Annotated in this window: 53 protein-coding genes and 1 pseudogene (2 of these 54 only partly in view); 28 read left to right on the top strand and 26 right to left on the bottom strand. The window is 71.1% G+C overall.

All coding sequences use genetic code 11. The features are described from left to right. The 3 genes in view from ACGWYJ_RS13565 to ACGWYJ_RS13555 are tightly spaced (at most 39 nt apart) and all read left to right on the top strand, a layout consistent with a single transcriptional unit that may run on beyond the window. On the top strand, nt 1-322 hold the final stretch of the coding sequence (locus ACGWYJ_RS13565; RefSeq protein WP_395106272.1) for an amidohydrolase family protein. The gene continues 899 nt to the left of window position 1, outside the view; the window shows 322 of its 1,221 coding nt (coding positions 900-1,221); its start codon lies off the left edge, out of view; the stop codon is at nt 320-322. A 39-nt stretch (nt 323-361) separates the two neighbouring features. After that, complete coding sequence (locus tag ACGWYJ_RS13560) at nt 362-2,440, top strand: acetate--CoA ligase family protein (RefSeq protein ID WP_395106271.1); 2,079 nt, start codon at nt 362-364, stop codon at nt 2,438-2,440. Nucleotides 2,441-2,460: 20 nt separating this feature from the next. Then, nucleotides 2,461-3,621, top strand: a complete 1,161-nt coding sequence (locus ACGWYJ_RS13555) for an alpha/beta hydrolase family protein (protein WP_395106270.1) — start codon at nt 2,461-2,463, stop codon at nt 3,619-3,621. A gap of 46 nt (nt 3,622-3,667) precedes the next feature. On the opposite strand, the gene ACGWYJ_RS13550 is transcribed toward ACGWYJ_RS13555, so the two are convergent. The 4 genes from ACGWYJ_RS13550 to ACGWYJ_RS13535 all read right to left on the bottom strand — a co-directional run bounded on the left by ACGWYJ_RS13550 (nt 3,668) and on the right by ACGWYJ_RS13535 (nt 7,603). Beyond that, nucleotides 3,668-4,810, bottom strand: a complete 1,143-nt coding sequence (locus tag ACGWYJ_RS13550; protein WP_395106269.1) for an ABC transporter substrate-binding protein — start codon at nt 4,808-4,810, stop codon at nt 3,668-3,670. An 18-nt stretch (nt 4,811-4,828) separates the two neighbouring features. Further along, nucleotides 4,829-5,692, bottom strand: a complete 864-nt coding sequence (locus ACGWYJ_RS13545; protein WP_395106268.1) for an ABC transporter permease — start codon at nt 5,690-5,692, stop codon at nt 4,829-4,831. Then, complete coding sequence (locus tag ACGWYJ_RS13540) at nt 5,689-6,582, bottom strand: ABC transporter ATP-binding protein (RefSeq protein WP_395106267.1); 894 nt, start codon at nt 6,580-6,582, stop codon at nt 5,689-5,691. The genes ACGWYJ_RS13545 and ACGWYJ_RS13540 overlap by 4 nt, the downstream gene beginning before the upstream one ends. 169 nt (nt 6,583-6,751) lie before the next feature. After that, nucleotides 6,752-7,603 (bottom strand): enoyl-CoA hydratase/isomerase family protein, encoded by an 852-nt coding sequence (locus ACGWYJ_RS13535; protein WP_395106266.1) that lies wholly within the window; start codon nt 7,601-7,603, stop codon nt 6,752-6,754. 198 nt (nt 7,604-7,801) lie between these two features. Here ACGWYJ_RS13535 and ACGWYJ_RS13530 point away from each other — a divergent pair, with 198 nt between their 5' ends. The 3 genes from ACGWYJ_RS13530 (at nt 7,802) to ACGWYJ_RS13520 (ending at nt 10,068) form a co-directional block, all read left to right on the top strand. Beyond that, nucleotides 7,802-9,064: a winged helix-turn-helix domain-containing protein gene (locus ACGWYJ_RS13530; protein WP_395106265.1), complete on the top strand. Its 1,263-nt coding sequence runs from the start codon at nt 7,802-7,804 to the stop codon at nt 9,062-9,064. Between the two features lie 117 nt (nt 9,065-9,181). Continuing rightward, a complete protein-coding gene (locus ACGWYJ_RS13525; protein WP_395106264.1) occupies nt 9,182-9,442 on the top strand; it encodes a hypothetical protein in 261 nt (86 codons plus the stop codon). Nucleotides 9,443-9,489: 47 nt separating this feature from the next. Next, complete coding sequence (locus ACGWYJ_RS13520) at nt 9,490-10,068, top strand: DUF2889 domain-containing protein (protein WP_395106263.1); 579 nt, start codon at nt 9,490-9,492, stop codon at nt 10,066-10,068. A gap of 20 nt (nt 10,069-10,088) precedes the next feature. Here ACGWYJ_RS13520 and ACGWYJ_RS13515 read toward each other — a convergent pair whose 3' ends face one another. The 4 genes from ACGWYJ_RS13515 to ACGWYJ_RS13500 form a co-directional block, all read right to left on the bottom strand. Then, nucleotides 10,089-10,715: a cysteine hydrolase family protein gene (locus tag ACGWYJ_RS13515; RefSeq protein WP_395106262.1), complete on the bottom strand. Its 627-nt coding sequence runs from the start codon at nt 10,713-10,715 to the stop codon at nt 10,089-10,091. A gap of 59 nt (nt 10,716-10,774) precedes the next feature. Beyond that, nucleotides 10,775-13,036, bottom strand: coding sequence for an acyl-CoA dehydrogenase (locus ACGWYJ_RS13510; protein ID WP_395106261.1), 2,262 nt, complete (start codon nt 13,034-13,036; stop codon nt 10,775-10,777). A 36-nt stretch (nt 13,037-13,072) separates the two neighbouring features. After that, nucleotides 13,073-13,546, bottom strand: a complete 474-nt coding sequence (locus tag ACGWYJ_RS13505; RefSeq protein ID WP_395106294.1) for a DoxX family protein — start codon at nt 13,544-13,546, stop codon at nt 13,073-13,075. 113 nt (nt 13,547-13,659) lie between these two features. Beyond that, on the bottom strand, nt 13,660-15,150 hold the full coding sequence (locus ACGWYJ_RS13500; protein WP_395106260.1) for a class I adenylate-forming enzyme family protein: 1,491 nt from the start codon (nt 15,148-15,150) through the stop codon (nt 13,660-13,662). A 273-nt stretch (nt 15,151-15,423) separates the two neighbouring features. Here ACGWYJ_RS13500 and ACGWYJ_RS13495 point away from each other — a divergent pair, with 273 nt between their 5' ends. Genes ACGWYJ_RS13495 through ACGWYJ_RS13485 form a run of 3 tightly spaced genes read left to right on the top strand, consistent with a single transcriptional unit; the run spans nt 15,424 to nt 18,499 of the window. Beyond that, nucleotides 15,424-16,740: an acyl-CoA dehydrogenase family protein gene (locus ACGWYJ_RS13495; RefSeq protein WP_395106259.1), complete on the top strand. Its 1,317-nt coding sequence runs from the start codon at nt 15,424-15,426 to the stop codon at nt 16,738-16,740. Continuing rightward, entirely contained in the window at nt 16,737-17,480 is a 744-nt protein-coding gene (locus ACGWYJ_RS13490; protein ID WP_395106258.1) for an SDR family NAD(P)-dependent oxidoreductase, read from the top strand. The genes ACGWYJ_RS13495 and ACGWYJ_RS13490 overlap by 4 nt, the downstream gene beginning before the upstream one ends. Next, on the top strand, nt 17,480-18,499 hold the full coding sequence (locus ACGWYJ_RS13485; RefSeq protein ID WP_395106257.1) for a phosphotransferase family protein: 1,020 nt from the start codon (nt 17,480-17,482) through the stop codon (nt 18,497-18,499). Before ACGWYJ_RS13490 ends, ACGWYJ_RS13485 begins: the two co-directional genes overlap by 1 nt. Nucleotides 18,500-18,717: 218 nt before the next feature. Here ACGWYJ_RS13485 and ACGWYJ_RS13480 read toward each other — a convergent pair whose 3' ends face one another. From ACGWYJ_RS13480 to ACGWYJ_RS13470, 3 genes are read right to left on the bottom strand one after another with little or no spacing between them, the layout of a single operon-like run. Continuing rightward, the gene (locus ACGWYJ_RS13480; RefSeq protein WP_395106256.1) at nt 18,718-19,935 is read right to left on the bottom strand and encodes a CaiB/BaiF CoA transferase family protein; all 1,218 of its coding nucleotides are present in this window, start codon (nt 19,933-19,935) and stop codon (nt 18,718-18,720) included. A 58-nt stretch (nt 19,936-19,993) separates the two neighbouring features. After that, nucleotides 19,994-21,118 (bottom strand): acyl-CoA dehydrogenase family protein, encoded by a 1,125-nt coding sequence (locus tag ACGWYJ_RS13475; RefSeq protein ID WP_395106255.1) that lies wholly within the window; start codon nt 21,116-21,118, stop codon nt 19,994-19,996. Continuing rightward, a complete protein-coding gene (locus tag ACGWYJ_RS13470) occupies nt 21,115-22,383 on the bottom strand; it encodes an acyl-CoA dehydrogenase family protein (protein WP_395106254.1) in 1,269 nt (422 codons plus the stop codon). Before ACGWYJ_RS13470 ends, ACGWYJ_RS13475 begins: the two co-directional genes overlap by 4 nt. 419 nt (nt 22,384-22,802) lie before the next feature. Here ACGWYJ_RS13470 and ACGWYJ_RS13465 point away from each other — a divergent pair, with 419 nt between their 5' ends. The 3 genes from ACGWYJ_RS13465 to ACGWYJ_RS13455 all read left to right on the top strand — a co-directional run bounded on the left by ACGWYJ_RS13465 (nt 22,803) and on the right by ACGWYJ_RS13455 (nt 25,075). Then, complete coding sequence (locus ACGWYJ_RS13465; RefSeq protein ID WP_395106253.1) at nt 22,803-23,330, top strand: MFS transporter; 528 nt, start codon at nt 22,803-22,805, stop codon at nt 23,328-23,330. Continuing rightward, entirely contained in the window at nt 23,315-23,833 is a 519-nt protein-coding gene (locus tag ACGWYJ_RS13460; protein WP_395106252.1) for a hypothetical protein, read from the top strand. The genes ACGWYJ_RS13465 and ACGWYJ_RS13460 overlap by 16 nt, the downstream gene beginning before the upstream one ends. 63 nt (nt 23,834-23,896) lie before the next feature. Continuing rightward, complete coding sequence (locus ACGWYJ_RS13455; RefSeq protein WP_395106251.1) at nt 23,897-25,075, top strand: amidohydrolase family protein; 1,179 nt, start codon at nt 23,897-23,899, stop codon at nt 25,073-25,075. Nucleotides 25,076-25,271: 196 nt separating this feature from the next. Here the strand turns inward: ACGWYJ_RS13455 and ACGWYJ_RS13450 are convergent, their stop codons facing one another. After that, nucleotides 25,272-26,744 (bottom strand): PKD domain-containing protein, encoded by a 1,473-nt coding sequence (locus tag ACGWYJ_RS13450; protein ID WP_395106250.1) that lies wholly within the window; start codon nt 26,742-26,744, stop codon nt 25,272-25,274. Between ACGWYJ_RS13450 and ACGWYJ_RS13445 the strand changes: the two genes are divergently transcribed. Next, nucleotides 26,743-27,438, top strand: coding sequence for a hypothetical protein (locus tag ACGWYJ_RS13445; RefSeq protein WP_395106249.1), 696 nt, complete (start codon nt 26,743-26,745; stop codon nt 27,436-27,438). The two genes, ACGWYJ_RS13450 and ACGWYJ_RS13445, sit on opposite strands and share 2 nt — an antisense overlap. 132 nt (nt 27,439-27,570) lie before the next feature. Next, nucleotides 27,571-28,290 (top strand): SDR family NAD(P)-dependent oxidoreductase, encoded by a 720-nt coding sequence (locus ACGWYJ_RS13440; protein WP_395106248.1) that lies wholly within the window; start codon nt 27,571-27,573, stop codon nt 28,288-28,290. A gap of 281 nt (nt 28,291-28,571) precedes the next feature. Here the strand turns inward: ACGWYJ_RS13440 and ACGWYJ_RS13435 are convergent, their stop codons facing one another. The 3 genes from ACGWYJ_RS13435 to ACGWYJ_RS13425 form a co-directional block, all read right to left on the bottom strand. Then, nucleotides 28,572-29,348, bottom strand: coding sequence for an enoyl-CoA hydratase/isomerase family protein (locus ACGWYJ_RS13435; RefSeq protein ID WP_395106247.1), 777 nt, complete (start codon nt 29,346-29,348; stop codon nt 28,572-28,574). A 111-nt stretch (nt 29,349-29,459) separates the two neighbouring features. Beyond that, nucleotides 29,460-30,620, bottom strand: coding sequence for a thiolase C-terminal domain-containing protein (locus tag ACGWYJ_RS13430; RefSeq protein ID WP_395106246.1), 1,161 nt, complete (start codon nt 30,618-30,620; stop codon nt 29,460-29,462). Next, complete coding sequence (locus tag ACGWYJ_RS13425) at nt 30,617-31,804, bottom strand: Zn-ribbon domain-containing OB-fold protein (RefSeq protein WP_395106245.1); 1,188 nt, start codon at nt 31,802-31,804, stop codon at nt 30,617-30,619. The genes ACGWYJ_RS13430 and ACGWYJ_RS13425 overlap by 4 nt, the downstream gene beginning before the upstream one ends. A 227-nt stretch (nt 31,805-32,031) precedes the next feature. Here ACGWYJ_RS13425 and ACGWYJ_RS13420 point away from each other — a divergent pair, with 227 nt between their 5' ends. Together ACGWYJ_RS13420 and ACGWYJ_RS13415 are read left to right on the top strand one after the other, a co-directional pair. After that, entirely contained in the window at nt 32,032-32,643 is a 612-nt protein-coding gene (locus tag ACGWYJ_RS13420) for a cysteine hydrolase (protein WP_395106244.1), read from the top strand. A gap of 35 nt (nt 32,644-32,678) precedes the next feature. Next, the gene (locus tag ACGWYJ_RS13415) at nt 32,679-34,238 is read left to right on the top strand and encodes a class I adenylate-forming enzyme family protein (protein ID WP_395106243.1); all 1,560 of its coding nucleotides are present in this window, start codon (nt 32,679-32,681) and stop codon (nt 34,236-34,238) included. Between the two features lie 104 nt (nt 34,239-34,342). Here ACGWYJ_RS13415 and ACGWYJ_RS13410 read toward each other — a convergent pair. From ACGWYJ_RS13410 to ACGWYJ_RS13390, 5 genes and pseudogenes are all read right to left on the bottom strand, one after another. Continuing rightward, nucleotides 34,343-34,651 (bottom strand): annotated as a pseudogene (locus ACGWYJ_RS13410) (AMP-binding protein); the annotation flags it as partial. A 214-nt stretch (nt 34,652-34,865) separates the two neighbouring features. Beyond that, a complete protein-coding gene (locus ACGWYJ_RS13405) occupies nt 34,866-35,849 on the bottom strand; it encodes an acyl-CoA dehydrogenase family protein (RefSeq protein WP_395106242.1) in 984 nt (327 codons plus the stop codon). Continuing rightward, nucleotides 35,849-36,994 carry an acyl-CoA dehydrogenase family protein gene (locus ACGWYJ_RS13400; RefSeq protein ID WP_395106241.1) on the bottom strand — a complete coding sequence of 382 codons (1,146 nt, stop codon included), beginning with the start codon at nt 36,992-36,994 and terminating at the stop codon, nt 35,849-35,851. Before ACGWYJ_RS13400 ends, ACGWYJ_RS13405 begins: the two co-directional genes overlap by 1 nt. A 28-nt stretch (nt 36,995-37,022) precedes the next feature. After that, entirely contained in the window at nt 37,023-37,871 is an 849-nt protein-coding gene (locus ACGWYJ_RS13395; RefSeq protein ID WP_395106240.1) for a mycofactocin-coupled SDR family oxidoreductase, read from the bottom strand. 23 nt (nt 37,872-37,894) lie between these two features. Further along, complete coding sequence (locus tag ACGWYJ_RS13390) at nt 37,895-39,031, bottom strand: acyl-CoA dehydrogenase family protein (RefSeq protein ID WP_395106239.1); 1,137 nt, start codon at nt 39,029-39,031, stop codon at nt 37,895-37,897. A 97-nt stretch (nt 39,032-39,128) separates the two neighbouring features. On the opposite strand from ACGWYJ_RS13390, the gene ACGWYJ_RS13385 reads away from it, so the two are divergent. The 4 genes from ACGWYJ_RS13385 (at nt 39,129) to ACGWYJ_RS13370 (ending at nt 43,680) form a co-directional block, all read left to right on the top strand. Further along, a complete protein-coding gene (locus ACGWYJ_RS13385) occupies nt 39,129-40,337 on the top strand; it encodes an acyl-CoA dehydrogenase family protein (RefSeq protein ID WP_395106293.1) in 1,209 nt (402 codons plus the stop codon). Between the two features lie 111 nt (nt 40,338-40,448). Next, on the top strand, nt 40,449-41,639 hold the full coding sequence (locus ACGWYJ_RS13380; protein WP_395106238.1) for an acyl-CoA dehydrogenase family protein: 1,191 nt from the start codon (nt 40,449-40,451) through the stop codon (nt 41,637-41,639). Nucleotides 41,640-41,650: 11 nt separating this feature from the next. Continuing rightward, nucleotides 41,651-42,727 carry an acyl-CoA dehydrogenase family protein gene (locus tag ACGWYJ_RS13375; RefSeq protein WP_395106237.1) on the top strand — a complete coding sequence of 359 codons (1,077 nt, stop codon included), beginning with the start codon at nt 41,651-41,653 and terminating at the stop codon, nt 42,725-42,727. Between the two features lie 86 nt (nt 42,728-42,813). After that, nucleotides 42,814-43,680 carry an enoyl-CoA hydratase-related protein gene (locus ACGWYJ_RS13370; protein WP_395106236.1) on the top strand — a complete coding sequence of 289 codons (867 nt, stop codon included), beginning with the start codon at nt 42,814-42,816 and terminating at the stop codon, nt 43,678-43,680. A 4-nt stretch (nt 43,681-43,684) separates the two neighbouring features. Here ACGWYJ_RS13370 and ACGWYJ_RS13365 read toward each other — a convergent pair whose 3' ends face one another. The 3 genes from ACGWYJ_RS13365 to ACGWYJ_RS13355 all read right to left on the bottom strand — a co-directional run bounded on the left by ACGWYJ_RS13365 (nt 43,685) and on the right by ACGWYJ_RS13355 (nt 45,701). Next, nucleotides 43,685-44,488 (bottom strand): enoyl-CoA hydratase-related protein, encoded by an 804-nt coding sequence (locus ACGWYJ_RS13365; protein WP_395106235.1) that lies wholly within the window; start codon nt 44,486-44,488, stop codon nt 43,685-43,687. A 5-nt stretch (nt 44,489-44,493) separates the two neighbouring features. Beyond that, nucleotides 44,494-44,811 (bottom strand): hypothetical protein, encoded by a 318-nt coding sequence (locus ACGWYJ_RS13360; RefSeq protein WP_395106234.1) that lies wholly within the window; start codon nt 44,809-44,811, stop codon nt 44,494-44,496. 116 nt (nt 44,812-44,927) lie between these two features. After that, complete coding sequence (locus tag ACGWYJ_RS13355) at nt 44,928-45,701, bottom strand: SDR family NAD(P)-dependent oxidoreductase (protein ID WP_395106233.1); 774 nt, start codon at nt 45,699-45,701, stop codon at nt 44,928-44,930. 93 nt (nt 45,702-45,794) lie between these two features. Here ACGWYJ_RS13355 and ACGWYJ_RS13350 point away from each other — a divergent pair, with 93 nt between their 5' ends. From ACGWYJ_RS13350 to ACGWYJ_RS13335, 4 genes are all read left to right on the top strand, one after another. Beyond that, the gene (locus ACGWYJ_RS13350; RefSeq protein WP_395106232.1) at nt 45,795-46,244 is read left to right on the top strand and encodes a Zn-ribbon domain-containing OB-fold protein; all 450 of its coding nucleotides are present in this window, start codon (nt 45,795-45,797) and stop codon (nt 46,242-46,244) included. Next, a complete protein-coding gene (locus ACGWYJ_RS13345; protein WP_395106231.1) occupies nt 46,241-47,389 on the top strand; it encodes a thiolase family protein in 1,149 nt (382 codons plus the stop codon). Before ACGWYJ_RS13350 ends, ACGWYJ_RS13345 begins: the two co-directional genes overlap by 4 nt. Before the next feature lie 100 nt (nt 47,390-47,489). Next, entirely contained in the window at nt 47,490-48,722 is a 1,233-nt protein-coding gene (locus tag ACGWYJ_RS13340; protein WP_395106230.1) for an amidohydrolase family protein, read from the top strand. A gap of 50 nt (nt 48,723-48,772) precedes the next feature. Beyond that, nucleotides 48,773-49,747: an NADPH:quinone oxidoreductase family protein gene (locus tag ACGWYJ_RS13335; protein ID WP_395106229.1), complete on the top strand. Its 975-nt coding sequence runs from the start codon at nt 48,773-48,775 to the stop codon at nt 49,745-49,747. Between the two features lie 7 nt (nt 49,748-49,754). Here ACGWYJ_RS13335 and ACGWYJ_RS13330 read toward each other — a convergent pair whose 3' ends face one another. Next, nucleotides 49,755-50,642 carry an alpha/beta fold hydrolase gene (locus ACGWYJ_RS13330; RefSeq protein ID WP_395106228.1) on the bottom strand — a complete coding sequence of 296 codons (888 nt, stop codon included), beginning with the start codon at nt 50,640-50,642 and terminating at the stop codon, nt 49,755-49,757. Nucleotides 50,643-50,699: 57 nt separating this feature from the next. Here ACGWYJ_RS13330 and ACGWYJ_RS13325 point away from each other — a divergent pair, with 57 nt between their 5' ends. The 4 genes from ACGWYJ_RS13325 to ACGWYJ_RS13310 all read left to right on the top strand — a co-directional run bounded on the left by ACGWYJ_RS13325 (nt 50,700) and on the right by ACGWYJ_RS13310 (nt 52,659). Next, on the top strand, nt 50,700-51,800 hold the full coding sequence (locus tag ACGWYJ_RS13325) for an AMP-binding protein (RefSeq protein ID WP_395106227.1): 1,101 nt from the start codon (nt 50,700-50,702) through the stop codon (nt 51,798-51,800). Then, nucleotides 51,797-52,126, top strand: a complete 330-nt coding sequence (locus ACGWYJ_RS13320) for a hypothetical protein (RefSeq protein ID WP_395106226.1) — start codon at nt 51,797-51,799, stop codon at nt 52,124-52,126. The genes ACGWYJ_RS13325 and ACGWYJ_RS13320 overlap by 4 nt, the downstream gene beginning before the upstream one ends. Nucleotides 52,127-52,250: 124 nt before the next feature. Beyond that, on the top strand, nt 52,251-52,439 hold the full coding sequence (locus ACGWYJ_RS13315; RefSeq protein WP_395106225.1) for a hypothetical protein: 189 nt from the start codon (nt 52,251-52,253) through the stop codon (nt 52,437-52,439). Further along, entirely contained in the window at nt 52,429-52,659 is a 231-nt protein-coding gene (locus ACGWYJ_RS13310; RefSeq protein WP_395106224.1) for a hypothetical protein, read from the top strand. The genes ACGWYJ_RS13315 and ACGWYJ_RS13310 overlap by 11 nt, the downstream gene beginning before the upstream one ends. 81 nt (nt 52,660-52,740) lie before the next feature. On the opposite strand, the gene ACGWYJ_RS13305 is transcribed toward ACGWYJ_RS13310, so the two are convergent. Both ACGWYJ_RS13305 and ACGWYJ_RS13300 read right to left on the bottom strand, forming a co-directional pair. After that, nucleotides 52,741-53,460 (bottom strand): ABC transporter ATP-binding protein, encoded by a 720-nt coding sequence (locus ACGWYJ_RS13305; RefSeq protein WP_395106223.1) that lies wholly within the window; start codon nt 53,458-53,460, stop codon nt 52,741-52,743. Next, nucleotides 53,457-55,184 carry the 3' portion of an ATP-binding cassette domain-containing protein gene (locus tag ACGWYJ_RS13300; protein ID WP_395106222.1) on the bottom strand. Its footprint extends 1,059 nt past the window's final position, so only the last 1,728 of its 2,787 coding nucleotides appear in the window; its start codon lies off the right edge, out of view; the stop codon is at nt 53,457-53,459. The genes ACGWYJ_RS13305 and ACGWYJ_RS13300 overlap by 4 nt, the downstream gene beginning before the upstream one ends.

The following is a 55,184-nucleotide window of genomic DNA, read 5'->3' as shown; positions in this document are numbered from 1 at the left end:
GTGGGAGGACAACCAGGGCTGGGCGGGCACCAAGGCCATCCCCGAGCCTCCGTCGACCTACTACTACCGGAACGTCTTCGCCTGCTTCTTCAAGGACCAGCACGGCATCGACGCCATCGACAAGGTCGGGCGCGACAATGTGACCTTCGAGACCGACTACCCGCACAGCGACTCCACCTGGCCGCGCACCAAGGAGGTCGCGGAGAAGCTGATGGCCGGCCTGGACGACGAGACCGTCTACAAGATCGTCCGAGGCAACGCGATCCGGATGCTGGGCCTCCCCCCGGACGCACCCGCGACCCCCACTACAGCCCCGGCCTGAACGCCGCCCGTCCCCCCTGCGTCCAGGAGGTCCGCCGAGGTGCCCGATTCCGAGTCCCTGTCCCGCCTGCTGAGCCCGAAGTCGGTGGCCGTCGTGGGCGCCAGCGAACGGCGCGTGATGTCGAACGTCGCGGTCGGCCACCTGCTCGACGCGCCCGTCACGCTGCATCTGGTCCACCCCACGGCCGAGCGGATCTACGGGCGGCCGGCGGTGCGCGACCTGTCGGCGATCGGGGAGCCGGTCGACGCGGTGTTGTCGCTGGTAAGCGCGGAGCGTACGGTCACGGTGGCGGAGGAGGCGGCGCGGCTGGGTTGCGGCGGCCTGGTGGCCGTCGCCGGCGGGTTCGCTGAGGCGGGCCCGGACGGAGGCGCCCTGCAGGACCGGCTGGTGCGCGCCGCCGGGGACGGGCTGGCGGTGTGCGGCCCCAACTGCACGGGGTTCGCCAACCTCACGGACGGCGTGAGCCTGTTCACCGGTACCCCTGTGGACGTGCCCGCCGGAGGCATCTCGATCGTCTCCTCCAGCGGCTACCTGATGCGGTCGGCCATGGTCGCGGCGGGCGAGCGGGGCCTGGGGGTGCGGCTGGCGATCTCGGCGGGCAACGAGGCCGTCACGACCCTCGTGGACTACCTCGACCACCTGGTCGCGGACCCGGCCACCACGGTCATCGCCGTGATCGCCGAGCGGATCGCCGATCCCGCGGGGTTCTTCGCGGCGGCGGCCCGCGCCAGGGAGGCCGGTAAGCCGCTGGCCGTGCTCAAGCTGGGACGCGGCGCCCGGGCGCGGGAGATCGTCCGCTCCCACACCGGCGCGCTCACCGGCGAGAGCTGGGTGTACGACGTGGCGCTGCGCGCCGCGGGCATCCTGGTCGCGCGCGACATCGAGGACCTCCTCGACGGCGTGGCGCTGCTGGCCCGGCTCCCGCGCCGGTCGTGGCGGCCGGTCGAGCGGGTCGCGGTGCTCGCCTCCTCGGGCGGCGTCGCCGCCCTGGCCTGCGACACCGTCGCCGACGAGGGCATCGAGATCCCGCCGCTGGACGGCATCGGCGCGCGGATCCGGAAGCTCGTCCCGGGCGCCGAGGTGGTCAACCCGCTCGACCTCACCGGGTTCGCCATGACCGATCCGGACGCCCTCGCCGCGATCCTGCGCGCCTACCACGACTGCGACGAGGTGGACGCCGTCGTCGTCTGCTGGTGGCTGGGCCCGGACGACGAGCGGCGCGCCGCCATGCTCCTGGACCCCGCGCGCGGCATCGCCGCGGCCGGGACCAAGCCCGTCGTCATGACGACGGTCGAGAACTCCCGGATCGGCTCCTGGACGGCCGGCGGCCGTGACGGCGTCGTGTTCGGCCGGGGCCTGAAGGGGACGTTCCGCGGGCTCCATGGCATGCACCGGCACGTGACCGCCCGGCGCCGGGACGTCCCGGCCCGCACGGCGCGGATCCCGCGGCCGGAGGGGATCATCGAGGGCGCGGCCGGACCGATGCTCACGTTCGCCGAGAGCATGCGCCTGCTCGCAGCCGAAGGGATCCCGGTGGCCCCATGGACCGTCCTGGAGCGTCCAGGCGACTGGGAGGCCGGCCGGCTGCCCGGCGTGGCCGGACGCCTGGTGGTCAAGCTCGCCGACGTCCCGCACCGGACCGAGTACGGCGCCGTGCGGCTCGGCGTCGAGCCGGACGCGGTGCCCGCCGCGGCAGCCGAACTGAGCGCGCTCGCGGCCGGGCACGGCCTGCCCCGGACGATCGCGGTCCAGGTGCAGGTCGCCGGGGAGGGGGAGGCGTTCATCGGCTGCCAGGGCGAGACCGACCTCGGCCCCGTCGTCGTCGCGGGCCTCGGCGGGACGCTGGTCGAGCTGAACCGGACCGTCGCCGGCCGTCCGATCCCCGTGGACGACCGGGACGTCGAGGAGATGCTGGACGAACTGGGCCGCGACACCGTCTTCGCCGGGCTGCGCGGTGGCCGCGCCTGGAACCGCCCGGCGCTCGCCGCCGCCGTGCTGGCCTCCGCCCGCCTGATGGAGCGGGCCGCCGGCTGGGCGGCCTCGATCGACCTCAACCCGGTGGTCTGCGGGCCGGGCGGCTGTTCCGCCGTCGACGCCCTCGTCCTGGTCAAGCCCTGATCGAGAAGGAAGGAGGCGCGATGCCGCTGCCGTCCGGTGTGGAGCGCGGGCTGCTGGAGGTGCCGGTCCCGTCGTCGGGACGGATCGACGTGTTCTCAGGGGTCGCCCGGCTCTCCGGCGCGATCTGGGCTTCGGAGGTGCGGCGGACGGGGACGTGTCCCAGCACCGCGCTTCTGATCGTGCACCCGACCGCCAATTTCCTCGGGCACTACGCGCTCGGGACGCTGGCGTCCATGGGCGTCGCCGCGGTCGGCATGTGCACCCGCTACGTCGGCAGTGACGCGAACCTGAACATTGAGAACTGCCTGCTGGACATCGGTGCGACCATCACCCTGCTGCGGCGGCGGGGGTACGAGCGCGTCGTGCTGGTGGGCAACTCCGGCGGCGGCTCGATCGTTCCGTACTACCAGGCACAGGCCGAGCACCCCACGGTGACCGCACCGCCCGGAGGGGTGGGGCCGGACCTCACCCAGGCCGGGCTGCCACCGGCCGACTCGGTCGTGTTGTTCATGGCGCACCCGTCGCGGGCGCGCCTGTCCGCGGAATGGCTCGATCCCGCCATCATCGACGAGGCGGAGCCGTTCGGCCGTGATCCCGAGCTCGATGCCTTCAGTCCGGAGAACGGACCGCCCTACTCGGCGGAGTTCATCGCCCGCTACCGGGAGGCGCAACTCGCCCGCAACCGCCGCATCACCAGGTGGGCGCAGCGGCAGCTCAACCGCATCACTGCACCCGGCAACTGGCCGCACGGCCTGGACGACATATCCTTCGTCGTCCACGGCACGAGCGCCGACCTGCGGTTTCTGGATCCGGCCGTGGACGCCGGCGACCGGGACAGCGGTGACAGGGAGGCCGGCACCACGCTGTGGGGAAGGCCCGAGATCGCCGGTTACCTGCCGGCGGGCCTCGGCCGGTACACGAGCCTGCGCTCGTGGATCAACCAGTGGTCGGTGGACGAGACCAACGGCGACGCACTCCGCTGGCTGCCCAAGCTCCGGACGCCGACGCTTGTGGTGGGCGGGTCCGCGGACACCGGGGCCCCACCGGTCGTTCTCCGGCAGCTGTACGACGCCATCGAGGTGGCCAGGAAGGACCACGTGCTCGTGCAGGGGGCGACGCACTACTTCGAGGGACGTCCCGACCTCCTGGAGCAGGCGTGCGAGGCCATGGTGAGCTGGTGACACGCCGGGGGCGGAGGGATGCACGGCCCGCCGCCCCCGGGTGTTCTCACTGCGCCTTGGCAGCCGTTCCGACCGCGGCCCGATAGAAGGAGCGGTCGATGTAGCGGGAATCGGGGATGGGGTCCTTGTAACGGACCGCCCCGACCTGCTGGAAGATCTTCTGCAGGCCGGCCATCGAACGCTCGCGCATCTCCCAGTCCCACATCAGCGGCGCCGCCTGGGTGAGCGCCTCGGGCTTGGTTCCCATCGCCTGCGCCAGCCTGGCGACGAACGCCTTGTCGGACAGGTAGTCGCCGGTGAAGTAGGTGTTGTAGACCCGGATCGAAGCCCGGACGAAGGCCAACCCCGCCTCTGGCCTCTTACGCAGCAGCGAAGGCCCGAACACCGGCCCGGACAGGGCCTCACCCGTCCAGCTCGCGCCGATGTGCCGGTACGCGGGATCGTCCTTGATCTGGAACCAGGAGGGGGACTGCAGGAACGCCGCGTCCACCGCGCCCTGCTTGAGGGCCAGCACCAGCGACCCGGCGTCGAACTGCTTCAGCTTGACGTCCTTGATCGAGAGCCCGGACTTCTTCAGCTCGTTGTCGATGATGTAGCCGACCGAGCTGCCCGGCCCGACCAGCGAGGCGATCGTCTTGCCCTTCAGGTCCTGGACGGTGCGGATCCGGTCGTTGCGGACCCAGAGCCCTTCCTTGGCATTCGGCGGCGGGTAGTGGGCGCTCATCACCCACCGCATGTCGAAGCCGTCGTTCAGCGCGTTGAAGAAGAACGCGGACTGCGTGCTCCAGGTGGCGTCCAGTTTCTCGTTCGCGAGCAGCGGCAGCGTGTTGGCCGAGGGCATGATCTTGATCTCGACGTCGAGATTCTCCCTGGCGTACTCGCCGCTCGCCACTCCCCACACCAGTGCCTGGGCGTAGTCGGCCGTCTTGGCCGGGATGGCGACGGCGACCTTCGTCTTGGCCTTGAGCGGCCGGGGAGCGGGCGTGCCGCGGTCACAACGTGCGATCTCTCTGGGCCAGATCTTGGAGAGGTCCGTGGCGGCCTTCGCGCCGCATCCGGGGACCGCGGCCGTGGGCGGGGCGATGATGGGGCCCGCCGCTCCGGATCCGGAGGAACCGCCGCCGCAGGCGGTGAGGGCGAGGGGGAGGGCCACAAGCAGGGCGGCGGTCCTGTTCTTCGTCGGACGCATGTCGTCGTCTCCGGGGGGTCAGCGGGGCTGGATGTCGTTGCCGCGGGGAGCCCACGGGCAGGCCTTGCGCCCGATCCACGTGATGACCGCGGTGAACAGGACGCCGAGCAGCGCGGAGCACACGATGCCGACGTACATGGGGGCGGTCAGGAAGAGGCGCTGGGCATCGAAGATGAGGAAGCCCAGCCCGCTCTCGCCTACCAGGAACTCGGTCGCGATGATGACCAGGACGGACACCCCTGCCGCGATCCGCAGCCCGACGAAGACCTGGGGCAGCGCGGCCGGGAACAGGACGTGCGCGAACATCTGCAAGCGGCTGAAGCCCATGGACCGCCCCGCGTCGCGGAACCCCTCGGGCACGGCGATGACGGCGGCGCTGGTGGAGATCCAGACGAAGAAGAAGACGGTCACGGCCACGACCATGAGCTGCGGCAGCTGCCCGAACCCGAAGATGGTCAGGAAGATCGGCAGCAGCGCCAGCTTGGGCACCGTGTACAGGCCGTTGAGCAGCGGCTCCAGCGCCGCCCGCGTGGTGGGGGACAGGCCGGTGGCCAGGCCGACCAGGAAACCGACCAGGGCACCGAGGACGAAGCTGGACAGGATCCGGAAGGCGGTCTCCCCGATGTCGGGCCACAGTTCCCCGCGCCCGCTCATCGTCCAGGCCTCGTCGAGGATGGCGGTCGGCGCCGGGTAGGACCGGGCGTCGATCCATTCGAGGCCGGAGGCGAGCTGCCAGAGCACCAGCAGGAGCAGCGGGACCCCCGCGCCGAGCCCGGTCTGGACCAGGCGGCGCCGCCGCCGGTGGGCGCGGGGCGCGCGCTCGGCCGGGCCCGGGGTCCTGCGGACCACGGCCGGAGCGGCGGTGACTGTGGGGGCGGTCATCGGTCGCCTTCCTGGTCCGGGCGGGAGATCCCGCGCTTGGTCGCGGCCGGGCCGTGCGGCCCGGCCTGGGCGAGGTCGACCTGGGAGCGCAGGTGGTCCCAGAGTTCGGCGCGCAGGCCGGCGAACTCCGCGGTGTCGCGGATGCCGGTGGAGCGCGGACGGGGAAAGGGCACCCGCTTGTCGTCCAGCAGGACGCCGGGGCGGGCGGTCATCACCACGACCCTGTCCCCGAGGAGGATCGCCTCCTCCAGGCTGTGGGTGACGAAGAGGACCGTGCGGTTGTCCTCCTGGCAGAGGGTGAGCAGTTCTTCCTGGAGCAACTGACGCATCTGCGCGTCGAGCGCGGCGAACGGTTCGTCCATGAGCAGGATCTCCGGCTCCACGGCGAGGGCGCGGGCGATCGCCACGCGCTGCCGCATCCCGCCGGAGAGGGTTCCCGGATAAACGTCCTCGAAGCCCCTGAGTCCCATCCGCCCAAGCCACATCCGTGCCCTTTCCCGGGCCTCTTTGCGGGGTACCTTCCGAGTCTGGAGGGCGACCCGGATATTGGCTTCGACCGTTTTCCAGGGGAAGATTCCGTAATCCTGGAAGACCATTGACATCGGCGCGGGACCGGAATTATCGAGGTGAAGTTCGATTTCGCCCCCGGAGGGGGCGATGAGACCTGCGACGATGCGCATCAGGGTCGACTTGCCGCAGCCGGACGGGCCGACCAGGCAGACGAACTCGCCCTCCTCGATGGTGAGGTCGAAGGGGCCCAGCGCCTGGACGCCGCCCTGTGGCCCGAGGTACTCCCGGGTCACGCCATGGCCGACGATCTTGGGCCGGGACGGCGGTTCGCGCCGTCGGCCCGGCGGCACCCGTTCGCTTTCCTCTGTGCTCGTTGTCATGCATGCACCCGTTTTCCCTGAGCTGGTGATCCGGTTTCACGGCCCCCGGCGCGACGCTGCCGCTCGATCCGCATGATGCTGGAGTCTCGCCCGGGCAACATGTCGGAAATCTTTCCAATGTGCGTTATCGGGGCGTCGGGAATGGGGCATGCACGATGGCGCCGGTGGTTCACGGACGCAGCCATGGCTCGGTGTACTGGGCGTCGCGGGCGGCCTTGAGCCCCTGCACTCCCTCCGACTTCCTGATCTCGGCGAACGACCGGCCGTCCGGCGCCGCGGCCAGGCCGCTCATCGCCAGCGTCAGCGCGTCGTGGGCGCGCGCGGCCACCCGTCCGGCGGCGTCCCCGGATGCCTCGGCCACCGCGTCGACGGCACGCTTGTTCAGCGTGGTCGCCTCGCGCGGCATCCGGGACAGCCGCCGGGCCAGGTCGAGCGAGCGGCCGGCCAGTTCCTCGTCGGGGACGACGGCGGTCACAAGGCCGATCCGGCAGGCCAGCGCCGCGTCGATGAGCTCGCCGGTGAGGATCAGGAACTTGGCCCACTGGCGTCCCACCAGCGGGACCAGCGCGCTCGCCCCGGCCAGCCCGAGCCGCCCTTCGGGCATCCCGATCCTGGCGCCGGTGCCGGCGATCACAAGATCGCAGCAGGCGGCCAGGACGAGTCCGGCTCCGAGGCAGTGGCCGTGCACGGCCGCCACGATCGGCAGCGGTGACCTCCGGATGCGGTCGTGAAAACGGTCGGCTCGCTCCTGGAAACGGAACTCTTCGGCGGCGCTCTCCCGCGGGGCGTTGCCGGCCAGGTCGCCGCCCGCCGAGAACGACCGGCCCGCCCCGTTCAGCAGGACCGCCCCGATGGACGGGTCGGCCTCGGCGTCGTCGAGCGCACGCCGGATCTGGTCACGGGTGCCGCCCGGCCGGGCCGAGATCGGGTTGAGCGAGGCGGGCCGGTCGAGCGTGATCTGGGCGATGCCGTCGTGCTTGCGGTAGGCGATCTCCCGCGCCTCCTGTCCGGGTGTTCCCATGCCGCTCCTCTCCACCGTATATGGCTGATACTTGACGGTTTTGTCACTTTCTCTCTATGTTCCTAGTTAGCCGTGCACCGCATATCAATAGAGTCCGCAAGGGTTCCGTGGCTACAGAAGGGCGGAGGACACCGCATGGCAACGGATGTAGTTCCCGCTTCATCTGACATCACGTCACCATCTGTCCGGACGGCTTCGGTGGAGCCGGGGACCGCGCTGGTATGCGGCGAGGACGACGGCGCCGCGGCCGGTCCGGGCAGCATCCTCACGGCCGGTGGCTGGGAGTGCGTGCCCGTGCAGGACATCGAGCGGGCGCGCTGGCTGGCCTCGGTCCGCAACTTCCGGGTGATCGTGCTGGCGGGGCGGACATCGTCGTGGTGCGAGGGGGCCACTGGCGCGGTCCGGCCGCGGACTCTCGCGCCGATCCTGGCGCTGTCGCCCCGTGCGGACGCCCAGGCCCGGCTGCTGGACCTGGGGGCGGACATGGTGGTCGGCGCCGACTGTGAGCCATCCCTCCTGCGGGCCGCGGTCGTGGCCGTGGCTCGCCACGTGCCTTCCAGCGCCCCGCGGCTGAGGTACCTGGAGGCCGAGGGGCTGTGGCTGGATCTGTGGGCGCGCAAGGTGACCGTCGACGGCCGCCCGGTCACCCTGTCGCCCACCCAGTTCGAACTGCTGCACATCCTGATGAGGCACGCCCAGGTCGTAGTCCGGCACCACGCGCTCATCAAGGCCGTGTGGAGCTGGAAGTACACCGACGAGCGCAACGCGCTGCGCATTCATGTCAATCGGCTGCGCCGCAGGCTCGGCGAGGTGCCCGGCCGTCCGCGGTTCATCCGCTCGCTGCGCGGCACGGGCTACTGCTTCGTCCAGCCGGTCTCGGAGTTCGCCGCGGACCATGACCCCGTGCACGGCGACCGCGGCCGCGACGGCGCGGACCCGCTGCTGGAGGGTGAGCTGCGGAAGCTGCGCAACGCGCTGCTCGGTGCCGGCGACCGGAACCGGGCCTGTGCGGCGCTGGTGGAGATCGCCGTTTCCGAGGGACTGTGCGACGCCGCCGCCGTGTTCGCCCGGCGGGCGGGCTCCGACGCCCTGCACCTGGTGGCACAGCAGGGCATGCCGGCGGAGTGGCAGCGGGCCGTGGCGTCCGGGATCCCGCTGGCCAAGCGGTTCGTGGCCAGTGACACCGTCAGCTCGAACCAGCTCCGCGCCTACGTCGACATCGGGAAGGCGGCCGGTCGGTACGGGCCCACGGCCCGGCTGCTGGCGGACGCCAAGCTGCCGGTACTCCTCTCCGTGCCCCTGGTCGACCACTATGGAACCTGGGGTCAGCTAGGCTTCGCGCGGCGTTCCGACAGCGCGTTCACGGCGGCCCCCCGCATGGTCCTGGAGGCCGCCGGCTACCTTCTCGGCGCGCTGTTCGCCGGGGACGGGACGCCGGTCACGGCTCCCGGCGCCGGCTGAGAGCCCGGATGCCGCAATCGACGCGCTTCCTGACCCAGGATCTCAGGAGACAGATCAATCGATCAAGAATGCTGTGCGGGGCGGCGGTCTCGCGCAGACCCGAACGGAGCGATGAGCATGACTGAGCCAGGCACGCCCGGGAACGAGCAGGCCGCAACGGCCGAAGCGCCGGTCGAGCAGCTGCCCGTGGACGACTGGACCGATCAGGACCTCCTCACCAAGGTCGAGGCGGCGGGCCGCCTGGAGGCACGGATCGCCGAGGTGAGCGCTCGTATCGAGGCGCTCGCCGCCGCGGGCGCGGCGACCGGAGTGGAGGGGGCGGCGCTGGAGCGCCGGATGGCCGCACTGCGGTCCGCGCTCGCCGACCTGCGAGGCTGACCGGCGATCGTGATCGAGGGGCAACGGCTCCAAGGAAGGTGTGTGTCATGGATGGAGGGTCGGCCGTGCCCGTGTACCGGCGCAGCATCGATCTCGAATCGGTCCTGGAGGACGGGGAACGCCTGCGCGTGACCGGACGGCTGCACGACACCGTTCCCAAGGGCCCGGACGGTACGGAGGACGTGCATCAGATGAGCCTGTCGCTGGTGGTGAGCCTGCCCAATCTCGTGGTCGTCGACGCGGTGGCGGACATGGCCACGTTTCCGCACGCGGAGTGCCCGCTCATCACCAGCGCCGTCGCCGGGCTGCTGGGGATGCCGGTGGGCAGGGGCTTCACCCGGGAACTGAACCGCAGGTTCGGTGGCCCGGCCGGATGCTCACACCTGAAGGAGATCGCGCGGAACATCGCGCCGGTGGTCGTCCAGAGCATGCTGACCGCGGCCGGCCCGCGTCGCCGGGCACCCGGCGAGGTCCCGTCCCCTGATGGGCTGCCCGTCGGCAGCTGCCATATCTGGCGGGAGGACGGTGTCGCCGTGCGCAAACTTCGAGAGGGCTGGGTGCCGGGCACCGTCGAGCGTCCGGTGCCGAGGCTGTCGCACTTCACCGGAGGAGGCCATCACCCTTGAGCTGCGGTGGATGATGCGTATTAGGAAGGCTTGGCCCGGTCAGGCAGCCGCCCGGCGATCTGGTCGGCGGTGCTGATCCGGGCCAGGACGCCGAGCTGGTTGTCGATCATCTGGCGGTGCGCGTCCGCTGACGCGCCCGCCGTGCAGTCCTCGGCGAGGATGGCGGTGTAGCCGCGGTTGATCGCCTCCATGGCCAGGCCGGGCAGGGCGACGTTCGTGGACACCCCCGCCAGGATGAGCGTCCGCACGCCCTGCAGGCGCAGCATCGCGTCCAGGTCGGTGCCGTAGAACGCGGTCGCGCCGGTCACCCGGCTGCTGACGATGTCCGCGGGCTCCGGGCCCAGTTCGGCGGGGATCTCCACGTCCGGGGTCTCGGCCAGCATGTAGTCGCGGCGCAATGCGATCTTCGCCAGATAGGAGTTGGGCACGATCCCGGCACGGTCGGGGCGGTGCGCCACCACGCAGTGGAAGACCGGCAGCCCGCGCTCCCGGAACTCCCGGGCGAGACGGGCCGTCCGCGCCACGATCCCGCGGGTGGCCGCCTGCTCGGCCAGGCCCGGGGACAGCGTCCGGTCCGCGTCCAGGATGCCTCGCTGGCACTCGCTGATCACCAGGGCGGGGGACTCGTATGGGGTGGTCTCGGCCATGGTCGCGCTCTCCTGGGTGTGCGGTGTCCGAGGACGGGCGGTCGGTGGGGCATCGGACATCAGCGGGGCATGCCAAGGACCCGCTCGGCGAGGATGTTGCGCATGATCTCGGTGGTGCCGCCGGCGATCGCCGTGGCCGGGACGCGCAGGTAACCGTGCTGGGCGTCGCCGGCGATGTCGGAACGCAGGCCGTCCGCGCCGAGTGCGTCCAGCCGGGTCCGGCCCACGGCCTGGGCGGCCAGGCTCCAGGCGAGCTTGATGACCGAGTGCTCGGCGCCGGGCGCACCGCCCGTGGCGATCCGGCCGAGCGCGCGGCTGCCCAGCAGCCCCAGCAGCCGGGTCTCGGCGAGCCGGTCGGTGAGCGCGTCACGCAGCCAGGGCTCCAGTTCGCGCCCGACCAGCCCGGCGACGATGTCGTGCACCTCGCGCTCGAGCCGGCCGGCCATCATGATCACCCCGGCGCGCTCGAAGCCGAGGGTGGTCATGGTGACGTTCCAGCCGTCGTGCAACTCGCCCAGCAGCGCCGAGCGCGGCACCCGCACGTCGTCGAAGAACACCTCGGCGAAGCCGCCCTCGCCGGTGATCTGGACGATCGGACGCCGGGTGATCCCGGGCAGGTCGAGCGGGACCAGCAGCGCGGAGATGCCGCGGTGGGGCCGCGCGTCCGGGTCGGTCCGGGCCAGCAGGAGGCAGTGCGTGGCCTCCATGCCCTCGGAGGTCCAGACCTTCTGACCATTGATCACGAACTCGTCGCCGTCGAGCGCGGCGCGGGTGCGCAGCCCGGCCAGGTCGCTGCCGGCGCCCGGCTCGGAGAAGCCCTGGCACCAGACCTCCGTGCCGGACTGGATCGCGCGCAGGTGGCGCTGCTGGTCCGCGGTGCCGTAGCGCATGAGGGTGGGCGCCACGTTGTTGACGCCCAGCACTCCCGCCAGGTCGGGGGCGCGGAAGTCGGCCAGCACCCGGTCGCAGGCGACCTGGTCGACGATGCCGAGCCCGCGCCCGCCGAACTCCTTCGCCCAGTGCGGAGCGATCCAGCCGACGCGGTGCAGGGTGCGTTGCCAGTCCAGCCGGGCGGCGAAGGAGCCGTCCTCGCCCCACGTCCGGTGGTGTTCGGGGAGCAGCCGCTCGACGTGGCCGGCCAGCTCGGCGGCCGGTGACCCCTCAGGATAGGAGTCGGCGGACGGCGCCGTGGTGGTGGCGGCGGCCCGGGTCGGATCGAGGCGGCGGCGGTGTGCTCCCTCCCCTCCGAACAGAGGCGCCATCGCTCCCGCGCGCCGGTAGTACAGGTGCGCCCGGTGTTCCCAGGTGTAGCCGATGCCACCCAGGACCTGGATGTAGTCGGCCGATGCCCGCCGCGCCACTCGCGTGGTCTCCAGCAGCGCCAGCGCGGCGGCGTCGTCCAGCTCATCCGGGGAGGCGCCGGTGTCCAGCCGCTCGGCGAGATGGCGGGCGGCCGCACGGGCGAGCTCGACGCCCGCCAGCATGTCGGCGCACTTGTGCTTGATGGCCTGGAAGGACCCGATCGGGCGGCCGAACTGCTCACGGTCGGCGGCATGGCTCACCGCGCCGCCCAGGCATCCGGCCGCGAGCCCCACCAGCTCGGCGGCCAGCGCGGCGGCACCGGTCACCAGGCTGCGGCGCAGCGCGGCGAGCGCCGGTCCGCCGGTGGCCAGCACGTCGCCCTCGGCACCGTCCAGGGTGAGCGTGCCGATCGGACGCAGCAGGTCCAGGCCCTCGCAACGGTCGAGGACGACTCCGCCGGACGGCGCCGGTACCGCGGCCAGGACCGGCCCGTCCGTGCCGTCGGCGAGCAGCAAGATCACGTTCGCCTCCGGCGTCAGCACGAGGTCGGCGCTCCCCGCGAGCCGGACGGTCCCGTCCCGCACGTCCGAGGCGGTGAAGCCGCCGCGGGCTCCCCACAGGCCGGGACGTTCGGTCCAGGCGAAGGTGGGTACCGCCGACCCCGCGGCCACCCTGCTCAGCAACTCCGCGGCCCGCGCGCCGGACACCGACTCCAGGGCGCCGATCGCCCCGGCGGCGGTGACGGCCGGGACGGGGGCGACCGCGGCACCGCATGCCTCCAGGACCACCGCGAGATCCCGCCAGCCACCCCCGGAGCCGCCGGAGGACTCGGCCACGGGCAGCCCGCCGATCCCGACCTCGGCCAGCCGCGCCCACAGCGGCAACTCGCTGACATGGGCGGGGTCGCTGATCTGCTTGTGCGCCGCCCCCTCGGGCCAGTGCCGGGTCAGCAGCTCGCCGATCGCTTCGACCAGCGCCCGCTGCTCCTCGGTGTCGGCTACCGCCGTGTCCACGCCCATGCCCCGGTACCTCCACTCTCGGATATCGCTGAACGGTTAGCTCTCGGATTCGCGCTGGGGCCGCCAGCACCCGGCGAGCAGCACCAGGGCGCCGCCGATGCCCGCCACGCCTGCGGTGGCCGCGCCCGCGGCCCCGTCGACGACGATGCCGAACGCGTGGTCGAGTGAGATCCGGCCGGGACCCAGGGCGGCGAGGCAGAGGCAGGCGACAGCCAGGAGAAGGACATGTTCATAGCCGTCCTTGAAGACGAAGAAGCCGTTGCCGCGGTGCGCGGCGATACCGGCGACGACCATGGTGCCCACGACGCCGGCGGCCGCGAGCGGTGTGAGAAGACCGGCCATCAACGCCGCGCCCGCGCCCAATTCGACCAGCACGCTGGCCAGCGCGTGGACGCGTGGCGGGCGAAGGCCGATGCCGCCGAACCACCGGGCCGTTCCCGTGAGTCCGCCGGGGCCGCGCCAGTGATTGTAGCCGTGCGCGATCATCGTGATGCCGATGACCGCCCGCAGCGCGAGGCCTATGGCGTCATGTGTTTCCGTGGCGGTCCCTCCTTGGTGTGCGACGGGCCGTGACCGGCCCTTCGTGTACGAAGCGGCGCTCGTTCGCCAGGGTGACGCGAGGGTCAGGAGGCGGGGGCCCCGTCAAGAGCGGTCAATTGTCGCCGGAGCAGCTTGCCGGTCGGGGTGTACGGCAGGGCTTCCTTGAAGACCACCAGGTCGGGTGTCTTGGACCCGCGCAGCCGGTCCCGCACCCACGACCGCAGCCCGTCCTCGTCGGCCGCGATGCCCTCGTGCAGGACGACGAAGGCGGCGATCCGCTCGCCCCACTCCTCGTCGGGCAACCCGGTCACTCCGACATCGCGCACGGCCGGGTGGGTCATGAGCACGTCTTCGATCTCCGCGGGGGCGATGTTCTCGCCGCCGCGGATGATGGTGTCGTCGGCGCGGCCTTCGATGAACAGGTAGCCGTCCGCGTCGAAGCGCGCAAGGTCCCGGGTGTGGAACCAGCCGTCCTCGTCAAGAGGAGAGTCCAACCCCCGGTACTCGCCGGATACCTGCGGGCCGCGTACCCACAGCTCGCCGGTCTCACCGGGCGGGAGCACGGCGCCGCCGGCGGACCGGATCTGCGCCTCCACGCCCGGCACCATCCGGCCCGCCGACCGCAGCCGCGCCCGGACGCCGGGGTCGTCGGAGTCGATGGCCGCCCGGTGGTCGTCGGGGCCGAGCAGGGCGATGGTGGAGCTGGTCTCGGTCAGGCCGTAAGCGTTGACGAAGCCGGTGTCGGGGAACAGCCGAAGCGCCGTCTCCAGGACGGTCGCGGGCATCCGGGCGCCGCCGTAGGCCAGCGAGCGCAGGGTGGGCACGTCGGCCGGCCGCCCGTCCAGATGTTCGACGATGCGGGCGAGCATCGTCGGCACCAGCATGGCCGAAGTGACGCCTTCCTCGCGGACGAGGCGGAGCCATTGGGCGGGATCGAAAGCGCCCATGTGCACCATGCGGCGACCGGAGTAGATGTTGCTGAGGGCAGAGCCCACGCCGGCCACGTGGTAGGGCGGCACACTGATCAGGGCCGCGTCGGTCGCGCCGGCGGAGGCGAACTCGACGGTCTGCAGGATGTAGCTGGTCAGATGGCGGTGACGCAGGACCGCGGCCTTGGGCGCGGCGGTCGTCCCGCTGGTGAACAGCAGGACCGCGGGGTCGTCTTCCGAGGCCGCGGCGTCCTCGACCGCCTCGGCCGCGGCACCGCTGTCCAGGAACTCGGGGGAGGGGATGACCTCGTGGCCGGCGAAGATCTCGGTGAACTCTGGATCCGCCACCACGAGCGGCTTCTCCAGCCGGGCCGTCAACTCGGCCAGCGCCGTCGCCGACAGCCGGTAGTTCACCGGCACCAGTGGTACACCGGCGTAGGCGGCGGCGAACAGCGCGACCGGGAACGTGGTGCGGTTGAGCCCGGCGAACACCAGTTCGCGCGCCCCGCGGGCGCGGACGATGGCGGCTGCTCCGGCCGAGGTCCGCCTCAGGGCCGCGTAGCTCATGTCGTTGCCGCGCGGCCCGACGGCGATGCGATCGGGATCCCCGGTCACGGCCATCTCCAGCAGCATCGCGATGTTCACGGCACTCTCCTCACGCCGCGCACGGTCGCGCGGCCTCCCATCCCGTCAACGTTTCATATCGTTTCTGACAACTATGTCGCTCAAGTAGGTCGATGGATCCAGACAATTCCGTCAAGATTCCGTGAGTATACACAGGCGGGTTCGGGTAGAACGAGAGGCTCATCCATGGCCGCCGTCTCTTGCCGCGCCACCAGGCTGATCCCTATGATCTGACAAATGTATCACTTTTGATCATCCTTCTGCCATCCCCGGCCGATCATCGAGGAGAGCCCGTTGTGGGACTTCAGCACTGACCCGGACTTCCAGGAGAAGCTGGACTGGATGGACGCCTTCGTCCGCGCGGAGGTCGAGCCGCTCGACCTGCTGTTCCCCGCGGGCGGAGACCCCTACGACGTGGGGAACCAGGCAGCTCGCGCGATCCTGCGGCCGCTCCAGGCCAAGGTCAGGGAGCAGGGGTTGTGGGCCTGCCACCTCGGGCCCGAACTGGGCGGCCCCGGTTACGGGCAGCTCAGGCTGGCCCTGATGAACGAGATCCTCGGGCGTTCGTACTGGGCGCCGACCGTGTTCGGCACCGCCGCGCCCGACACCGGCAACGCCGAGATCCTCGCGATGTTCGGCACCGAGGAACAGAAGGCCCGCTACCTGCGGCCGCTGCTGGACGGTGAGATCGTGTCCGCGTTCTCGATGACCGAGCCGCACGCGGGCGCCGACCCGAAGGAGTTCACCTGCCGCGCGTACCCGGACGGCGACGGCTGGGTGATCGACGGCGAGAAGTGGTTCACCTCCAACGCCCGGTACGCGGAGTTCATCATCGTCATGGCCGTCACCGACGCGAATGCGCGGCCGCACGAGCGGATGTCGATGTTCGTCGTTCCCGCAGGGACGCCCGGCATCGAGATCAGGCGCAACGTCGCCACCATGGCCGAGCGCGACGACCTGGACGAGGGCACCCATGCCTACATCCGTTACAACCAGGTGCGCGTGCCCGCCGACGCGCTTCTCGGCGGCCCCGGCGAGGGGTTCCGCGTCGCGCAGGCGCGGCTCGGCGGCGGCCGCGTCCACCACGCCATGCGGACGGTCGGGCAGTGCCGCCGCGCCTTCGACATGATGTGCGAGCGCGCCCTGTCCCGCAGGACGCAGGGCGAGCGGCTGGCCGACAAGCAGGCCGTGCAGGCGTTCATCGCCGACTCGTGGATCGAGTTGCAGCAATACCGGCTGCTGGTGCTGAACACGGCCTGGACGATCGACACGCAGCCGCACGGCGCGGCCCGCACCCAGATCGCGATGTGCAAGGTCGCGATGGCGAAGGTCTACCACGACATCGTGCAGCGGGCCCTGCACCTGCACGGCTCGCTGGGCACGACCCGCGAGACACCCCTGGCCGGCATGTGGATGAGCGTGCCGTCCCTCGCGCTCGCGGACGGCCCCACCGAGGTGCACCGGACCACCATCGCCAAGCAGCTGCTGCGGAACTACGAGCCGGCCGAGGGCCTGTTCCCGAGCGAGCACATCCCGCCGAAGCTGGCCGCCGCGCGTGAACGCTACGCCTCCATCCTGGACGAACACGACCTGAGCGGGGCCTCACTGTGAACGATCTGTTCGACCTGACCGGCAGGGTGGCGCTGATCACCGGTGGCAGCCGGGGCCTCGGCCGCGAGATGGCCCTGGCCTTCGCCGGCGCCGGCGCCGATGTGATCGTCACCAGCCGCAAGGTGGACGCCTGCCGGGCGGTGGCCGTCGAGATCGAGGCGCTCGGACGGCGCGCGCTGGCGCACGGCTGCCACGTCGGGCGGTGGGACGAGATCGACGCGCTGGTCGAGGCCGCCTACGCCGAGTTCGGCAGGGTCGACATCCTGGTCAACAACGCCGGCATGTCGCCGCTGGCGCCCTCGTCGGCGGAGACGAGCGAGGAGCTGTTCGACAAGGTCGTCGCCGTCAACTTCAAGGGACCGTTCCGGCTCGGCGCGCTGGTCGGGCGGCGGATGGCCGACGGCGACGGCGGATCGATCATCAACGTCTCCTCCACCGGGGCGCTCAAACCGCAGCCGCGGTATGGCCCCTACGCGGGTGCCAAGGCGGCGCTGAACACTCTCACCGAGGTTCTCGCCCTCGAGTACGCGCCGTCGGTCCGGGTGAACACGATCTCGGCGGGCCCGTTCCTGACCGACATCTCCAAGGCATGGCCGCGCGAGCACCGCGAGCGGGCGCCCAGCGCCGCCGGCCGTCCGGGACGCCCCGAGGAGATCGTCACCAGCGCCCTCTACCTTGCCAGCCCGGCCTCCAGCTTCACCACCGGTGCCCTTCTGCGCGTGGACGGAGGACTCTACTGATGGCCGACGATCTCACCGGTTCCCTTCGGGAGCGGGCGACCCGGGCGGCGCAGGGGTGGGCGCCCGGGGCAGAGGTGTTGCGCATCGAGCCGCTGACCGGCGGCACCTCCAGCCTCACCTTCGTCGCACGCGTCCGGAACGGGCCCGCGGGGGAGGAACGGGTGGTGCTCAAAGTCGCGCCACCCGGGCTCCCGCCGGTTCGGAACCGGGACGTCCTGCGGCAGGGCCGTGTGATGCGGGCCCTGCACGGCCGGGAAGGTGTGCGCGTCCCGCCCGTCCTGTTCGAGGACGCGGGCGACCCGCCGGACACTCCGCCGTTCGTGGCGATGGGCCTGGTGCCGGGGGAGTGCACCGAGCCGGTGCTGGAGGAGAACCGAGACCCGGCCGGGTTCGCCGGCGTCCGGGCCAAGGCGCTGGACGCGGCGGCGGTGCTCGCGGCGATCCACGCCGTGCCACCCTCCGAAGCGGGGCTGGGTGACGAGCCGATCGTGGCGCTGACGGACGAGATCGATCGCTGGACACGCGCGTTCTCCACCGTCCCGCCCGACCTGCAGAACGACTACGAGCGGTGCGCCCGAGCATTGCACGCCACCGTCCCGGCCCCGATCGCACCGGTGATCAACCATGGCGACTACCGGCTCGGCAACACCCTGTGCCAGGGCGGGCGAGTCGAGGCGGTGATCGACTGGGAGATCTGGTCGGTCGGCGACCCCCGCGTGGACCTGTCCTGGTTCGCCTTCTTCACCGACGAGGCCCGGCATCCCGGCGCGCCGTCCGACGCCCCGTCCGGCATGCCCACCGGCGCGGAACTGCTGGCCGCATACACCGCGGCAGGCGGCCGGGAAGCTCCTGACCTGGCCTGGTTCGAGGCGCTGACCTACTACAAGGAGGCCGCCGCCACCGCGCTGCTGATCAAACGGGGCCGCCGGAGAGGCGATCTGACGACGTCGATGGAGCGCATGGTCCCGGCGCTTTCCGAACTGCTCACCAAGGCCGAAGGGCAACTCGGAGAGATGTAGCGGAGATCAAGTGTCAGGGAGCGCGGCCGTCAGGAGTCCCCGAGGACGTCGGCGTCCTCCAGCAGGCGCCAGAAGATCGGGGCCGGAACATTTCCGGAGCCCGGCGTGGTGTTGCCGATCGGCCGGCCACTGGCTCGCCGCGCCGACGCCGCCAGGCGCAGGCGCGGCGAGCCGGCGCGAAGGCGCCGCCTGTCCGAGCGGGTGGGGCGTTCGGTGGTTCAGAGCACCGCCCCGCCGACCTTCAGATCGATGATCTCCTGGTCCGTCAGGCCGAGGCCGCGTAGCACCTCGTCGGTGTGCTCGCCGTGTGCGGGGGCGCGGACCAGCTTCGACGGCGTCTCGTCGAACTGCAGTGGTGCGGGTACCAGCCGGAAGGTGGAGCCGTCCGGCGCCTCGACCTCGGACATGTAGCCGTTGGCCCGCGCCTGCGGGTCGTCGATGATCTCGCTCGCGCGCTGGACGGGTGCCCAGACGCCCCTGATATCGGCGAGTGCGCTCTTCCATTCCTCGAAGGTGCGTTCGGCGAAGATCTCGTCCAGGACGGCGATGCACTCGGCGCGGTGTTCGGTCATCGCCTTGCCGGTGGCGAAGCGCGGGTCGGCGGCCAGTTCGGGGCGGCCCGCCGCGGTGACGAGCTCGGGCCAGAACCGCTCGTACTGGAGCATGTTGAGCAGCAGGTACCGGCCGTCCTTGGTGCGGTAGTAGTTGACCAGCGGGTTGGGCATGTCCTCGTGGGTGCCGAACGGGAGCCGGTCCATGCCGAACAGGGCCGCCCCGGCCAGCGTGGCACCGGTGGCCCACATGCCCATGGCGAGCAGGGAGTTGTCGACGGTCAGCGCCTCCCCGGTGCGGTCGCGGTGCAGCAGCGCGGCCACGATTCCCCCGGCGAGGGTGAGACCGGCCATGACGTCTCCGTAGGCCGGGCCGGGCTGCTGGGTGGGATAGGCCGAACCGGGTGGGGTGTTGATGTCGGCCGAGCCGGCGCGCGCCCAGAAGCTGGCCAGGTCGTAGCCCCCGCGCTCGGATTCGGGTCCGCGCTGGCCGGCGGCCGAACCGCGGGCGTAGACGATGCCCGGATTGACGGCCCGGACGTCCTCCACCTCGAAACCGAGCCTGCGGCGTGCCGCGGGCAGGAAGTTGGTGAGGAAGACGTCCGCCCCGGCGGCCATCTTGAGCAGCACCTCGTGGCCTCCGGTCGAGGCCAGGTCCAGCCCGACGCTCTTCTTGCCGCGGTTGGGGACCTCCATCATGTGGTTGACCGAGCCGCCGCCGGGCACCAGGCCCGAGCTGATCAGCCCGCGCTGCGGGTCGCCGTGCTCGGGATGCTCGATCTTGATGACCTCGGCGCCCCACTCGGCCAGCACCGCGCCCGCCATCGGGACGTAGGTCCAGGCGGCGACCTCCACCACCTTCACGCCGTCCAGAATCGCCTTCATCGTGTCCTCCTTGGTTTCTGCCGGCGCGTGCCGGTGGACTGGACTGATCTGGGAGCGGCTAGAGACCCATCCGGCTCAGTAGCCGCTCGTGGTAGACGGCTGGCCCGCCGAAGAGGAGCTGGGAGGACTTGGCGCGGCGGAAGTAGAGGTGGGCGGGGTGTTCCCAGGTGAAGCCGATTCCGCCGTGCACCTGGATGTTCTCCATGGCCACGAACATGAACGCCTCGGAGCAGACGACATGCGCGACGGCGGCGGCGACCGCGGGGTCGGGTGCGTCCTCGGCACCGGTGAGGGCGTCGGCCGCTTCGTGTGCGGCGGCGTCGGCCAGTTGTACGCGGACGAGCATGTCCGCGCATTTGTGCTTGACGGCTTGGAAGGAGCCGATCGGGCGGCCGAACTGCACGCGTTCCCGGGCGTAGGCGACGCTCGCCTTCAGGCAGGCAAGGGCGCCGCCGACCTGCTCGGCCGCCAGGGCCGTGGTGCCGTGGTCGAGGACGCGGGCCACGATCGCCGCGGCGGAGCCGGGTTCTCCGACGGGTGCCGCGGGAACGGCGGTGAGGTCCAGCCGGGCGAGGGGGCGGGTGAGGTCGAGCGTGCGCAGGGGTGTGCGGACGAGCCCGGGGGCGTCACCGGTGATGGCGAACAGCGACGGCCCCTCGTCGGCCTGGGCCACGACGAGGATCAGGTCGGCGGTCGCGCCGTTGAGGACGAACCATTTCCGGCCGGTCAGCGTCCAGCCGGCACCGTCGCGGGTCGCGGTCGTGGTGAGCGAGCCGGTGTCCCACAGGCCGTCTCCCTCGGCGACGGCCAGCGTGGCGGTGGTCTTTCCGGCGGCGATGCCCGGAAGGTGGGCGGCCTGGGCGGCGGTGTCACCGGAGGCGGTGAGTGCCGTCCCGGCCAGCACCACGGTGGGCAGGAACGGGCTCGGTGTCAGGGCCCGGCCCAGCTCCTCCAGGACCACACCGAGCTCGGCGAACCCATATCCGTCACCACCGTGCTCGGCGGGGAAGGCGAGTCCCTGCAGGCCGACCTGGTCGGCCATCTGGGTCCAGAGGGCCTCGTCGTAGCCGCGTTCGGATTCCATCGCCCGGCGAACGTGTTCCTCGCTCGACTTCGCTTCCAGCAGGGCGCGGACGGTGGCGCGCAGCTCTTCGCGCTCTTCCGGGGTGGTCGCCTCGCTCATCGCGCACCTCCGGACCGGCGCAGTTCGCGGAAGGGGGTCTTGCTGTCGATGCCGGGTTCCTTGGGCAGGCCGAGCACGCGCTCGGCGAGGATGTTCTTCATGATCTCCTCGGTGCCGCCGAGGATCCGTAGCGCGGGCGTCGACAGCAGCAGCTCGGTCCAGGAGTAGGCGCCCCACGCTCCGGTGTCGGCGATCAGCCGTGGCCCGACGACCTCGGCGGCGAAGTGCGCGGTGCGGGTGAGGTTCTGGGCGTACATGAGCTTGGAGATCGAGGCTTCGGGCCCGGGCTCGGAACCGGCCCGCAGCCGCCGCACGGCCTGGCGGTTGAGGTACTCGGTGGCGGCCTGGTCGGCGTGCAACTCGGCGAGACGCCGGCGGGTGGCGCGGTCGTCCAGGCGTGCGTTGGCCTCCAGCAGCGCGGCGAGGAACGGGAGCGAGGTGGCGCGGCCGGTGGGTCCGCTCTCGCCGCCGATGCTGGCGCGTTCGTTCATCAGCGTGGTGAGGCCGACGCGCCAGCCCCCGTCGACCTCGCCGAGGCGGTGGTCGTCGGGGACCCGGACGCCGTCGAGGAAGACCTCGTTGAACTCGGCGCCGCCGCTCATCTGCCGCAGCGGGCGGACGTCGACCCCGGGTGCGGACATGTCGACCAGGAAGGCGGTGATGCCCTTGTGCTTGGGCTTGCCCGGATCGGTGCGGCACAGCGCCATGCCGATCTGCGCGTGGTGCGCGACGGAGGTCCATACCTTCTGCCCGTCGAGGACCCATCCGTTGCCATCGCGAACCGCCGTTGTCTGCACGCTCGCCAGGTCGGAGCCCGCGCCCGGTTCGCTGAACAGCTGGCAGGCGATGACCTCACCGCGGTACATCGCGGGCAGGTAGCGGTCCTTGATCGCCTCCTGGCCGTGCAGCAGGATGGTGGGTCCGATCATGCCGAGCCCGATCAGCGAGAGCACCCCGGTGTCGGGCACGTCGTACTCCGCCTCGACGCCGTCGTAGACCAGGTCGTGCACGGGTGTGAGCTCGCGTCCGCCGTAGCGCGCGGGCCCGGTGATCCAGCCGAAGCCGGCTTCATAGCGGCGGCGCTGCCAGTCCCGCGCCGCGGCGACCTTGCGCGCGTCGACGTCGGGCGGATCCTCGCTGAAGTAGGCGATGCGGTCCTCTCCGACTCCCCATTCGACCTCGCTGCTCGGCGTGGTGCGCCGCGGCGCGCAGGAGTCCAGGAACTCCCGGGCCTCGGCGACGAACGCGTCCATCTCATCGGGCATCGGTGCTCGCTTTCAGCCATCCATCTATATCTAACTATTTTAACTATATCTGTCCAGAGGTGTCTCGCCTGAGCGCGCCGAAGCCGGTCCGAGGCCCGGGGCGATGGAGTTCCAGGGTGCGCGCGTCGCCCATCTGCGTCGTGGCGGCAGCCGACCCCTTGATGCAATCAGATAAAATAGTTTAATGTTTCGCAGTCCTCGAGGCCAGGGCTCTCGCGCGGACGGACGATCGTGGCTCGGACGAGAAAGGCAAGGGTGATCATTTGTCGGCGGGACCGCGTGGTACGGCGTCCGCTGCGATGGTCGTGGCGCTGTGCTGTTGCGGAGTGACCGTCGCCCTCATGCACACCCTCGTGGTGCCGCTGCTACCGGTCTTCCCCGAGTTGCTGGACGCCTCCCCGGCGCAGGTGTCGTAGCTGGTGACGGCCACCATGCTCGCCGGCGCGGTGTGCGCGCCCGTGCTGGGGCGGATGGGGGACCTGTACGGCAGGCGGCGGATCCTGGTGATCATCCTGGGCGTGATGGGCGTCGGCTCTCTGCTGGGCGCGGTGAGCTGGTCCCTACCGCCGCTGCTGCTCCCCCGTGCCTTGCAAAGCGCGGCGTTCGGCGTCATCCCGCTGGGCATCAGCCTGCTGAGGGAGAAGCTGCCGGAGGACCGGGAGGCGTCCGGCATCGCCATGATGAGCTCGACGCTGGGCATCGGGGGTGCGATCGGGCTGCCGCTGGCGGGTCTGACTGCCGAGTTCGCCGGCTGGCGCATGCTGTTCTGGACGGCTGCGCTGGTGTCGCTGATCAGCATGGTCCTCGCGTGGCGCCTGGTGCCGGAGTCGGCGATACGCGCCGGTGGACGGTTCGACGCACCGGGCGCCGTCCTGCTGTGCCTTGCGCTGCTCTGCCTCCTGGTGCCCATCTCCCAGAGCGGGGTGTGGGGATGGAACGCCCGCTGACCCTCGGCCTTCTGGCCGGGGCGGTGCCTCTCTTTCTGTTGTGGGGCGCCCATCAGCTCCGCGTGCCGGGGCCGCTGGTGAACCTGCGGGTCTCGGCACGCCCCGTGGTGCTGCTGCTCGATTCCGTGGCGGTCGTCGTCATGATCGTGACGGTCCTGTCGATGGGCAGCGCGCTGGCGTACTCGGCGATGCCCGCGCTGATCATGAGCGCTGTCCCGGACACCGAGAGCGCCGCGGCCAACAGCCTGAACACGCTGATGCGGACCATCGGCACATCCGTGTGCAGCGCGGGCACGGGCGGCCTGCCGGCAGCCTTCACGATGCCCGTGGCCGGACGGACGCTGCCGTCGGCCGCGGCGTACACCCGGTCCTTCGGTGTCTCCGTGCTCTGTGCCGCGATCGCAGCGAGCCTGGTGGCGTGGCTTGTCGTGATATGGCGACGGCGGACTCCCCGCCCCGACGCGGTCGGCCCCGACCTCACCCGCCCTGGTCTATATAGATAGATATTTAATCTGCTTGTGGGTAAGGTGTCGGACATCACAGCCTCGGTGAAGGAGGACCTGGCGATGCCGCTGCAGCCCTGGATGAAGCTCATCTCGGTCGACGACCATCTGATCGAGCACCCGAAGGTGTGGCAGGATCGGCTGCCCGCCAAGTACCGCGAGGCCGGCCCGCGGATCGTCGAGACACCCCGGGACGGCCTGCCTGCGATCCAGTCCTGGCTGTACGAGGGCCGGGCCTACCCCTACATCGGACTCAACGCCGTGGCGGGTAAGAAGCCCGAGGAGTACGGGATCGAGCCGGTCCGCTACGACGAGATGATCGCCGGATGCTATGACCCGAAGGCCCGGATCGTCGACATGGACATCGACGGCATCGAGGCGGCGATGTGCTTCCCGTCGTTCCCGCGCTTCTGCGGCACGGTGTTCCTGGAGGCGGAGGACAAGGAACTGGCGCTCCTGTGCGTGCGCGCCTACAACGACTTCGTCCTCGACGAATGGTGCGCGGCCGCTCCGGGGCGGCTGATCCCGCTGGTGATGCTGCCGCTGTGGGATCCGCAGAGGGCGGTCGAGGAGATCCACCGCACCGCGGCCAAGGGGGCCAAGGCGATCACCTTCCCCGACCTGCCGCACGCGCTGGGCCTGCCCTCGGTGCACGACGACTACTGGGACCCGGTGCTGTCGGCCGCGGAGGAGACCGGCATGCCGCTGTGCCAGCACTTCGGCAGCGGTGGGGAGAACTCGCTGAAGACCCTGGCCCCGGACGCGCCGTTCGCGGTGATGATCACTCTGATGGGCACCAACAGCATGCAGGCGACGACGGACTGGCTGTTCTCCTCGGTGCTGCACAGGCACCCCAAGCTCAAGATCGGGCTGTCGGAGGGCGGGGTGGGCTGGATCCCCTACATCCTCGAACGCGCCGACAACACCTGGCGCAAGCACCGCCACTACCAGAACATCAACAGGACCGTCCCGCCTTCGGAGCTGTTCAAGAAGCACATCCACGGTTGCTTCATCGAGGACGACTTCGGGGTGGAGAACCGGCACGTCATCGGCGTCGACCGGATCACCTGGGAGTGCGACTACCCGCACTCGGACTCGTTCTGGCCGGGCAGCCGCAAGCGTGCGGAGGAGGCCCTGGCCAACGTCCCGGACGAGGAGGCGCACAAGATCGTGGAACTCAATGCGAGGCGCCTCTACAACCTGCCGGCCGACAAGCCCGAGCTCGCCGCCACCACGGGCTGAGACCGTGCCGGTGGGGTGGCGCTTCCGACTCGCGGCTCGTCCATGAACGCGAAGTACCGCCGTCCGTACTCCTCCGGCGACGCCGGAGGAGTACGGACGGGGCATCCCGTCCAGACGCCGAACAGGTCGTGCCTGCCTGCTCTAGGACCTCGGTGGCCTCGGGGTGGGAGCCACGGGGACCCGTTCGCTCCGGCGATCAGCGGACGACGACGCGTGCGGAGGCGACGTTGGTCAGGCGCCGGTATCGCGTGTCCACATCGCCGTCGCGATGCGCGCTGACGCGAGCCGTTACGAAATAGGTGCCGGGGGCATCGTAGACATGGGTGGTGGACAGGCGAACCGCGGTGTTCGTACCTTCGACCTCGTGCCGGAAGGGGAAGGCGCCCGTCCCGTCGAAGTCCCATTCCGCCGAGATGATCGTCCCTCCCGCCGGGGGCGCCTGGGCGTCGACCTCCAGTGTCACCGGATCACCGGGCTTGACCTCGGTGCGTACGCCGCCGTTGGCGGTGACCGCGACCACCGGCTGGACGCCGCCGCGGTCGGCGGCCGACGACGGCAGGGCGACCTGACCCTGGGAGTACTCGAAGCGGGTCCCGGACGGCGCCACGCCGTCCTCGACCCAGGCGATCAGATCGGCCAGGCCCTGCTCGATGATCGGGAAGTAGTCGACCAGCCAGGTGTCGCAGGAGCGGGCCGGCGCGTGCGGGATGAACTGCGGTGGTACGTGCTCGGCGTTCTCCGTCCACTGCAGGCGGAAGTTCTCCCTGGCGCCCTCTTCCCCCTGAGCCCTGCGTACCGCGTCGGCGTAGATGATCCCTTGCGGTGGCCACAACGAAGAGTCGTGCGTGTGGTGGATCCACAGCAGCTTGCCCTCGTAATGGCCCGTATAGGACACCCCCATCAGCGGCGACATGAGCGGCACCGGATGCTGCGGGTAGACCGGCATGCCACCGACGCGCAGCGCGTCGAACTGGGGATCGTCCATCAGGTGATGGCGGTGGAAGTAGCAGAACGCCAGGAAGCGGCGGTTGTCGACGTGGATCTCGTCGCCGGGCCGCACGCCGCGGAAGCGGTTCAGGTTGGCCTCGCCGTGACCGTCGGCGGTGAGCAGGTCCCCGGCCGTTCCGGTGCAGTACAGGGTGCGGCCCGCGGCGTCACCGCCGGTCAGGCGCAGCTGCGCGCCGAGCCGGTAGCCGCCGGGCAGACCGCGCAGTTCGACGGCGAAGGGCAGGTCGGCGCCCGCGGTGGCGGCCATGATCAAAGCGGTGTTCCGGATCAGCTCGAACTCCGGGCCGGCGTAGGCCGGGTCCTGGAGGAGCTCCCCGACGGTGACGACCCGGTCGACCCTCGTCACGAGGTCGATGACGTCGTCCTGGACGGCCGACGGCAGATCGTGGCCGACGTAACCGGGTGCGGTCCAGAACTGCTCGAAGTAGCCGGGGTCCTGCTCCACGAGCTGGTCGGCGATGGATGACCACAGCCAGATCTGGCCCATCGGCGCCGCGATCATATGCTCGTCGCCCTGCGGGAAGCCCAGCCGGTAGAGCGTCGCGAGCTCCTCGCGCTCATGGCTGTCCAGGCCCGCGAACGGGTCGCCGGAGCCGCCCGGCCGCATGGCGTCCACAACCGGTTCCAGCTTGTCGCGCAACAGCCGCTGCACGTTGAACATGCAGGCGAAGTGGCATGACGCCGCCGGGCGCCCACCCGAATGGGACGTTCCCGACGTCCTCACCGTCGCCGCCCACGCCGCCGAGCACGACTTCCATCCCGCCTGGCCCGACGGCCGCTCCCACCACACCCACCTGCGTGTGCATCCGCAGATGGTGGTCGAGAACGCCGTCGATCCCCACCACTTCCGCTTCGTGCACGGCACCGAGCTGAGCCCGGTCATCCTGGAGGAGATCGTCGACGGCCCGTCCTGGTGGGCACGGGTCGGGTTCGGCCGCGGCTGGGCCAAGCATCCCTGCGATGCCGACGGTGCGCTGCGCACCGACACCATGAACACCATCGAACTGCTGTGGAGCGGGATGGGCATCAGCGCCAACATCGAGCACACCCGCGACGGGATCCGCATCATCACCATCAACCCCACTCCGGTCGAAGACGGCCGTACCGAGTTGTTCGCCACCTACTGGCTGTCGCGCACCGACGGGGACCTGGCGGACGGCGGCTACCGGCGGCGACTCGACGAGGCCAAGCTCGCCCTGCCCGATGACATCCGCATCTGGGACAACCAGATCTTCCTCGAACCGCCCGGCCTGGCGACTCAGGAAGCCGCCGGCTTCCGCCGCATGCGCCACTGGACCCGCCAGTTCTATCCGACCGGCCGGACCGGGCTCCGCGAACCTGAGCCGTCCGTCTGACGCGGACAGGATCGCCCGGCCGCGGACGCTGTCGGCCCGCCCGTCCATGGCCCGCGTCGCCCGGGCTCCCGTACCCGCGCCGGCTCGTTCCCGATCTCCGTCTTCGTCCACCTCCCAGGGAAGGCACACCCGATGGATCTCGGCATCACAGGCAAGGTAGCCCTGGTCACCGGCGGCAGCCGGGGCATCGGCCGGGTCGTCGCCCAGCTGCTCGCCGCGGAGGGCTGCAAGGTCGCCGTCGTCGCCCGGACCAAGGCCGACATCGACGACGCGGTCGCGTCGATCGCGTCCGAAGGCGGTGAGGCCTGGGGAGTGAGCGCCGACATCGGCGACCAGGAAGAGGTGCGACGGGCGGTCACCGAAGTCCGCGAGAGGCTGGGATCGCCGCAGATCGTGATCGGCCAGACGAAATTCAACATCCCCGGGGACTTCGCGGACATCACCGACACCGACCAGTACGTCGAGTCATTCCGCAGCTATACGATGAGTCAGATCTACCTGCTGCACGCCGTGCTGCCGGGCATGAAAGAAGCCGGCTGGGGGCGGTTCGTGCACATCGGCTCGGCCACAGCCAAGGAGCCGGTCGGCAACATCCACCACGCGATCGCCAACGCGACCCGCCCGTCGACCGTCGGCCTGCTCAAGACCGTTTCGGACGAGTACGCCCAGTACGGCATCACCATCAACACGGTGGCCCCGGGCTGGATCGAAACCCAGAACGCTGTGAACTATCTGCGCGACAACGCCGGGCTCGCCTCGGAGGACGACCGTCGGGAGTGGATGCGCGACAACGCGCGGGTACCGGCCGCCCGTATGGGCCGCCCCGATGAGATCGCCTCGATGATCGTTTAGCTGTGCTCGGAACATGCCGGCTACGTGAACGGTAACTGGATCGAGGTCGACGGCGGCCACCACCGCTCGGCCTTCTGACTACGCGCATGGGCCTGGCGCCCCCGAGGCCGTCCGCGTCCGCCAACGACAGCTCCTACGGCCTGTCGGGTGTCTTCTCGGCATCGAACGAGCGGGCAGCGGTGTAGGACGCCAGAACGGCATCGATGAAAGGCTGCGCGTGGACGGGAGGCTCCGAGCCGATTGCCCGCGGCGCCATGCAATTGCGAACGACCTTCGGAACATCAAGGCCGTGGGGACCTGGACGTGTGGCGCCGGATGAATGCGTCGACTCCGGCTCTTCCTGCCGGGCTGTCGGCGGACTCCGCGATCGACTCCGCCTCGGCGGTGAGTTGCTCGGCCAGGCTGCGGGCCGGGGCCTCGGCCAGCAGGCGCTTGATCCGGGCGTAGGTTTCCGTCGGCCCGTCGGCGAGCGCGGCCGCGACCGATTCGGCCGTGTGCTGGACGTCCTCGGTGGCGACCAGGCGGGTGAGGAGGCCGGCTCGTAGCGCCTCCTCACCGCCGAGGACCGAGTCCGTGAGGAGCAGGTCTCGGGCGCGGGCCGCTCCGATCGAACGGGCGAGCGTCCAGGACATTCCTCCGTCGGGCGAGTACCCGATCGACGGGTAGGCGGGGCGGAACCGGGTGTCCGGACCACCGACGATCACATCGGCGACGCACGCGATGCTCATGCCGGCCCCCGCCGCCCAACCGGACACGCCGGTGACGACGGGAAGGGGTGTCTCGGCCAGTCCGAGAACGAGCGCATGAAGGTCGTGTGCCATCTCCGCCAGGAGCGCGCGGCGATCGGGCGCGGCGGCGAAGGCCCGCACGTCGCCGCCAGTGCAGAAGTTCGGGGTGCCGCCCACGATCAGCACGCAGCCGACCTGGGGTCCCGTCCGGACGAGTACGGAGGCGGCCGCGCGCACGGCGTCCATGTCCAGGGTGCCCTTCGGTCCGCCGGCGATCGAGCAGCGGAGTACCCGCCCACGGAGCCGTAGGTGTTCCGGTTCGTCCACCATTCCCGCTTTCAGAAGCCCATGTCGCGGCCGATGAGGTCCTTCACGATCTCGGTGGTGCCGCCCGGACGCCCATGCCGCCGGGCCGGACCAGGGCGTCCAGGGCGGCGCGGGTCAACCGGCTTCCGTTCCGAGGATGGTGATCGCGGAGACCGCGGTCGGGCCGCCGACGTTGTGCGCCAGCGCGACCCGTGCCCCGTCGACCTGGTTGGACGCCTCGCCGCGGAGTTGCTCGAACAGTTCCACGCACTGCGCCACCCCCGTCGCGCCCGGCGGGTGCCCCTTGGCCTTGAGACCGCCGCTGGGGTTCACAGGCTTCGCGCCGCCCACGCTGGTGGCGCCGGCCTCCACGAGCTTGTACGCCTCGAAGCGATCGCAGAACCCGAGGTCCTCGTAGCTGATCAGCTCGACCCCGGTGAAGCAGTCGTGCACCTCGGCGACGTCCACGTCGGCCGGGGTCAAACCGGCCATGCCGAACGCCTGCTTCGCGGCCTTGACGGTGGCGGGGAAGGTGGTCATGTCCGGCTTGTGCTGGTGCATGACCCGGTCGAGGCCGAGCCCGACGCCCCGGATCCAGACCGGGCGACTGGTGTACCGGTCGGCCACCTCCTCGGAGGCGAGCAGCAGCGCGGCCGCGCCGTCGCTCTGCGGCGTGCAGTCGTAGAGGCCGAACGGCTCGACCACGACCGGCGCGTTCAGCACCTGCTCGACGGTGATGTCGAACCGCAGTTGCGCCTTGGGGTTGCCGACCGCGTGATGGTGGTTCTTCACCGCCACCCTCGCCATGTGCTCCCGGGTGGCGGGCGACTCGTGCAGGTACCGCGCCACGTGCAGCGCGAAGTTGGCCGGCGCGACCAGGCCGAGCGGGTAGTCCCAGGCCATATCGCGGGTCATCCCCGCCCACTCCCAGAAGGTGTCCTTCGACGCCGACTCGCGTACCTTGTCGGCGCCCACCACCAACACGAGGTCATAGGCGCCCGACGCGACGCCGAACAGGGCGTTGCGCACCGCGTCGTTGCCCGTCGCGCACGCGTTCTCCACGTGGGTGACGGGGATGTCGAGCAGCCCGCAGGTATCGGCCAGGATGCCGGAGGGGAATCCGTCCGTCGTGGACAATTCACCGAACCACGCGGCCTGGATGTCTCCGATGTCCAGGCCCTTGTCGACGCTCGCCGCGCACTCGGCGAACGCCATCGGTACCAGGTCCTTGATACCGAGCGCGAAGTGTTCCGCGAACGGGGTCATCCCTGCTCCGACGATCGCGATCTTCCTCATGCCGTGGTCTCCTCCGGAGAGAACGCGTAGCCGTAATCAGGGACTCCGGAGCGCACCGCGACCCGGCGCAGCACCATGCGCCCTCGGTCCCCGATGGTCACGGTCCCCGGTTCGGTGCCGGTGACCCGCGCAAGGACCCGTACGCCGACGTCATCGAGTTCGACGATGACGAGTGAGTAGGGGGTGGGCAGGCCGGGGACCGGGATCCGCACCGTGACGCCGGTGTAGACGGTCCCGGTGCGCGGCAGCGGCACCAGCGTGTAGTCCGACCCCAGGGTGCCGTCCCGGCCGACCCGGAACCGTGGCGGGAAGTCGAGCTCTCCGGTATCCGGGTGCCGGGCAGCCTCGAACCTCACCTTCGGCTCGAAGGCGCGGTCGTAGGCGGCGAGCGAGACCGGGATGTCCTTGCCCTCCGTGCACGTGGTGGCGGGCAACGGCCGGGCGGCCGGCTCCTCGCGGCGTACGGTCGCCGGGCCGCCGCTCACCGCGACACCGGTGACGGTCGCCTGCTCAGTCGCGAAGAGCGGCCCGGTCGCGCGGGACTCGGCGAGCGCGGCGAGCGCGAACAGCGCCGAACTCGCACCGGTCGTGGGAAGTTTCGGCGGCGTTCCCGCGCACAGGGCCTTCGCCTGCTCGGCGTCCACGCCGGCGAGCGCGAGCGGCTTCTCGGCGCCGACCGCGGCCAGTGACGCCAGCAGGCCGCGCTCGCGCAGTAGCCGCGGGTCACCGTAGTCATGGACCGTGCCCGCCGCGTTCCTGGCCCGCGTCGGCAGCGATCGCGCGAGCCTGGCGAGCGGGCGTACCGTCAGGCCCGCAACGGAGGCGAGGGCGGCCGCGGCGCCCGCGGGCCGCATGTCGGCCGCGATCACCAAGGTGCGCGGGCGGGCCGCCGTGACCTCGTCCAGCGCCGCTGGGGCGCCGCCGAGCCGCTCGTCCACCTCGATCTCGGGACCGAGCCCGAGCCCGGCCAGCAGCACCGCCGCGTTGCCGCCCTCGATCAGCGGCAGGTCCCGGCTGACCAGCACCACCCGCTGCACGCCCTCCCCGCCGGCGCCGGCCGCCTCGATGGCGGCCCGGCCGGCCTGCACCGCGAGCGTCACCGCGTCCTCGTCGCCGCCCGCCGCCCGCCGTCCGGCGGCGCCCCAGCGGGGCAGGTAGGTGGCGATCGCCGCTACGTAGCTCATTCCGCCTCCGGGCGTGAGTCCATCGCTAAACAGAACACTAATCTATCTATTTAAGGGCGGTGTCCGAAGCTTGCCCGGTGTCTTGTGGCCTGTTCGGACGTCACGATATATTAGGTAAATAATTTAGCTTATGGAAGCCGGGTGGGGCGTGCCGCATGTCCGACGGGCCGGTGCGGGTGCGGCCTGCTGGACCCGCACCTGACGTGCCCGCATGAGAAGGGATCGCGATGCCGCGACCAGAAGTGCCCCTTGAGCCGTCCGGCACCGCGCTCATCATCGTCGAATGCCAGAAGGGCGTAGCCGGCGAGGGCGGCGCGCTGCCCGCCATCGCGGAGGCGGCCGCCCCCGTCCTGCCGGTGATCGGGCGGGTCGCCCAGGCCGCGCGGAAGGCCGGAGTGCGGGTGATCCACCTGACCTACGTGCCCGTCTTCGGGGGCCGGGCGATGAACACCAACACACCGCTGCAGCACGTGACCGGGCCCGTCACCTCGGCCTGGGGCCCGGGGGACCCGAACACCCTGCCGGTCGACGAGATCGGAGTCGATCCCGCGGACCTGGTACTGCCGCGGCACTCCGGCATGTCCCCCACGCACAACACGGAACTGTTCGCGGTGCTCAGGAACCTCGGCATCCGCACCGTGGTCCTGGCCGGAGTCTCGCTGAACGTGGCCATCCCGGCCGCCACGGTCGAGCTCGCGGACGAGGGGTTCGACGTCGTGATCGCCCGCGACACGGTGGCGGGGACGCCGGCCGATCACGCCGAGAGCATGCTGCGCCACACCCTGCGGTTCCTGGCCATCATCACGACGGCGGACGAACTGACCGCCGCCTGGTCATGACACCGGCGACGACGTTGAGAGAGCGAGGCCCTGCGATGGAGCGGACGCCGGAGACGACCGAGGACCCGTTCGCGGGCACCCTGCTGCGGGCCGGGAGCTTCTGGGAGCTGGTCACCAAGCGGGCGGCGGCGAGCGGCGACCGAGTCATGCTGCTCGACGAGCATGACAGGCGGGTCACCTTCGCCGAGTTCCGCGACCGTGCCGAGCGGGCCGCGGTGGCGCTCGCGGCGCGCGGCATCGGCCCCGGCACCCGGGTCGCCTGGCAGCTGCCGACCAGGATCAGCACGGTCCTGGTGATGGCGGCGCTGGCGCGGATCGGCGCCGTCCAGGCACCGATCATCCCGATCTACGGCGAGCGGGAGACCGGGGCGGCGATCGCCACCGCGGGGGCCGAGTTCCTCCTGGTACCCGGGACGTGGCGGGGGACCGACTACGTGGCGATGGCGGCATCCCTGCCATCCGCGCCCAAGACGATCGTGGTGGGCGAGGACGCGCCCCAAGCCGACTCCGCCGACCCGCTGCCGCCGCCGGCCGCGCGGACCGAGTGGATCTATTTCACCTCGGGGTCGAGCGGGCTGCCCAAGGGCGCCCGGCACACCGACGCGACGCTGCTGTCCGCCGCGCACGGCTGGACGCTGCAGGGCCGGGTCGGCGAGCTGCCGGAAGACGTCGGCTCGATGGCGTTCCCGGTCGCCCACGTCGGCGGGATCATCTACGTGCTGACCCAGTTGATGAGCGGCTTCCCCGTCGTGCTGACCGAGGCTTTCGACGCGTCCGCGCTTGAGGTGTTCCGGCGGAACAAGGTCACCATGGGCGGTGGTACCACCGTGTTCTACACCGCACTGCTCGCACAGCAGCGCGCTCTTGGCCCGGGGACCCGGCTGCTGCCCACGCTGCGGGTGCTGAAGGGCGGCGGCGCCCCGTGCCCGCCGGCGGTGTTCTGGGCGGTGCGCGAGGAGATGGACGTCATCGTCTCGCACGACTACGGGATGACCGAGGTTCCGATGATCTGCGTGTCCTCGCCGCTCGACACCCCCGAGCAACTGGCCGAGACCGATGGCCGGCCGATCCCCGGCAACGAGGTGCGGATCGCCGAGGGCGAGGTGCCCGTCGCCGATGGCGAGGACGGTGAGATCCAGGTCCGCGGCGCCGCGGTCTTCCACGGGTACACGGACCCGTCCCTCGACGAGGACGCGTTCACCAGGGACGGCTGGTTCCGCACCGGCGACCGGGGGCACCTGCGCCCGGACGGTCACGTGGAGGTGACCGGCCGGATCAAGGAGCTCATCATCCGCAAGGGTGAGAAGATCGCCCCACTCGAGCTGGAGACCCTGCTGATCCGGCATCCCGCGGTCGCCGAGGTCGCGGTCGTCGGCCTGCCCGACCCCGAGCGCGGGGAGCGCGTCTGCGCGGTGCTGACCGTCCGCGGCGGCGCGCCCGAGCCGTCGCTCGCCGAGATCACCGCGTTCCTGCGGGACAACGGGCTCATGTCGCGCAAGCTCCCCGAGCAGGTCGAGATCGTCGACGAACTGCCCCGCACCGGCCTCGGCAAGATCGACAAGCTGGCCCTGCGGGACAGGTTCAGCGGTCGGTGAGGCAGTCCCGCGTCGCCGCGATCGTTGCGGCACGGCGGTGCCGCCGCGGAAAGCGCGCCCAGGCCCATGAACATCGCGCCGATATGGAACAGGGGCATCACCAGCAGGATCCGGTCGTCGCCGCCGGTGCGCATCTCGACGTTCATCGTCTGGGCGGCGTGCGGGGCCTCGTGCTGGCCGAGGACGCAGCCCTTGGGGCGCCCGGTCGTGCCGCTGGTGTGAACGAGCAGGGCCACGTCGTCCGGGGACGCGAGGTACGGGGGCTCGCCGGACGGGGCGGCGGCGAGGAAGACCTCGTACCCGACGACATCACCCGCGCTCGGCGCGCCGATCCCGATGACCAGCTCGACCGTGGGCAGCCGAGCACGGTGCTCGGCGATGAGCGGCAGGTACCCGGCGTCGGCGATGAGCACCCGCGGGCCGGAATCCGAGACGATCGAGAGCGCCTATAGCGAAGGAACGCGTCCATCGCAGACGTAGGCGGGTACGTCGCCGAACCACATCGCGTTCCGGGCGAGCGTGTCGCCCATCGACAACGCCGCACCGATCGGCCGGTTCATGATGTCAGCCCCACCTCGGAGTTTCGGTGTACGGAATCTTTCGATGCCCGGTTGCGGCACGCGGTGCTCAGACCTCGACCAGGAGCGGGATCCCCTCGCCCGCGGCCACCCTCCGCCGTGCCATCCCGCCCAGCTCGGCGGTGAGCTCCGCGCCGCTGCCGAGCAGCGCGTCGAGAATCGCGCCCCGGTTCACGTACCGGTGCAGCGCGTGCTCTAACGTGGCACCCATCGCGCCGCACACCTGAACCGCGTTCGCGCTGACGAGGTCGTGCGCGCGGCCGGCCCGGGCCTTGGCGGCGAGCGCCGCGACCCCGGGATCCGCGGTGTCGGCGAACGACGCGTCGAGCAGCGCGCGGGCCGCGGCGATCGTGACGTACCCGTCGGCCAGGCGATGTCGCACGGCCTGGAACGCGGCGATCGGCGCGCCGAACTGCCTGCGCGAACCGGTGTGCTCGACGGCCAGCTCGAGGGCGCGCTCGGCGATGCCGATGAGCTCCGCCGCGAGCGCCCGGTGAGCGGTGGCCAGCGCGGTGGCCCACGCGTCCCCGGCGCAGCGCTCGGCCGGCGTCGGCCCGGAGACCGCGTACCAACCGGCCGAGGGGTCCAGGGACGGCAGCGGGGTCACCGTGAAGTCGTCGGCATACCCGACCGCGAGATGGACTCCATCGGTGTCGGCGACCGGAATGACGAGGCGCTCTCCGGCAGCGGGGCGACGGACCAGAATGCCAGTGGTGGCCTGCGGCGTCGATGACAGGCCGGAGCCGGTGCCGGGAGCGGGGTAGCACACTGCTGACCCGGGGCCGATCCCGCCGGGCAGGTCGGTGGCGAGCAGGGGGAGCAGGGTCTCGTCGAGCAGGGCGGCGGTCGACAGCGCACGCCCCTTCTCGACGAACAGGAGGGTCGTGGCGCGCGCGGGATTCTCGGCGCTGACGCCGTCCCAGCCGAGTTCACGCAGCCGAGCCGGGACATCGATGGAGACGTCGGCGGCGGCTTCGGCGAACAGCTCGCGGAGCGAGCCGGTGAGCAGTTCGATCTCTGCGGCGTCCACCATCACTCCTTGGGCAGCTTGAGCACACGGTCGGCGATGATGCCGCGCTGGACTTCGGCGGAGCCGCCGTACACCGTGGTCGTGCGGCTGTACCACCACTCCTCGCGCCACTGCCTCCCCGCCTCGCCGAACATGAAGGCTGGACCGAGCAGCGACCGCGCCGCGTCGTACACGCTCTGCTCGCACGCCCCGAGCAGCAGCTTGTCCGTGGATGCCTCAGGGCCGACGGTCTGTCCGGCGGCCAGCCGCCGGACGGTGTCCACGGACCGGGCCCGCAGCGACACCAGGTCGAGGTAGACCCCGCCGAGTATCCCGTCGGCCGCACCGGTGCCGGACCCGCCGTCGGCCATGGCCTCCGTCAGCACGCGCACCCGCTGCAGCAGCGCGGAGGCCCGGAGCCAGGCGTACACCGCCCGCTCGTACTGGAGCAGGTACATGGCGACGGCCCAGCCCTCCCCCTCCGCCCCGATGAGCCGGGACGCGGGAACCCGCACGTCGTCGAAGAAGCACTCGGCGAGCTCCTCGCGTCCGCTGGCCAGCGCGATCGGCCGCACGGTGACGCCCGGGTCGTCGACGTCGACCAGGATCATCGACAGGCCGCGATGCCGGCTCTCCTGCGTGCCGGTACGCGCGAGCAGGACGATGCGCGAGGCGGTGGCGCCGTGACTGGTCCAGATCTTGGACCCGGAGATGACGTAGTCGTCGCCGTCGCGCGTCGCCCGGCAGCGCAGCGCTGCGAGGTCGCTGCCCGCCTCGGGCTCGGAGAAGCCCTGCCCCCACCAGGCGTCGCCCGAGAGGAACTCGGGCAGGTAGGCGGCGGCGAGGCGCGGCGCGAACCGTGCCACCGGGTACGCCAGCGTGGTCAGCAGGCTGTGCTGCCCGGTCGGCGTGAGTCCGGCCCGCGCCAGTTCGTCGAAGAGCACCGCCCAGTGCCTGACGTCACCGCCGAGCCCGCCGACTTCGGGCGGCATCCCGTACCGGCCGAACCCGGCGTCGTACAGGCAGCGCATGAGCCCCGCCGATGAGCGCATGTCGTCCGCCACGTCGTCGGTGGCCGCGCCGCGCCACTTGTCGAGGACCGGCGAGGTGACGAACTCGCGCACGGCGGCCCGGTACGCGGTCAAGTCTGCGGCGTAGTCCGTCGTCACGGACGCGCACCTCCGTCGCTGGTCGCCGTCAATGGTTCGTCGTCCCCTGGTCGACCGGCAGCACCGTGCCGGTGATGTACCGGGACTGGTCCCCGGCCAGGAAGAGGACGGCGTCGGAGATCTGGTCGGGCTCGATCCACGCGAGCCCCATCGGCATGCTGGTGCGGAAGCCCTCCGCCACGTCGTCGACGGTCGGCGCCGGCAGGTCGGGCCGGAACAGCCGGAACTGCTGGACGTTCTCCGTCACCATCGGCGTGTTCACGGTACCGGGAGCGATCACGTTGACCCGGATCTGGAACCGCGCCACCTCGTTGGCGAGGGACCTGGCCAGGCCGATCACGCCGTTCTTGGCGGCCACGTAACTGCTCAGGTTGGGCACGCCGTTCAGCGCCGCGCCGGAGCTGATCACCACGATCGACCCGCCCAGCTCGCCCGCCCTGATGTCCGGGACGGAGAGGGCGAGCGTGTTGAACACCCCGGTGAGGTTGGTCGTGATCACGTCGTCGAAGGCCGCGGGCGGCATGTGCCACATCGGCACCGCCGGCGGTGAGACGCCGGCGCTGGCGACGACGATGTCCAGCCGCCCGAGCCGCTCCACACCCTCGGCGAGCAGCGCCGCCATCCCCGCCCGGTCGCGCACGTCCACCTTGGCGGCTACGATCCGCCGGTCGAGCTTCTCCACCTTCGCGATGGTCTCGGCCAGCTGGGCCTCGCTGCCCAGCGGGTAGCCCATGGTGTCCATCGGCTCGCATCGGTCGAGCCCGATGATGTCGGCACCCTCCTGCGCCAGCCGGATCGCATGCGACCGTCCCTGGCCGCGCGCGATGCCGGTGACGAACGCCACCTTCCCGGCCAGCGGCCCCTGCCCGTCCGGCATACTGCACCTCTCCGGAAAGCCGTTCATCGCGCGAGCACCGCCGTCGACACGAACACGGTCTCCTCGACGATCCGCGCCAGGTCCTCGAGAAGCGCCTGCGGGTCGGCGAGCAGCCGTCGCCCGGCCGTCGCCCGGCGCAGGTAGACATGCGCCGGGTGTTCCCAGGTCGCACCGATGCCGCCGTGCACCTGGATGTTCTCTTCGGCGGCGAGCAGCGCCGCCTCCCCGCAGGTGTGGGCTGCGATCCTGGCCACGGCGGGCAATTCCGACGGTGCCTCCTGCGCGGCCCACAGTGCGTACAGGCATGCGGACTCCGCCGCCTCCAGCTCCAGGCGGACGTCGGCCAGCTTGTGCTTGATCGCCTGGAAGGACCCGATCACCTGGCCGAACTGCGAGCGCTCCTTCGCCCAGGAGGTCGCCATCTCCAGGCAACGCCCGGTCACGCCGACGTTGTCGGCGCTCAGGAGGGCCAGACCCCGATCGCGCGTGCGCCGCACGGCGGCGGTCGCGTCCTTGACAGGCAGAAGCGCGGCGGACGCCCCGTCAAGCCGCAGCCGTGCGAATCGGCGGCTGATGTCGATCGACTCGACTGGTTCCACGGTGAGCCCGGGCTCGTTGGCCGCCACGGCGAACAGCGCGGGCCCGTCCGCTGTTCGTGCGGACACGATGAACCGGTTGGCCCGCATGCCGTCCTGCACCCAGTCCTTGACTCCCGACAGCCTCCAGCGCCGCGTTGACGCGGAAGGTGCGGACGACGGTGTGGCGGTGGTCGCCGGCGTGCAGTCCCAGCCCAGCGGCCCCTCCGCGATCGCGGGGGCCGCGACGAGCTCACCGGCGGCGATCCGTGCCAGCAGGTCGGCGGCGACGTCGGAGCCGGAGTCGAAGGAGGCCGCCGGTAGCAGCAGGTCCGCCGCGAGCACGGGGGAGAGCAGCGGCGCGTCGAAGGCCGCACGGCCCGCTTCCTGGAAGACCACGCCGAGTTCGAGCATCCCGAAACCGCCGCCGCCGAAGCGCTCCGGTACGCACAGGCCGTACACGCCGATCTCGCGAGCCAGCCTGACGGCCGCTCGCGCGTCGCATGCTCCGGGAGGGGAGTCGGCGAGCGGCCGCCTGACGGCCTCCCGGAGGTCGTCGTGGTCGGCGTCGAACCGGAATCTCATGCACCCTCCATGGCTCGGCCATCACCTCGACGGGCCGAAGTAATGCTATTATATAACTAATTAAACTGTAATGAAAGAGGGTGGAGGCCCCGTGGACATGTCCTACCCCGCCGAGGTCGAGGAGTTCCGAGCCGAGGTACGTGAAATCCTGGTGGAGGAGCTTCCGTCGGACTGGAAGGGGCTGGGGGCCATTCCGACCGCGGAGGAGACCGAGGAGTTCGTCCGTCACTGGCGCACCGTCCTGCACAGGCGCGGACTGCTCGGCGTCACCTGGCCGGTCGAGTACGGCGGACGCGGGTTGTCCAAGCTGCACCAGGTCGTGCTCGTCGAGGAACTGACCAGGGCGGGGCTGCCGTTCGGTCGTCAGCCGATGGAGTCGACGGGCCTGAAGATGCTCGGCAACACGCTGCTGCGCTACGGCACCGAGGAGCAGAAGGCACGCTACCTGCCCGGCCTGCTCTCCGGCGAGATGATATTCTGCCAGGGTTTCTCCGAGCCCGATGCCGGTTCCGACCTCGCCTCCGTGCGCACCCGTGCCCGGCTTGAGGACGGCCAATGGGTCATCGACGGCCAGAAGATCTGGACCTCGGGCGCGCTACACTGCACGCACGTGTTCGTGCTCGCGCGCACCGACCCGGACGCCGCCAAACATCGCGGGCTCAGCTTCCTGCTCGTTCCGCTCGACCAGCCGGGCGTCGACATCCGGCCGATCAGGCACATGACCGGCAGCGACGAGTTCTGCGAGATCTTCTTCACCGGTGCGAAGACCGGTGCGGACGAGGTCGTCGGACCGGTCAACGGCGGCTGGACGGTGGCGAAGACGCTGCTCACGTTCGAGCGGGGCGAGGAGGCCGCGACCAACCCGATCCTGTTCCGCGCCGAGTTCGAGCGGCTGACGGAGCTCGCCCGGCGAACCGGCGCGATCAAGAACCCGGTGTTCAGGCAGCGGATCGCCGCCGCCTTCGCCCGTGTCGAAGTGATGCGGTTCATCGGGTACCGCATCCTGACCGACGCGCTTGAGGGCAAAGAGGTGAGCGCCGCCGCGTCGGTCTCCAAGCTGTACTGGAGCGAGTACCACCGCGGCCTGACCCGGCTCGCCTTGGACATCGAGGGGCTCGCGGGGTTGATCCCGGCCGGTAAGGGCCCCAGCCGGGCGCAACGCGCCGATGACCCGGGCTCCGATCCGGCATCGGCCAACGTCTGGTGGCAGGTTTCACTGAACGCCCGGGCCGGCACCATCTACGCGGGCACTTCGGAAGTACAGCGCAACATCATCGCCGAGCGGGTCCTCGGCCTGCCGCGCTGACCAGGCGAATGGAGGCGGCCGGCTGATCGCGGGCGGCCGCCCATGCCCTGATGATCGACCGGTAGGGGGTCTGCAACGTGAAACCGGGGACCAGTGCAGGCAGGAGCAGAGATGAGTGACCATCGAGGCGGCGGCGTGCGCTTCGCGCCGACCGAGCTCACGGCGGCGGAACTGGCGCTGCAGGCCGAGGTCAGGGCCTTCCTGGCAGCCGAGCTCGGGGCCGCCTCCCGCCGCCCCGGGCTGGGGATGAACGGCGTGGCCGACCGCGAGTTCTCCAAGAAGCTCGGTGCCAGGGGCTGGCTCGGCATGGCCGTGCCGAAGCGGTACGGCGGTGCCGACCGGTCCGCGGTCGACCGCTTCGTCGTCACCGAGGAACTGCTCCGCCACGGCGCGCCGATCGGCCACCACTGGCTGGCCGACCGGCAGACGGCCGCGGTCATCGATCGGTTCGGCACCCAGGCGCAGAAGGAACGGTTCCTGCCCAAGATCTGCAGCGGCGAGCTCGGTTTCTCCGTCGGCATGAGCGAGCCCGAGGCCGGTAGCGACCTGGCCGCCGTCCGCACCCGCGCGGTCCGCCAAGGGGATAGCTGGGTCATCAATGGGACCAAGGTGTGGACCACCGGCGCGCACCGCAACGAATTCATGGTCCTGCTCGCCCGCACCTCCGATGAGGAGGACAGGCACCGCGGGCTCACCCAGTTCATCGTCGATCTCGCGACCCCCGGCGTGCGGGTGCGGCCGATCCCGCTGCTGGACGGCAGCGCCGACTTCAACGAGGTCGTGCTCACCGATGTCACCGTGGGTGACGAAGCCGTCCTCGGTGATCTCGGGGAGGGCTGGTCCCAGACGACGGCCGAGCTGGCGTTCGAGCGCGGCGGTCCCGACCGCTTCCTGACCGTCTACCCGGTGGTGGAGGCGTTCGTCCGCGAGGCGGGACCGGCGGCGGACGGGCCGCACGCACGCCGGTTTCTCGGCCACTGCGCCACCACGTTCTGGGTGCTGCGAAACCTCGCGCTGTCGATCGCCCGCGCGGTCGACCGGGACGAGCCGGCGGTCCGCCAGGCCGCGCTGCTGAAGGAGATGGCGACGCGTTTCGAGCAGGACGCGATCACGGCCCTGCTCGATGTGATCGACACCGAGCCGGTGTGCGATTCGCCGTCGGTCTTCGAGCAGATCCTCTGCGAGGCGGTACTCACCCGCCCGATCTTCACGATCAGGGGCGGCACGACCGAGATCCTGCGCTCGGTCGCCGCGAAGGGCGTCATGGCGGCTGCCATGCCGGGCCCGGCCGGCCGGAACTGAAGGGAATGCCGATGACCGACCCGCTTCTGATCGACACCGCCGACGGGATCATGGCCGCGGCGTGCACGGCCGAGGCGTTGCGGGGCGCCGAGCACACCGGGTTCGCCCCCGGCGCATGGGCGGCCGTGGCGGAGGCCGGGCTGCCGTGGATCTCGGTGCCGGCGGAGGCGGGCGGCGAGGGCGGCGACCTCGCCGACGCGCTGGCGGTGCTGCGGATCGCCGGCCGCCACGGGCTGCCGCTGCCGCTCGCCGAGACCGGCGTCCTGGGCGGCTGGCTGCTTGCCGCGTCCGGCCTGCCGGTCGATCGCGTTCCGGCGACCGTGGCGTCCGGCACCGGCCTGGCCTGGAGCGACGGGACGGTGCACGGGACCGCCCGGCTCGTCCCCTGGGGCCGGGCCGCCGCGCAGGTCGTGGTGCTCATCGGCGACGAGGACGGCGCCACGGGCGTCGTCGCGGTCTTCGACGCAGCCGATCTGCGGATCGAATCCCACGTGAACGTGGCAGGCGAGCCGCGCGACACCGTCTGCTTCGCCGGTACTTCTCCGCTGGCCAGTGCGCCGGCCGGGCCGGGCGTCACCGCCGCGGCGCTGCGCCGCCGCGGAGCGCTCACCCGGGTCGTACTGATGGCCGGGGCCGTCCGCGCCATCCTCGACCTCACCGTGCGCTATACCTCCGAGCGCCACCAGTTCGGCCGTCCCATCGCCAGGTTCCCCGGCGTGCAGCAGCACGTGGTGCACCTCGCCCAGCAGTCCGCGATGCTCGAGATGGCCGCCGACCTGCTCGGCGGCACAGCGGCCGCCGACCCTTCGCTGGCCGGTCCGGCGGCGGCCTTTCAGGTGGCGGCGGCCAAGACCGTGGCGCACGACGCCGCGATGATCGCCACCGCCGCGGCCCACCAGGCGCACGGCGCGATGGGCGTGACTCAGGAATACCCGCTGCATCACCTCACCCGCCGGATGTGGGCCTGGACCCGCGAGTACGGCACGGGTGCCCGGTCGGCGGACGAGGTCGGCGCGCTCGTGGCCGAGGGCGGCGCCGACGCCCTCTGGCCCATGATCTCCTCCGGCGGCGCCACCGCGCTCGGCTGACCGGCCAAGATCGCTTCGACCGCAATTCGGTTTCATTATTGTTCTCATTTTCCGAAGCTGTACCGGACCAGGACGAGGTGGGCTTGATGGCGGACATGGTCGAGGACGAGGCGAGCACCGTGCTGCTCGACGTCGGCGTGGACGGCGTGGCCACGCTCACGCTGAACCGGCCGCAGCGGAACAACGCCTGGAACCCGGTCCTCGAGCGCCGCTTCTACCAGTTGCTTGCCGAGGCCGACCGGGATGACCGGGTCCGGGCCGTCGTGCTGACGGGCGCGGGCCGCTCGTTCTGCCCGGGGGTGGACAGCCGGCGCCTCGACGGCATCGCCGGCGCGCCCATGGACCTCTCCGGCCGCACGTCCCCCGTCGTCACCCACGCGTTCCGCAAGCCGCTGATCGCGGCGATCAACGGGGCCTGCGCCGGCCTCGGCCTGGTCCAGGCGCTGATGTGCGACGTCCGGTTCGCGGCGCGCGGCGCGAAGTTCGCCACCTCGTTCTCCCGCCGCGGGCTTGCGGGGGAGTACGGGATGACCTGGCTGCTGCCGAGGATGATCGGTGTCGAGCGCGCGATGGACCTGCTGCTGTCCGGCCGCGCCTTCGATGCCGACGAGGCCCTGACGCTCGGCCTGGTCAGCCGGGTCACCGAGCGGGAGGAGGTGGTCGCCGCCGCGACCGCCTACGCGCGTGACCTGGCGGCCAACTGCTCGCCGACGTCGATGGCGATGATCAAGCATCAGGTGCTGACCGACCTCGACGCCACCTTCGAGCAGGCGATGCGCCATGCCTACCGGGCGATGGCCGCGCTGGCGACCGGATCGGACTTCCGCGAGGGAATGGACAGTTTCCTGCACAAACGCGCGCCGCGGTTCCCGCCGCTTTCCGGTGACCTCGACCCCGCCGAGGTCACCGGCGCCCGGATGGCGGCCCTCGACGTCGACCCCACGAACCCGTGAGCGGCTATCGCCACTTCCAGCCTGGCTCGCGTTTCTCGAGCCAGGCGCTGCGCGCCTCCTTCGCGTCGTCGAAGCGGCTGATCCGCGCGGTGTAGTCCTGTTCGAGCCGGTACCCCTCCTCAAGGGGCAGGTGCTCCACCCGGTTCATCGCCTGTTTGGTCAGCCGCAGCGCGAGCGGGCTCTTGCCCGCCATCGACAGGGCCAGCGACCGGGCGGCGCCGGCCAGTTCGGCATGGGGCACCACCGTGGCGACCGAGCCCTGCCGGTACAGCTCGGCGGCGGGGATCCGGCGCCCGCTGAACATCAGCTCGCGCGCCTTGAACGGCCCGACGAGCCGCTGCAGGTGACGGCCGCCGCCGAGCACGCCCACGTCGATCTCCGGCAGCCCGAACACGGCGTTCTCCGCCGCGATCACCACGTCGCAGGACGCGACGAGGGCCAGGCCCGCGCCGAGCGCCGCCCCGTTGACCGCCGCGATCACCGGCAGCACGCCGCCGGAGATCGAGAAGAGGCAGTCGCGGACCACCTCACCGGGGTCGACGAGATCGGCGACGCTCTCCTCGGGCAGCAGTGCCCGCCGGTTGTACCGGCGGTCGGACTCACGGATGTCGGCGCCGGCGCAGAACGTCCGGTCCCCATCCGCGGTGAGGACGGCCACCGCCGCGTCGGTACTTCGGCCGAGCGCCCGGAACGTGGCGGCGATCTCGCGCATCATCGGCGCGCTCAACGCGTTGACCGGAGGCCGCCTCAGCGTCACCGTCGCGACCAGGCCCGCCACCTCGACGCGCAAGAACTCGAGACGTTCCATGGTGCTCACCCCTCCACCGCGCGGCCGCGGATCAGCCGGGCGGGCCCGTACCGGAGCACGGTGCCGCCGCCGCGCGTGACGACCGTGTTCCTGGTGATCACCACGCCACACGGACCGGAACTCGCCGGCCGGGACGCCGTCACCTCAACGATCACCGTGATCGTGTCGCCGGCGGGCGTCACGAAGCCGATCAGATCGGTCTCTGTGATCGTCCGGGCGGAGGTGCGGAACCGGTCACCGACCGCCATCTCCTCGAACGTCTGGCCGCGCAGCAGCTGCGGTACCTGCCACCACTCGGCGGCGGTATCGGTCACGTCGGTCACTTCCCCTTCCACCGTGGTGTGCGCTTCCCGGCGGACGCCAGGGCTCCCTCGCGCGCGTCCAGTCGAGCGTCCCGCTCGACGGTGACCGCCTCGCTCATCCAGGTTCTCCCTGTGGTTCAGGCCACGTGCCAGCCGGTGTCGGCGGCGAACCTGGTCGCGTTGACGGCGATGGCCTGGTCCGAGCAGAGCCAGACGACGAGTTCGGCGATCTCTTCGGGCTCGAGCAGCCGGCCGATGGGCTGGATCTGCTCCATCCGCTCCGACACCTCTGGCGGCAGGACGGCCTGCGCCCGCTCGGTGATGCCGGTGCGCACGTTGCCCGGGGCGATCGCGTTGACACGGATGTTGCGCTTGGCGTAGCGCAGGCCCGCCACCGTGGTCAGGCCCCACACGCCGTGCTTGCTGGCCGTGTAGGCGGCGTCCCCGACGTTCCCCTTGTACGTGGTCTCGGACGCGACGTTGACGATGGCCCCGCCGCCCTGGGCAAGCATCACCGGGATCTCGTGCTTGAGGCAGAGGAACACGCTGGTCAGGTTGTTCGCGATGGTCCGGTGCCACTGGTCGTCGGGCAGCTCGTGGATCGGGGATTGGTCTTCGATGATGCCGGCGTTGTTGTGCGCGTAGTCCAGGCGCCGGTAGGCGGCGACCACCTGCCCGATCATGTCCTGGACATCGTCGGCCCGGGAGATGTCGGCCCTGATGAAGATCGCCTCCCCGCCGGCCTCGGCGATCAGGTCACGGGTCTCCTCGCCGCGCGCCTCGTCGACGTCCGCGACCGCGACGCGGGCCCCGCAGGCCGCGAACCGCCGCGCGGACGCGCGGCCCATCCCGTAACCGCCGCCGGTGACCAGGGCCACCCTGCCGGACATGTCGATGGCTACGCTGGTCATCCACTTCCCCTTTATATAGTTGAATAAATTCATTAATATCAGAATGGACGGGCCGCTTCCATCGCGGCGACATCGGCACGAAGGATCTCCGACATGCAGCAGGTTCCCTTGGCGGAAGGCCTCTTCACGTGGCCGCCGGAACCGTCCCGGCCACCGGCGCTCATCGGCGGCAGGGCCTCCAACGGCAAGATCTTCTTCCCCTGCCGCGCCCAGGCGGTCGTCGACGGCGTGAGGGAAGATCTGGAGCGGGTCGAGCTCCCCCGCCGCGGGCTGCTCTGGACGTTCACCAGTCAGCACTTCCGCCCGCCGGCCCCACCGTACGCCGGGGCGGATGACGCTCAGACCTTCCGCCCGTTCACGGTCGGATACGTCGAGCTCCCCGGCGCACTCCACGTCGAGGCCCGGCTGACCGAGCCGGACCCGGCCAAGCTGCGGATCGGACAGGAGATGGAGCTCGTCATCGAGCCCTTCGGTGTGGACACCGAGGGCAACCAGACCATGGTCTATGCGTTCGCGCCCGTCGCCGGAGAGGGATCGAAATGAGCAATCCAGATGTCGCCATCGTCGGGGTCGGCCTGCATCCGTTCGGCCGGTACCCGGGCAAGTCCGCCATGGAGATGGGTGAGGACGCCGTCTACGAGGCCCTCCTGGACGCCGGCGTGAAGTGGGCGGACATCCAGGCGCTCTACGCGGGGAGCATGGAGGTCAAGAACCCGGAGGGCATCGTCGCGCTGCTCGGCCAGACCGGCGTGCCGGGCCGGGCGGTGTTCACCGGCTGCGCGACCGGCGCCACGTCGCTCGCGATGGCAGCCAACGCCATCAAGCTGGGCGACGCGGACATCACCGTCGCGATCGGGCTCGACAAGCACCCGCGTGGCGCGTTCTCCGACGATCCGTCGGTCTCCGGGCTGCCGTCCTGGTACGGGCAGGCCGGGCTGTTCCTGACCACGCACTTCTTCGGCATGAAGATCAACCGGTACATGCACGACCACGGCATCACGGCGGCGACCCTGGCGAAGGTCGCGGCCAAGGCGTTCCGCAACGGGGCGAGGGCCAGCCACGCCTGGCGTACCAAGCCGCTCACCGAGCAGGAGATCCTGGAGTCACAGGTCCTGAACCACCCGCTCACCCAGTACATGTACTGCGGGCCGAACGAGGGGGCCGCCGCCGCCGTGCTGGTGCGGGCGGAACAGGCGCACCGCTACACCGACACCCCGGTCTACCTCCGGGCGAGCACCCTGCGCAGCCGCCGCGAGGGCGCCTTCGAGGTGCTCGCCCCCTCCTTCGGTCTGGACGTGGTGCCCGGTCCCACGGTCGAGGCCTCGCGGGAGGCCTACGAGCAGGCCGGCATCGGCCCCGAGGACGTCGATGTCGCCCAGCTGCAGGACACCGACGCCGGATCCGAGGTGATCCACATGGCGGAGAACGGTCTGTGCGCCCACGGCGAGCAGGAGAAGCTCCTCGCCGAAGGGGCCACGGAGATCGACGGCCGGATCCCGGTGAACACCGACGGCGGGCTCCTCGCCAACGGCGAGCCGGTCGGCGCGTCCGGCCTGCGCCAGGTCTACGAGCTGGTCAACCAGCTCCGCGGCCGGGTCGGTGACCGCCAGGTACCGGGCGCGCGGGTCGGTTACGCGCAGCTGTACGGGGCCCCCGGCTCCGCCGCCGTAACGATCCTGTCGCGGTAAGCGCGGCCCGGTCCCGCGACTCCTGGCCGTTTCCCGGCTCGCCGCCTACTTGGGGGCGGTGCCACTCGCGCCGTCTACATCACTCTGGAAGGACACGCCGATGACGACGCCACAACCGGCACCGATCGAGAACGCACCGATTTTCGACGCCGACCAGCACATGTACGAGACGCCCGACGCGCTCACCCGGCACCTGCCGGACAAGTACCGTCGGGACGTCCAGTTCGTGCAGGTGGGCCGGCACACGCGGATCGCGATTCTCGGCAAGATCACGGAGTTCATCCCCAACCCGACCTTCGACCGGGTGGCCGCCCCCGGCGCGCACGAGAAGTTCTACGCCGGCACCAACACCGAGGGGAAGACGCTCCGCGAACTCACCGGTGAGCCGATGGAGTCCATTCCGGCCTTCCGGGAGCCGGGGCCCCGCCTCGAGTCGCTCGATGCCCAGGGGGTCGCCGAGTCCCTCGTGTACCCGACCCTGGCCAACCTCGTCGAGCACTCCGCGGCCGAGGAGCCCGAACTGGTCGTCGCCATCATCCACGCGCTGAACCGGTGGATGCTCGACACGTGGGGCTACACCTATGAGAACCGGCTGTTCATGACACCGGTCATCACCCTGGCCTTGGTCGAGGAGGCGCAGCGGGAGCTCGACTACGTGCTGTCCCACGGTGCCAAGGCGGTCCTGATCAAGCCGGCGCCGGTGAAGGGGCTGCACGGCTGGAGGTCACCGGCACTGCCGGAGTTCGACCCGTTCTGGCGGGATGTGCAGGCCGCGAACATCCCGGTCATCCTGCACGCGAGCCAGCCGCCGCTCGACGATTACGTCAACCGCTGGGAACCGCCGAGGACCAACAACTTCATGAATATGAGCGCGTTCCGCTGGCTGGTGCTGGGCCACCGCGAGATCTCGGACATGATCGCGGCGCTGATCTGCCACGGGACGCTCACCCGGTTCCCGAGGCTGCGCATCGCCAGCGTGGAGAACGGCGCTTCCTGGATCCGCACCCTGATCGAGGACCTCGAGGGCGTCCACGCGAAGATGCCGCAGGCCTTCGAGGAGGATCCGGTCGCGGTGCTTCGGCGCAACTGCTGGGTCAGCCCGTTCTGGGAGGGCTCGGTCGCCGAGGTCGTCGATTGGATGGGCTGGGACAAGGTCCTGTTCGGCTCCGACTACCCGCACCCGGAGGGGCTGCCCGAGCCCAAGGACTACTACAAGTACGCCGAGGGCATGGACGAAAAGCGGGCCCGCGACTTCATGGGGGACAACGCCCGCCGGCTGCTTGGCCTGCCGGTACGCAACCCCGCGGGTGACATGGCGCCGGTACCGTCATGACCTGACCGGGAACGACTCGAGGCGACAGAGGACTGGAGGCACCAGCGGCGATGCGCGCCCTCGTCTGCCGCCGTTACGGCGAGCCGGAAGACCTGGAGGTCACGGAGCTGCCCGAGCCGGAGGCCGGTCCGGGCGAGGTTCTCGTCGGCGTCCGCGCCGCCGCCGTCAACTTTCCCGATGTCCTCGTGGTCGCCGACAAGTACCAGGTGCCTTCTCCGCTGCCGTTCGTGCCGGGGAGCGAGTTGTCCGGCGAGGTCCTCGCAACCGGCGAGGGCGTGTCACATCTCAAGCCGGGTGACCGGATCTTCGGCGTCTGCTCAACAGGGGCGTTCGCGGAGCGGGCGGTGCTCGACGCCGGCCAGGTGGCCACGATGCCGGATACCGCCGGCTTCGCCGAGGCCGCCGCGTTCGGAGTGACGTACCGGACGGCCTATCACGCGCTCCGCTCGGTGGCCGGGGTCCGCCCTGATGACTGGGTGGTCGTCCTCGGCGCGGCGGGCGGCGTCGGGCTCGCCGCCGTCGACGTGAGCCGCGAGCTGGGCGCGCGGGTGGTCGCGGTCGCGTCGGACCGGGACAAGCTGGCGCTTTGCATCCGGCGCGGCGCGGACGCCGTCATCGACTACGCGAGGGAGGGCCTGAAGGAGCGCGTCCGCGAGCTGACCGGCGGTGGCGCGCACGTGGTCATCGATCCGGTGGGCGGTGCCGCCGCGGAGCAGGCGTTGCGCGCCACCCGGTGGGGCGGCACGTTCGTCACCATCGGCTTCGCCTCAGGGACCATCCCGAAGATCCCTCTCAACCTGGTACTGCTCAAGGGCGTCACCATCAAGGGCCTGGAACTGCGCACGTTCGGCGTCCACCGGCCCGACCTGGAGAGCCGGGACCACGGGGAACTTCTCGACCTGTTCGCCGCGGGCCGCGTCCGGCCGCACATCGGCGCCACGTTCCCGCTGGCGGACGGCGCTGCGGCATTGCGTCATGTCGCCGACCGTCGCGCCCACGGCAAGGTCGTCATCGAGGTTCGCTGACTTCGGTTCAGGCGTGCGAGGAAACCTCGCCGTCAAGGAACTCCATGACCCGGTCGAGGAAGACCGAGTCGTCATCACCGGCGACCATGTGACCGGTGCCGGCGACGTCGGTGTACCGCGCATGCGGGATCAGCGTGAGCAGGTCGGCGGCACCTTCGGAGGTGACGACATCGGACAGCGCGCCCCGTACCAGCAGTGTCGGGATCCGCACCGCGACGGCGGCGGCCTGCGCCCGGGCGATCAGGCGGCTCATCTCGTCTTCGGCTCGTGGCCGCAGCATCGCCGGGTCCCAGTGCCAGTACCAGCGGCCGTTGCCGGCGAGCCGGACGTTCTTCTTCAGACCGGCCAGGTTGACCGGGCGGACCCGGTGCGGCTGGTAGGCCCGCACCGCCTCGGCGACGTCCGCGAGTGATTCAGAACCGTCCGGAGCGCTGCGCATGAACTCGTTGATCCGCTTGGCGCCGCCCCTGTCGATCCGCGGCACCGCATCCACCAGGACAAGGGCCCGCAGGGCATCCGGCTGCTCGCCGGCCAGTACAAGACCGGTCATGCCGCCGAGCGAGGCGCCGATGACGACGGGTGGCTCGGGAAGGGTGCGCAACACCTCGGACACGTCCTCGGCCATCGCGTCCAGCCCGTACCGGCCATCGGACGCCCAGGCGCTGTCGCCGTGACCGCGGAAGTCGATGGCGATCGCGGTCCAGCCGGCCCTGGCGAGCGTGGCCCCGGCCGCGCGCCACGAGTGCCGCGTCTGCCCGCCGCCGTGCAGCAGCAGCACGGTGCCGCGCGGCGGCCCGGCCGGAGTCCACCGGTCTCCGGCCAGTGGCCCGGCGCATCCGGTGAACGAGACTGCGCTCTTCGTGAATGTGGAAGGAAGTTTCGGAGCTGACCGCAAATGACGACGATGCGCACACTGGTCACCTGCTCGCGTCCGGGGCGGGCCTAGACGGCCGTGAAGAGCGCAAGCGGCGCGCAGCCGCGCTATGACGAGCTGCTGCTCTCCAATCTCACCGGCAGCAGTTGTCGCTCCGGGATCGGGCCGTCGGCCGAGTGGACCGGTGCCGAGCTGCTGGCCCGGGCCGGGGGCGCGGCGGCCCACCTGGAGGCGACCGGCGTCGCGCGGGGCCGGCCGGTGGTCGCCCTGCTGGAGTCATCGCCGCGCTCGATGGCCTATCTTGTCGCCGGCGTGCTCGGTGACCGGCCGCTGGCGCCGCTCAACCCGCGGGCCCCGCTGACCGAACTCGGCCCGGTCGCCGCAGCGCTCGACGCGTCCGCGGTGCTCACCGAGCCGCATGTCGTCGGCCTCGCTCGCGAGGTCGCCGCGGCGGCCGGAGGGCTGCCGGTCGTCGTTGCGGAGGATCCGGCGGCGGCCGAGCGTGACTGGCGGGGGCTGGCGGGCGAGGTCGCGATGGTGCTGCACACCTCGGGCACGACGGGGCGGGCCCGTCCGGTTCCGCAGCCGATGGTGCCGCTGGCGCACCGGATAGCCGCCTACAGCGCGACCGTCGACTTCGGCCGCGGGGACCTGTTCACCGGTGCGGCACCCTTTCACCACGTCGCCGGAGCCGGGATGGTGCTGGTCGCCCTGGGTGCCGGCGCGGGGGTGGCGAGCGTCCCGTGGTTCAGCGTGGACGCGTGGCGGTGGGTCAGGCAGATCCGGCCGACCCACGTGATGATCGTCCCGACCATGATCGAGATGCTGCTGAGGACGGGCGAACTCGACGCGGGAATGAGGACCCTGATGTACGGGGCGTCGCCGATCCACCCGGACACCCTCGTCGCGATGCTGAAGGCCGTCCCGGACACCGCGCTCGTCCAGATCTTCGGCCAGACCGAGGCGAGCCCGGTGACGGCCCTGACGTACGAGGACCACTTGGTCGCGGCCGGCGGTCGTCCTGAGCTGCTGAGATCCGTGGGCCGCCCGGTGCCGGGCGTCGAGTTGCGGATCGAGGACCCCGATGAGCATGGCATCGGTGAGGTGGCCATGCGGGGCGGCACGCGATGCGGACGGCGGCCGACGGCTGGCACCGGCTCGGCGATCTCGGCAGCATGACCGACGGTTACCTCTACCTGGCCGGTCGCAAGGGTGACATGATCATCCGTGGCGGCGAGAACCTCTATCCCCTGGAGATCGAGCGGGTCATGGCGGGCCATCCCGCGGTCGCGGACGTGGCCGTCACAGCGGTGCCCGACCGCCGCCTGGGCGAGGTGCCGCTCGCGGTCGTCGTGCCGGCCGACCCGGCGGCGCCCCCGGACACCGGGGAGTTGCGGGCGTTCGCGCGGGAGCGGCTGGCCGGCTTCAAGGTGCCGGCGCAGTGGCGGTTCGCCGAGGCCTTGCCCCGCAACGCCGCCGGCAAGGTTCTCCGCCGCCTGCTCTGAAGGCCCGCGATCCGAAGACCTCTCGCCGGTTCTTCCCTCGCACAGAGGTCAATGGACTCAATGTGACTGGGGTGGCCGTCGCATGGTGACCGGGGGCATGCGGTGACGCGCGGGTCGTCAGGAGGTGCGAACCATCTCGTGCGGGTACCGAAGGCCGCGGAACTCGTCGCCGCCGACCGAGGCGCTCGACCGGCAGCAGACCGTGTCCGGCGACCCGGAGGAGTCGATCAGGCTGCATGGTGACTTCCACATGCTCATGGTCCGGCTGGCCGGCAACCAGACGCTGATGCTGCTCAACGAGATTGCTGCATGACATCGTCGAGACGGCCGACACGTCGCTGCAGCCGGCCACCTCCAAGGCCGTTGAGCAGGCCCGGCGGAGCACCACCAGGACTCACCGGCGCGTGGTCGAGTACATCCATGCCCGCGACGAGCGCCGCGCTGTGGATCTGTGGCGCCGCCATCTGGCCGAGGCGGAGGGTTATCTGCTCGGCGATGATCTCGTATCCACCGTGGCGGACCTCCTGCACTGATCGAGGCCCCTGTACCCGACGAACGCGCCGATCGTCGCTGATATTGCCGTCCCGCTGGTGATCGTCACGCGCCTTCACTCGTCAACGCAGGACTGTGGCGCTTCCCAGGTAATGCTCGAAGACGTCGTCGGCGATGGCGGACGGGGCGCCGTCGAAGACCACTGTGCCCTTGGTGAGGATGACGACGCCGTCGGCGGCTTCGAGTGCGCGGTTGACATACTGCTCCACCAGCAGCAGCGACGTGCCCGCCCGGACGATCACGTTCAGAAACTCGAAGATCTGGTCGACGACGTTGGGCGCCAGTCCCATCGACACCTCATCGACCAGGACCAGGCGTGGATCGGCGACGTAGCCGCGGACGACCGCGAGCATCTGCTGCTGCCCGCCGGACAGCTCCCCGGCCCGCCGGCCCAGCTTCTGGCCGAGCACCGGGAAGTGCTCGACCGCGCGGGCGATGGCGGTCCTCTCGTCCTTGCGCCAGGTGTGCAGGACGAGGTTCTCCCGTACCGTGAGCGAGGGATAGATGCCGTGCCCCTCGGGAATGTGGCAGAGCCCGCGGCGGGCACGCTGGTACGGCTTGGCCGCGGTGATCCGTTCGCCGTCCAGCAGCACCTCGCCCTGACGCTGCGCGAGCAGGCCCGACACCACGCGCAGCAGCGTGGTCTTTCCGGCGCCGTTCGGGCCGAGCAGTGCTACGGCATGGCCGTGCGGGACCGACAGCGAGACGTCGTGCAGCACGGTGGCATCGCCGTATCCGGCCGTCAGGCCGCGGATCTCCAGCATCGGCGCGGGCGCGTTCATCCGGTCACCTCCTCCGTCACGGGGTCCGCGGCTCCCTTCGCCGTGGGAGCTTCGAGCACCGATTCCGATCCCAGGTAGGCCGCACGGACGATCTCGCTGGAAGCCACCTCGGCCGCCGTTCCGCGGAAGATCTCGGTGCCGAAGTCCAGCACGTGGATGTACTCGCAGATGTCCATCACCAGCGCCATGTCGTGCTCGATGAGCAGCACGCCCAGCCCGCGGTCGGCGACGACGCGTTCCAGCACCTCGCCCAACCGCGCGGTCTCGGCCCGGTTCAGCCCTGAGGACGGTTCGTCCAGCAACAACATGTCGAACGGCCCGGCCAGACACCGGGCCAGCTCGACCAGGCGGCGCTGTCCCGTCGACAGCACGCCCGCGGGGAGGTCGAGCAACGGCTCCAAGCCGCAGTCGGCCACCGCCGCGGCCACGGCGTCATCGATGACGGCTCGATCGCGGCGCCGGTCCAGGAGATGCCGCCAGGGCAGTGCGCCCGCCAGCGACGCCTCGCGGCCCAGGACCAGGTTGTCCCGGACGGTCATGGAGTCGAACAGTTCCATGCGCTGGAACGTCCGGCCGAGTCCACGGCGGGCCCGGGAGGCCGGCCCGAGCCGTGAGACATCCCGGCCGTGGAGGAACACCCGCCCCTCGGCCGGGTGCAGCAACCCGCAGCAGACGTCGAAAGTGGTCGTCTTGCCCGCACCGTTCGGCCCGATCAGCCCGGTTATCCGGCCCATGGGCGCGGCCAGGGAAAAGCCGTCGACCGCGACGTGCCCGCCGTACCGGACGGTCAGGTCCTCGACGCGGAGCCCGGCCTTCGGCGCGGGCTGGGGGACCTCCCTTTCGGTCACACGCGTGGGCGTCGGCGCGGCCACGCCGGCGGCCTCGGCAGCGACCGGCTCCGGCGCGGTGGTCACCGGAGCGCGGCCACCGATCCGGTCCGCCAACCGCCGCAACGGGTGGAACGGCATGGGCCGGCCGGTCAGGGAGATCGCGACCGCGGCCACCCCGAACAGCGCGTTGAGCCAGTCGTCGACCTTGTCTCCGCTGATGTAGGCGCCGGGCAGCACCATCGCGGCGGCCGCCGTGAAGGCGTACCAGGGCTCCTTGCCCAGGGAGAGCGCCAGAACCGCCAGCAGGAGCAGGGAGGAGAACGAGGTGAAGGAGCTTCCGGTGACCGCGGACACCGAGCCGCCGTACAGGACGCCGGAGATCGCGGCCATGAAGGCGGAGATGGCGAACACCAGGACGCGAAGGGTGTTCACGTTCGCGCCGTGCGTGGCCAGGGCGGTCGGCGAGTCGCCCAGGCCGTTCAGCAGCCGTCCAAGCCTGCTGCGGTGCACCAGCACGACGGCCAGGGTGGCGAGCACGACGAACGCCAGCACCAGGTAGTAGTAGCCGCGGTCGCCGTCGAACGGACCCCAGCCGGGCCGCGGTACCGTGCGCCCGTTCGGATCGGACCCGAACATGATCGACAGCGGGTACCCCATCTGTTCCAGCGCGACCCCGAATCCGAAGGTCGCCAGCGCCAGGAACACCCCGGAGAGCCGGATGGCGGGGATGGCGATGAAGGCGCCGACGGGCACCGCCACCAGCCCCGCCAGGACGAGCGCGACGAGCCAGGGCAGGCCGAGGCCCCCGGCCAGGTGGGCCATCGCCGCCGCGCCGATCGCGGCGAAGCCCGCATGCGCCAGCGACACCTGCCCCGACGTCCGGACCAGCAGGCC

It is taken from the genome of Actinomadura sp. SCN-SB (assembly GCF_043906805.1).
Classification (GTDB): Bacteria; Actinomycetota; Actinomycetes; order Streptosporangiales; family Streptosporangiaceae; genus Spirillospora.
This window is presented reverse-complemented; position numbering and strand designations above follow the sequence as displayed.

Excerpts from the sequence above, each read along its gene's own strand:
- ACGWYJ_RS13365 (WP_395106235.1), bottom strand. The coding sequence starts at position 44,488 with ATGGAACGTCTCGAGTTCTTGCGCGTCGAGGTGGCGGGCCTGGTCGCG.
- ACGWYJ_RS13345 (WP_395106231.1), top strand. The coding sequence starts at position 46,241 with ATGAGCAATCCAGATGTCGCCATCGTCGGGGTCGGCCTGCATCCGTTC.
- ACGWYJ_RS13550 (WP_395106269.1), bottom strand. The coding sequence starts at position 4,810 with ATGCGTCCGACGAAGAACAGGACCGCCGCCCTGCTTGTGGCCCTCCCC.
- ACGWYJ_RS13395 (WP_395106240.1), bottom strand. The coding sequence starts at position 37,871 with ATGCCGGACGGGCAGGGGCCGCTGGCCGGGAAGGTGGCGTTCGTCACC.
- ACGWYJ_RS13340 (WP_395106230.1), top strand. The coding sequence starts at position 47,490 with ATGACGACGCCACAACCGGCACCGATCGAGAACGCACCGATTTTCGAC.
- ACGWYJ_RS13460 (WP_395106252.1), top strand. The coding sequence starts at position 23,315 with ATGGAACGCCCGCTGACCCTCGGCCTTCTGGCCGGGGCGGTGCCTCTC.
- ACGWYJ_RS13350 (WP_395106232.1), top strand. The coding sequence starts at position 45,795 with ATGCAGCAGGTTCCCTTGGCGGAAGGCCTCTTCACGTGGCCGCCGGAA.
- ACGWYJ_RS13555 (WP_395106270.1), top strand. The coding sequence starts at position 2,461 with ATGCCGCTGCCGTCCGGTGTGGAGCGCGGGCTGCTGGAGGTGCCGGTC.
- ACGWYJ_RS13430 (WP_395106246.1), bottom strand. The coding sequence starts at position 30,620 with ATGAGGAAGATCGCGATCGTCGGAGCAGGGATGACCCCGTTCGCGGAA.
- ACGWYJ_RS13415 (WP_395106243.1), top strand. The coding sequence starts at position 32,679 with ATGGAGCGGACGCCGGAGACGACCGAGGACCCGTTCGCGGGCACCCTG.
- ACGWYJ_RS13455 (WP_395106251.1), top strand. The coding sequence starts at position 23,897 with ATGCCGCTGCAGCCCTGGATGAAGCTCATCTCGGTCGACGACCATCTG.
- ACGWYJ_RS13510 (WP_395106261.1), bottom strand. The coding sequence starts at position 13,036 with ATGGGCGTGGACACGGCGGTAGCCGACACCGAGGAGCAGCGGGCGCTG.
- ACGWYJ_RS13540 (WP_395106267.1), bottom strand. The coding sequence starts at position 6,582 with ATGACAACGAGCACAGAGGAAAGCGAACGGGTGCCGCCGGGCCGACGG.
- ACGWYJ_RS13380 (WP_395106238.1), top strand. The coding sequence starts at position 40,449 with ATGAGTGACCATCGAGGCGGCGGCGTGCGCTTCGCGCCGACCGAGCTC.
- ACGWYJ_RS13385 (WP_395106293.1), top strand. The coding sequence starts at position 39,129 with ATGTCCTACCCCGCCGAGGTCGAGGAGTTCCGAGCCGAGGTACGTGAA.
- ACGWYJ_RS13370 (WP_395106236.1), top strand. The coding sequence starts at position 42,814 with ATGGCGGACATGGTCGAGGACGAGGCGAGCACCGTGCTGCTCGACGTC.
- ACGWYJ_RS13305 (WP_395106223.1), bottom strand. The coding sequence starts at position 53,460 with ATGAACGCGCCCGCGCCGATGCTGGAGATCCGCGGCCTGACGGCCGGA.
- ACGWYJ_RS13440 (WP_395106248.1), top strand. The coding sequence starts at position 27,571 with ATGGATCTCGGCATCACAGGCAAGGTAGCCCTGGTCACCGGCGGCAGC.
- ACGWYJ_RS13535 (WP_395106266.1), bottom strand. The coding sequence starts at position 7,603 with ATGGGAACACCCGGACAGGAGGCGCGGGAGATCGCCTACCGCAAGCAC.
- ACGWYJ_RS13520 (WP_395106263.1), top strand. The coding sequence starts at position 9,490 with ATGGATGGAGGGTCGGCCGTGCCCGTGTACCGGCGCAGCATCGATCTC.
- ACGWYJ_RS13425 (WP_395106245.1), bottom strand. The coding sequence starts at position 31,804 with ATGAGCTACGTAGCGGCGATCGCCACCTACCTGCCCCGCTGGGGCGCC.
- ACGWYJ_RS13355 (WP_395106233.1), bottom strand. The coding sequence starts at position 45,701 with ATGACCAGCGTAGCCATCGACATGTCCGGCAGGGTGGCCCTGGTCACC.
- ACGWYJ_RS13480 (WP_395106256.1), bottom strand. The coding sequence starts at position 19,935 with ATGAAGGCGATTCTGGACGGCGTGAAGGTGGTGGAGGTCGCCGCCTGG.
- ACGWYJ_RS13515 (WP_395106262.1), bottom strand. The coding sequence starts at position 10,715 with ATGGCCGAGACCACCCCATACGAGTCCCCCGCCCTGGTGATCAGCGAG.
- ACGWYJ_RS13470 (WP_395106254.1), bottom strand. The coding sequence starts at position 22,383 with ATGCCCGATGAGATGGACGCGTTCGTCGCCGAGGCCCGGGAGTTCCTG.
- ACGWYJ_RS13375 (WP_395106237.1), top strand. The coding sequence starts at position 41,651 with ATGACCGACCCGCTTCTGATCGACACCGCCGACGGGATCATGGCCGCG.
- ACGWYJ_RS13450 (WP_395106250.1), bottom strand. The coding sequence starts at position 26,744 with ATGTTCAACGTGCAGCGGCTGTTGCGCGACAAGCTGGAACCGGTTGTG.
- ACGWYJ_RS13485 (WP_395106257.1), top strand. The coding sequence starts at position 17,480 with ATGGCCGACGATCTCACCGGTTCCCTTCGGGAGCGGGCGACCCGGGCG.
- ACGWYJ_RS13545 (WP_395106268.1), bottom strand. The coding sequence starts at position 5,692 with ATGACCGCCCCCACAGTCACCGCCGCTCCGGCCGTGGTCCGCAGGACC.
- ACGWYJ_RS13405 (WP_395106242.1), bottom strand. The coding sequence starts at position 35,849 with ATGGTGGACGCCGCAGAGATCGAACTGCTCACCGGCTCGCTCCGCGAG.
- ACGWYJ_RS13445 (WP_395106249.1), top strand. The coding sequence starts at position 26,743 with ATGCAGGCGAAGTGGCATGACGCCGCCGGGCGCCCACCCGAATGGGAC.
- ACGWYJ_RS13435 (WP_395106247.1), bottom strand. The coding sequence starts at position 29,348 with ATGGTGGACGAACCGGAACACCTACGGCTCCGTGGGCGGGTACTCCGC.
- ACGWYJ_RS13335 (WP_395106229.1), top strand. The coding sequence starts at position 48,773 with ATGCGCGCCCTCGTCTGCCGCCGTTACGGCGAGCCGGAAGACCTGGAG.
- ACGWYJ_RS13390 (WP_395106239.1), bottom strand. The coding sequence starts at position 39,031 with ATGAGATTCCGGTTCGACGCCGACCACGACGACCTCCGGGAGGCCGTC.
- ACGWYJ_RS13320 (WP_395106226.1), top strand. The coding sequence starts at position 51,797 with ATGACCGACGGTTACCTCTACCTGGCCGGTCGCAAGGGTGACATGATC.
- ACGWYJ_RS13525 (WP_395106264.1), top strand. The coding sequence starts at position 9,182 with ATGACTGAGCCAGGCACGCCCGGGAACGAGCAGGCCGCAACGGCCGAA.
- ACGWYJ_RS13420 (WP_395106244.1), top strand. The coding sequence starts at position 32,032 with ATGCCGCGACCAGAAGTGCCCCTTGAGCCGTCCGGCACCGCGCTCATC.
- ACGWYJ_RS13475 (WP_395106255.1), bottom strand. The coding sequence starts at position 21,118 with ATGAGCGAGGCGACCACCCCGGAAGAGCGCGAAGAGCTGCGCGCCACC.